Origin of the sequence: Flavobacterium eburneipallidum, assembly GCF_027111355.2 — a bacterium.
GTDB lineage: Bacteria > Bacteroidota > Bacteroidia > Flavobacteriales > Flavobacteriaceae > Flavobacterium > Flavobacterium eburneipallidum.
Map to the genome: position 1 here is coordinate 403,701 of NZ_CP114291.2, position 57,671 is coordinate 461,371.

The window sequence follows — 57,671 nt, forward strand, 5'->3', positions numbered from 1 at the left end:
CACACGCTTCAACAACAATCATTGCACAATTTTTTCCAACTCAAAAATGTTTTGGATTATTATTAGCAAAAGAAATCGAAAGTTTAAACAAGGTTTTGAAAGATTCTGAAAAACCAGTTTTAGCCGTTCTTGGCGGTTCTAAAGTGTCTTCTAAAATTACAGTTATCGAAAACATTTTAGACAAAGTAGATCACATGATTATTGGTGGTGGAATGACTTTCACTTTCGTAAAAGCGTTGGGTGGAAAAGTTGGTGAGTCTATTTGTGAGGACGACAAACAAGAATTAGCTCTTGAAATTTTGAGATTGGCTAAAGAAAAAGGAGTTCAAATTCACATTCCTGTTGATGTTGTTGCTGCAGATGATTTTTCTAATACAGCTAACACTCAAATCGTAGATGTTCGTGAAATTCCTGATGGATGGCAAGGTTTGGATGCAGGTCCGAAATCTTTGGAGAACTTCAAAAAAGTAATTTTAGAATCAAAAACTATTCTTTGGAATGGTCCTTTGGGAGTTTTTGAAATGGAAACTTTTGCTAACGGAACTATCGAATTAGGTAACTTTATTGCCGAAGCAACTGCAAACGGTGCTTTCTCTCTTGTGGGTGGTGGTGACTCTGTTGCAGCAGTAAAACAATTTGGTTTTGAGGATAAAGTAAGTTATGTTTCGACTGGAGGAGGAGCAATGTTAGAGATGCTAGAAGGTAGGATTTTACCTGGAATCGCAGCCATTTTAGACTAAAAAATCCACTTTTAACAATATTTAGTGAAATTTTTAGTTATTACGTATTAAGTTTGCAACCGACCCTCTGTTTGTAATCATTTGTATAATAGTACGTTGATAAAAAAAGTATGAGTATAAAAAAAATTTCCATATCGGTTTTTCTATTATTGTCAATTTCTTTGTTTTCGCAGAAATCTTATGAAAACAAAGGAATTGTCAAAATGGAAACCAATCGTTCCTATTTAGATTCCATTAAAAATACATTTGTAAAAGATGATCTCGCAGCCTGTGTTGATAGTCTTTGGATGAAGGAATTAACCAATTTAGACATTTTCGAAGATATATCAAATGATATAAAAAACGTAAATACCGACCAAAAAGTCGATTATGAATTGCCAACAGACTTGTTAAAACAACGATTGACAGAAATGGATTCTAAATCGCCATTTAATATCGAATACAATCCAGGTCTGGAAAATATTATCAAGTCATTTCTTAAAAACAGAAAGAAATCTTTTGAACGCTTGATGGCCATTTCTGAATATTATTTTCCTCTTTTTGAAGAAGCGCTGGCTAAAAAAAATGTCCCTCTTGAAATAAAATATTTAGCCGTTGTAGAATCAGCTTTGAATCCTAAAGCAGTCTCTAGAATGGGAGCCACAGGACTTTGGCAGTTTATGTACCATACCGGAAAACAATACAATCTAAATATTGATTCTTATGTAGATGAACGAAGCGATCCGCTAAAAGCCAGTGAAGCTGCAGCTCAATACATGAGTAATATGTATGCTATTTTTGGCGATTGGGATTTGGTTTTAGCTTCTTATAATTCAGGTCCAGGAAATGTTTCCAAAGCGATTCGTCGTTCAGGTGGACAACAAAATTTCTGGAATATCAAAAAACATTTGCCACAAGAAACTCAAGGTTATGTACCCGCTTTTCTAGCCACAATGTACATCTACGAATACCACAAAGAACACGGAATAAAACCTACCAGAGCAGCTATTCCGCATTTTGCTACTGATACTATTTTGATTAAAAGAGAAATGTCGTTCAAACAAATTTCAGATTTATTGGATGTTCCCGTTGCACAATTGCAGTTATTGAATCCGTCTTATAAAATGAATGTGGTTCCTTTTTATCAAGATCAACCTCACTACTTACGATTACCTGCGGCAAAAATAGCAGTCTTTGCTTCTAATGAAGACAAGATTTATGGATATGCGCAGCGTGAATCTGACATGCGTGAAAAACCATTTCAGGTTAATAAAGCAATCGTAGTAAAGGATTCTTCAAATTATATCCAACAAAAAATCACGTTGCCGAACACCAAATATTACACTGTTCAACGAGGTGATAATTTAGGGCAAATTGCTGATAAATATAATGTAAGCATAGCCGATATTAAAAAATGGAACAGTTTAAAGTCTAGTACAGTAGCTAGTGGCAAACGTTTGAAAATAATTGCTAACGAAATTGATGTTCAAGCCAATAAAAATGAGGCAATTGTAGCTAATGATACCAAAATTAGTAAAGAAGACAAATCCAAAAAAATTGTAAAAGCAGATACATTATCAACTACAGCAGCTACTTATTATGTAGTTCAAAAAGGAGACAATTTGAGCGCTATTGCCAAGAAATATGATGTTACTGTAGCGGAATTAAAAGAATGGAATAATCTTGCTACTGCGGGAATCCAATTGGGTGCTTCGTTACAAGTTGCCAAAAATGAGGTGATTGAGAAACAAGAAGTAGCCGTTGCTCCAAAGATGGAAAACGTAGAATACATTGTTAAAAAAGGAGATAATTTGGGAACTATTTCCAAAAAATACGGTAGTTCTATAGAAGATTTAAAAGAGTGGAATAATTTAGAAAGCAACAATATTGCGTTAGGAAAAAGTTTGATTGTTGCCAAAAGCGAAATCAAAGAAGAAACTAAACCTGCCGAAACATTTAAAAGAAGCAATAATTTAGCTTCGACTTCCAAAAAGAATGCTTCGGATTATTATGTTCAAAAAGGCGATTCATTGTACAGCATTTCCAAAAAATATCCTGGTGTAACTATTGCCGATATTAAAAAATGGAACAACATCAGCTCCGAAGAATTGAAACCAGGCATGAAATTGAAAATCAACGGATAGTTAGCAATTTTAGATTTCTGATTTTAAATTAAAAATAAAACCATTAAGCGAATTAAGAAAATTAAGAACAGACTAATCTTAATTTTCTTAATTCGCTTAATGGTTTAAAAAATACAGACTTGTCGTAATTAGAGTTTAGCTAATTGTATCAATTTTTCGTGTAAATTTGCTTTGTTCTTAACTAGTTCGTTTTAAATAAAATCACACCAATGTTCAAAAAAATAACCACTGTTTTTGTTTTCGCTTTACTTTTAAATTCTTGTGCTGTTCAACAAAATAGTATTGCTACAAACGATTGGTATGCATTTACTAAAACCAGTACTGAAAGACAAGAACCTGCCAAAATATATGAGTTTACCGATGGAATGATTCGAATGCACGGTGAAAATATAGGTTATTTGATGACCAAAAAAAGCTATAAAAATTTCGAGTTGAGTTTGGACTTCCGATGGAATATTGAAGAAAAATACAATAGAAAAGGCAAAAAAAATAGCGGTGTAATGTACAACATTCCAGTAGATTCGCCTGATAACATTTGGCCAAAAGGAATTCAATTTCAAATAAAAGAAAACACTACTGGCGATTTTATCTTTTTAGACAAAACTACTGCTGTAATAAACGGAAAAATAATAGAGGCAGGCGCAAGTGTTACTTCGGCAAAATTTATCGAAAATGAGAAGCCTTATGGCGAATGGAATTCTATTGTGATTAAATCTTTCAACGGTAAAATCACACAATATTTGAATGGAAAATTGGTCAACGAAGGAACAGAATCTTCTACTGTAGAAGGAAAAATTTCTTTGAATTATGAAGGTTCGCCAATTGATTTTAGAAATATTATTTTAAAAAACATTCAGAAATAAAAATTGGTATAACATTTTAGCCATTCAATTAATGAATAAATACCTTTTATTAGCACTCTCCCTTTTCACACTTTTGTTTTTTTCTTGTAAAAAGCAGGAGAATTTGCCACGAAAAGCAACGGGCAAAATCAATACAATTTCGGTTATTATTGATGATCAATTGTGGAATGGCGAAGTAGGGGATCGCATTCGAAATAAGTTTGCATCGCCCGTTATTGGATTGCCACAAGAAGAACCACTTTTTACCATCAATCAATATCCAGCCAAATTGATGGAAGGATTTATGACCGATAATCGTACGATAATCGTGGTCAAAAAAGAAAATAAAACAGCATTCGAAATCAAGAAAAATCAATATGCCGAACCGCAAAATGTATTTCATATTTCTGGAAAAACCATCACCGAAATTTTAGATATTATTGAAAAAAATACACCTAAAATCATCAAGATTATAAAAGAAACTGAAATTGCTGAAAGCCAAAGAATTCACAGTAAATCTTTGATTCAAACTGTTCTAATTAAGAATAAATTTCAGATTACATTAAATATTCCTACTGGTTATTCTTATGCGTTTCAAAGTAAAAATTTTATTTGGTTGAAAAAAGAAATCATCAGCGGTAATACCAATCTTTTGATTTATCAGGTGCCAATAACGGCTATCAAAAAGGATGCTGATGCTATTATGAATATTATCAAAATGCGAGATTCTATTGGCAATTTATTCATTAGAGGAACCGAATTAGACACTCAAATGATTACCGAAGAAGGCTATTCTCCTTATTTTTCGGAAACCAAAATCAATGATATTAACGCATTCGAAACCAAAGGAACTTGGGAGCTTAAAAATGATTTTATGTCAGGACCTTTTGTGAATTATGCCATTGTAGATGAAGCGCACAACAGAATTCTGGTTTTGGAGGGATTTTGTTATTCGCCTTCAAAAGAAAAAAGGGATTTGATGCACGAGTTAGAATCTATTATTAAATCAATTGTTATTTTGAAATGATGGAATTGCAATGGAAAATAAAGTCTTTTGAAACACTTTCGGTCAATGAACTTTACGCGATTTTAAAGTTAAGAAGCGAGATATTTGTAGTGGAACAAAACTGTGTTTACCTAGATATTGATGGAAAAGACCAACTAGCTTTGCATCTTTTCGGTGAATTCGAAGGCAAAATCGTAGCCTATTCCAGACTTTTCAAGCCCGGAATTACTTTCGATAACGCATCTATTGGAAGAGTAGTGGTTGATGCTAATTATCGAGACAGAAAATGGGGACATGACTTAATGCAAGAATCTATTGCTGGAATTCAGTCGCAATTTGGTGAAAGCAAAATCACCATTGGAGCGCAATTATACCTCAAAAAATTCTACGAAAGCCACGGATTTGTTCAAACTAGTGAAATGTATCTAGAAGATGATATTCCGCATATTGAGATGGAAAGAAGATAATAATCTAATTACATCTTCAAAATACTTTTATACTCCACATTATTATTCAAAACGCTTACTGCTTTCTTAATTTCGGCGTTGTTTTTTAGGTAATATTGGTACAATCCTTCTTGGTATTGATAGCGTTTGATAATTTCATCTAGGATTAAATTCTTAATTTCTTTCTGGCTTTTATCCAATAATTTCTCTTCACTTTTTTGCAATGCAGTCAGTAATTGTTGGTATTCTACGCTAATACTTTCATCTACTTTTTCTTTTTTGGCTACAGCCAAAGTATTTTTTAGAGCCAGTTCTGTTTCGGTATCAAAAGAGAATTTCTGAACTTTTAGATAATTTTTAAAATCAAGAAAATCGGCATCTGTAAAGGTTGGAATTTTATCGCCAAGATTCGGATTTTTATAATAATAAGCCGTTGCATAATTGAAAATTCCATCATTTTTCTCTAAAGCTTCGGTTATCGGACTCAATTTAGTTTCCTCCATTTCAATGTCGGGTTGAATTCCTCCACCATCATAAACCGTTCTTCCTTTTCGGGTTTTGAAAGCATTGTAATTCTTGGCTTCGGTTTTTTTAGCCACACCATTTTTATCTTTTTGCGAATAATCCAAAGCCTGAATACATCTTCCAGAAGGCGTGTAATAACGAGAAATAGTTACTTTTAACTGTGTTCCATACGTTAAATCGACAGGTCTTTGAACTAATCCTTTTCCAAAACTTCGGCTTCCAATAACCACGGCACGATCCAAATCCTGCAAAGCTCCCGAGACAATTTCCGATGCCGAAGCACTTTTTCCATCTACCAAAATAGCCAATGGGATTTCAGTATCTACAGGTTCTTTAGAGGTTTTATAAGTGTTGTTGTGTTTTTCTATTTTCGATTTTGTGGTAACGATAATTTCATTTTTCGGAACAAATAAATTACAGATATTTACTGCTTCGTTCAAAAGTCCACCCGGATTTCCCCTTAAATCAAGAACAATTCTTTCGGCACCCTCTTTTTTTAATTGTTCCAATGCTTGTTTGGTTTCGAAAGAAGCTTTTTGGTTGAATTTTGCCAAAACGATATAACCGGTTTTGTCGTCTATTTTTCTGTAAAATGGAACGGATTTGATTTCTATTTCGTCAAGGGTAATTTGTGCGGTATTGGTTTTGCCTTGTCGAATGTATTTGACTTCGATTTTAGTGTTTTTGGCACCTCTGAAAAGTTGTGAAGCATCATCTTTGAAATCAGACAAAAGAACATCACCAATTTGAATAATTTCATCTCCTGCTTTAAGACCTGCTTTGTCGGCGGGAAAATTTTTATAGGGTTCACGAATGATTATTTTATCCTCTTTTCGAGTAATTATGGCTCCAATTCCAGTGTATTCTCCCGTATTATTGATTTTAAATTTTACAACATCCTGCTCGTTGAAATAGACCGTGTACGGATCAAGACTCGTCAACATTCCCTTGATGGCTTTGTCCATTAAATCACCCGGATTGGTTTCGTCCACATAATTCTTGTTCAATTCTTTGAAAAGGGTGGTGAAAATTTCTACTTGCTTGGCAACTTCAAAAAAATCGTCTTTGAAACTAACGCCTACAAACAAAAATGCCGAAGCTACAACAGGAAGTATGAATTTTTTTTTAGGGAAAGGAATCATAATTGTGGGCTAAATTTTAGACCACTAAAATAGGAATTAATAACTAATAAAATACAAAATCGATTATTCCTCACGGAATTCACATTTAAAAAAGGTGGCCACGAATTACACAAATAAACACGAATTATAATCCGTTTTAATTACACGAATTATAAAAATAATTTGAATTCGTGAAATTCGATTTTAATTTTGATAAAATTAGTGACAATTGGTGTAATTCGTGGCTAACTTTTTTGGGCAGTCTATGTTACTCCTGATTTTTCAGCTGCAGCACAAACTTTTCAAAAAGCTGAATGGTTTTGGTATTGATTTCCTCGTAAGACAATCGGTCTTTGGTTTGGTAAAAAAACATAAAAGCATATTTTTTGTCCAAATTATCAACTAACAAATGTTTGTTCAATCGATAGGTTTCACGAAGCACCCGCTTGAAATAATTGCGATCTACGGCATGTTTGAAGTTTTTTTTAGAAACTGAAACACCCATTTTTATTTTTTGGTCTGAATCTTCAGGAATGCCAAAATCACTTTCCACATACACCAGTCTCAAAGGATATTTCGACACGGACTTGCCTTTGGAAAAAAGCAAATCTATAGTGATTTTACTTTTAAGCTTTTCGGTTTTGGGATAAGTGAAATTCATTTATTTTGAAAAATAATAAAGATTGGATGAGCAAAGGTACAATTAAACCCTAAATAGCATTGTCGATTTATGTAAATACCAACAAACAAAAATTTATTTCTTATTTTTGCAAAAAAATATATAATGCAAAAAATCATATCGTATCCCATATCCTTTATTGCAATTTTGTTATTTCTTTTAACATTAGTTATTTTTCATCCTATTCAATGGATTTGTCTTAATGTTTTTGGCTATCAGGCGCATAAAAAATCGGTAGATTATTTGAATTTAGTCTTGTTGCGAATCGGGCATTTAATGTTCAATACTTTTAAAATCGAAGGAAGAGAAAACATCCCGACTGGAGTTCCTATTATTTTTGTAGCCAATCATCAGGGAATGTATGATATTATTGGAATGATTTGGTTTTTGCGAAAATTTCATCCTAAATTTGTAAGTAAAGTAGAATTGGCCAAAGGAATTCCGAGTGTTTCTTATAATTTAAATCACGGAGGTTCCGTTGTAATAGACAGGAAAGATCCGAAACAAGCCATTCCGTTAATCAAAGGATTGTCTCAATACATTGAAAAAAACAAACGTTCGGCAGTTATTTTTCCAGAAGGAACAAGAAGTAAAACAGGAAAACCCAAAGAATTTGCTCAAAGCGGATTGAAAATGCTCTGTAAATATGCGCCTTCAGCATATGTTGTGCCAGTGACAATCAATAATTCTTGGAAGTTTTTTAAATATGGTTTTTTTCCTTATGGTTTAGCAAATCATATTACCTTTACCATTCATGAAGCAATGGCTGTAAAAGACTATTCTTTTGAAGATATAATGGTAAAAACTGAACAAGTAATTATACAAAGTATTCAATATTAAAATACAAACAGATTTTATATTTCGTGCGAAATCTAAAATCTAAAATCTAAAATTAAAATGTCTATAAAAAACATTCGTCTAGAAGTAATGCAATTTCTAGAAAACAAAGTAGAAGGATTTATGGATCAATATCTGATTCCAGTGGAGCAGATATGGCAACCTTCTGACTTTTTGCCTAATTCCGAAAGCGATAATTTTCTGGAAGAAGTAAAAGAATTGAGAGAAATCTCTAAAGATTTACCTTATGATTTTTGGGTGGCTATGGTAGGTGATATGATTACCGAAGAAGCTTTGCCAACCTACGAAAACTGGTTGATGGAACTTGAAGGAGTGGATAACGAAGGTAGAAATGCCTGGTCTGCTTGGGTTCGTCAATGGACGGGAGAAGAAAATCGTCACGGAGATTTATTGAACAAATACCTTTATTTGTCGGGTCGTGTGAATATGCGTGAAATCGAAATGACAACTCAACATCTGATAAGTGATGGTTTTGATATTGGAACAGGAAGAGATCCATATAAAAACTTTGTTTATACTAGTTTTCAGGAATTAGCCACTTATGTTTCGCACAATCGAGTGTCACAATTGGCAAAATCGTATGGAGATAAAAAATTATCCAAAATGTGCAAAATGGTTGCTGGAGACGAGATGCGTCACCACCACGCCTACAGCCATTTTGTAACCGAAATTTTCAAATTAGATCCAAGCGAAATGATGCTTGCGTTTCAATACATGATGAAAGCCAAAATTGTTATGCCAGCGCATTTCTTGAGAGAATCAGGTCAAAAAATTAGTTCGGCTTTTGAACATTTTTCGGATTCTGCACAACGAATTGGCGTTTATACCGCCAATGATTATGTGGACATCATGCAAAAATTAATCGATAAATGGGAAATAGATAAAGTTACCGGTTTGACTGCCGAAGCCGAAAAAGCCAGAGATTACTTGATGAAATTACCTGCTCGTATGGCTAGAATTTCAGAGAGATTGGTCATTCCTCAAGAGTCTTTCCAATTCAAATGGGTAGAACCTGCGAGATTGTAGATTGCCGAATTTAGATTTCAGATTAGTTGGAATTGAAATTACCATTAATTTATATTGCTGATTTTTGAGGTTTTAAACTTTAAAAATCAGCTTTTTTTATAAACACGTTCCCAATATGAGTACTTTAGATTTAATAAATAATACGATTCTTTTTGTCAAACAAAAACTAGAAAATGCCGAAGGCGGACACGACTGGTTCCATATCGAAAGAGTCTATAAAAATGCTCTGCTCATTGCCGATGGCGAAGTTTGCGATTTAATGGTGGTGAAATTAGGAGCCTTGCTTCACGATATTGCTGACAGTAAATTTCATGCTGGAGACGAAACCATTGGTCCCAAAATTGCCCGTGAATTTTTAAGTTCCAATGCTGTTGATGAAGTAACAATCCAACACGTGATTAAAATTATAGAAAACATCTCTTTTAAAGGCGGAAATACCCAAAAGCTATTCTCGTCTATCGAATTGGATATCGTTCAGGATGCCGATCGTTTGGATGCTATTGGTGCCATTGGCATTGCCAGAACATTTAATTATGGAGGTTTTAAAAACAGAACTTTATACAATCCTGAAATTGCTCCAAATCTTAAAATGAGCAAAGAAGAATATAAAAACAATGAAGCACCAACCATCAACCATTTCTACGAAAAACTATTGTTGCTTAAAGACAAAATGAATACCAAAACAGGAAAACAAATTGCCCAAGAAAGACATTTGTTTATGGAAAAATTCCTTTCGCAGTTTTATGCGGAATGGGAAGGGGTGAAGTAAGTTGGTAGTATTCAGTAGCAGTTTTCAGTTTTTGCAGATTTAGCTCTTTAAAACATATTTATGTTGTTTTTCATCAAATTTTAAAATACTATTTTTTGTACTCTCTTTTTTGATTATTTCTTTTTCACAATCTTCGTCCAAAGAATAGTCTTTCAACTTTGTTTTAACGGTAATATCATTGAATTTTGTTGTCAATTTATCACTTATGATAAATACACTTTTTGATGTTTCGAACCAAGCATCTTTACAACCACCATTACCTCCACTATCTCCGTTGTATTTTTCTAATTCAAAATCATTTAAGACTTCAATTATTTTATTGTTTTTAAAATAATAAAGGTTAATAGAATTGGAACCAAAAGGATTAACCCTAGAACTTCCGCTATAATGATATCTTATACCAAAAGCTCGGGTGTTTTTATTCAAATAATAAAGTCCTGTGTCGATTTTTAATTCATCAAGATACATCGCATCCGAAGACCATTCTGATTTTTTAGTGTATTTAGTTTCAATTGATTTTGTAGATTTATTCCAAACCAAAATATTATTGTCTATATCAAAACAGTAATCACATTCAGGGTCTAGATTTGTTTTAACAGGTAAAAGAATAATTACTTTTTCTTTTTGGTTAGGAATAACTTTTAAGCATATTTTATCTGATAGTAAATTTTTTTCCTTGACCTTTAAAAATTCAATTGCATTTTTAATAATGTCTTTGTCTGATAATTCTTGTCCGAAAAATGAACTTGTAAAAAGAAATAGAGCAACTACTAATATATTTTTCATAAATGCTAAAGTAAATTAAAATTGAAGACTTTTCCAACCCTGAACACTAAAAACTGACCACTGATCACTTTTTTTAAAGTCCTTTTTCCTGCATCGCAATAATCACATCCGAAGCATTCTTGAAAGTAGGTGCTTGTTCGATAATAGTTCCCACACGTTTTTTATTGAGTTTGAAAGTAATGTCGTTTTCTGTGGTAAATAATAATGCCGTCAAAAATGGATTATTCATATACGGAGCCAAAACAAAAAAAGCTTCTTCCAGTGAATGAAAACTTTCTATTTCTTCGGTTTTGTAGCGGGCGATAATGGAAAGCTTGAACTCGTCATTTTCCAATAAAACCGGACGCACATAAATGTTTTTCAATTCGGTGTCGCCAATGGTTTTGGCCAAAGTTAATTTGGCGTAGGTTTTATTTTCGATGCTTTCTTTTACTTTTTCCCAGAATTGGGCAAATACAGGCTGGAAGGACATAAGTTTTTTTTTGGAATGAGGGTACAAAAATATAATGATTTGATATTACAATCCTAAATAATTATAATAATTTGATATTTGTAAGCTAACTGAACACTAATTTATGACCACTGATTACTTAAAATTAGCTTTTCTTTTCTCTAAAAAAGCGGTTGTCCCTTCTTTGAAATCTTCGGTAGCAAAACAACTTCCAAAATTCCTGATTTCCACATCAAATCCATTGACATCCGTTTTAAAATTGGCATTTACTGCCTCGATGGCTTTGCCAATGGCAACGGGAGAATTTTTCATAATTTTATGGGCAAGCGTTGTGTAAGTTGCAACCAAATCAACTTGTGGAACCACGTGATTGACTAATCCATAATTTTTTGCAGTTTCGGCGTCAATCATTCCTGCGGTTAGAATCATTTCCATCGCACGGCCTTTGCCAACCAATTGCGACAAACGTTGCGTTCCGCCATAACCTGGAATTACACCAAGAGAAGTTTCCGGCAAACCCATTTTGGCATTATCCGATGCAATTTTGAAATGACAAGCCATTGCCAGTTCCAGTCCGCCACCAAGGGCAAAACCATTAATTGCAGCAATCACAGGCGTTTTCAAATTTTCGATAAAGTCGAATAAAATTCGCTGTCCTTCTGAAGCTAATGCTGCGCCTTCTTCTGCCGAAAAATAAGCAAATTCGGCAATATCGGCACCAGCCACAAAAGCTTTTTGGCCGCTTCCTGTTAGGATAATGACACGTATTTCTGGATTATTTTCGACCAATTGCAAAGTATCGTGCAATTCTTGAATGGTGACTTTGTTCAAGGCATTCAATTTCTCCGGACGGTTGATAAAAATAGTAGCAATGCCTTCTGCTTGTTCCAAAATGAGGTTTTCCAGTGCCATAATTCAGAAGTTTATTGGTTGATGGTAAAAGTTAGACACAAATTACACAAATTACACGAATTGTCACGAATTTTTTTGACTTGAAAATTACACGAATTCCTATGAAATTAGTGTAATTAATTTAAAATTATTTTTATTCGTGCAAATTCGTGCAATTTGTGTTTAAAAATACTTATTTAATCCGTGGTAGAATCGTTTGTAATAGGCAAAGAAACGGTAAAAGTAGTCCCTTTTCCTTTTTGAGATTCGAAGGTAATGGTTCCGTTATAATTTTCGATAATGTTTTTGATGATGCTCAAACCCAATCCCATTCCGCTGGTTTTTGTGGTGAATTTGGGTTCGAAAATGCGATTGAAATTTTCGGTTGCAATTCCAATTCCATTATCGGCAACATTGATAACTACATTGTTGGATGCTTTTTTGATATTGACACAAACAGCCTTATTTTCCTGATTTTCGGGAATCGCCTGAATCGCATTTTTAACCAAATTGGTAATAATCCGAATGAGTTGTGTTCGGTCAATTATCGAAATAATTTCTTCTTCTTCTGCTTTGAAATGAATGTATTCTTCGTTGAAAATATCCATAGTCAATTCGACCACATCAACTACATTTAGGGTTTCGTTTTGTTGCGCAGGCATCGAAGCAAAGTTAGAAAATGCCGAAGCTACCGAACTCATCGTATCGATTTGCTGAATCAAAGTTTCAGAATAATCGTTGATTTTTTGTTTTAGATTTGGATCGTTTGGATCAAATTTTCTTTGGAAACTCTGTACCGTCAATCGCATTGGAGTTAACGGATTTTTGATTTCGTGAGCGACTTGTTTTGCCATTTCTTGCCAAGCTTCTTCTCGTTCACTTTGAGCTAATTTCAAGGCACTTTCTTCGAGTTCGTCCACCATTCCGTTATAGGCATTGATCAAAAGATTGATTTCTTTGCTATTGGCTTCCAGAACAATCTTTTCGTTTTTTTGATTCAAAGTCGTTTCGCTCAATTTGTCCGAAATGGTTTTTAGCGATTTAGTGATATAGGATGAAAGAAAATAAGCCACGGCAAAAGCAACCAAAAGCATAAAACTATACACCTGTGCCAATCGAATCAGGAAATTTTGCAGTTCAGCCTGATAGTAGCTATCGTCTTCTACATAAGGCAGATTCAGGATTCCTAGGGGTTTGAATTTATCGTCTTTGATTAAACTATACAAAGACCGTTTCTTTTTTCCGTTACTGTTTTTGATGTCAACATAGCGTTGGTCAACTGATGATTGTACTAGTTTAATAATGTATTTCGGAATGGGTGGCGCAATGGGATCAATCGAAAATCGGGATTTGGAAGATTTCAAAAGTCTTCCGTCCAAACTATAAATATTGATTTCAAGATTATGAATATCAGATAATTCGTGAATTTTATCCTTGAAAATCAATGCTAAATTACCCTGTGTTAGCGGATAAGTGGTGTTCGAAAGTACATAAATGATGTTCTCTTTTATGGCGTCTTCTTTGTGCTCCAACCGTTCTATATGGTATTGTTTCGCCTCATTCTTAAATTGAATAATCGAAATCGAAGCCAATAATACCGAAGCTACAATAATCAAAACAATCATCGAAAGGAATATCCTAATTCGCAAGGAAAGCATTGATATCTTGAAGTCTTTTAACATAGTGTTCAGTGTTCAGTATTCAGTAATCAGTGTTCAGTTCTGCAAACTGACCACTGATTACTGACCACTGTTTTTTTCTCTTATTCGTTTGTAAAATTTAAAGCCGAGCATGAGCAAAACCGAAAACAATAGAATCCCGATTACACCATAAATCCAGTTGAAAGCATTTTTTAGAACGACTAAAAATACTACAGCGAACAAAATAATAGTTGCACCTTCGTTCCACAAGCGCATAAAAGTGGTGGTGTATTTTACTTCGTTTCTTTGTAATTGACCGAAAATTTGCTGGCATTTTAAATGGTATAAATACAACACAAAAACAAAGCCAAGTTTTACGTGCATCCAAGGCATTTTGAGCCAAGCATTGCCCATTGGCGTAAAAAACAACATCCAAAATGCAAAAAAACTGGCCAAAATTGCTGATGGCCAAGTGATAATGTACCACAAGCGATAACTCATGATTTTGAATTGTGCTTGTAAAATTTCTTTTTCGGGCGAGGGTTTATCGTTGGCTTCGATTTGGTACACAAACAAACGAACAATATTAAACAAACCCACAAACCAGGTTAAGACAAAGATGATGTGCAGGGATTTTAGATAGTTGTAGTATTCCATTTTTTTTGTTTACGGTTTAGAGTTTACGGTTTAAGTTCGTTAAACAACTTTAAACCTTTAAACTTTTAAACATTTCTATTTCGCCCAATCCTTTATCCAATTTCCAACCACACCACACCATTCATCCTCATCATTCATACATGGAACAGCCATAAATTCTTCGCCACCATGATGCAAAAATTGCTCGTTGGCTTCCATGGCGATTTCTTCTAGAGTTTCTAAACAATCGGCTACGAAAGCTGGAGTTACAACGGCTAATTTCTTGATGCCTTGTTCGGGCATTTTGTTGATTTCGACATCGGTGTAAGGCGTTAACCATTTGTCACCTGCTAATCGAGATTGGAAGGTTTGACTGTATTTTCCCTCTGGAATTCCTAATAATTTTACGACTTGTTTGGTCGTTTCATAACATTGATGGCGGTAGCAAAATTCGTGTGCTGGCGAGGGTGTATTGCAACAAGAACCATCAATTTTGCAATGTGATTTGGTTACATCCGTTTTGCGAATATGACGTTTTGGAATTCCGTGATACGAAAATAACAAATGATCGTAATCAAATCCTTCCAGATGTTTTTTCATCGAATTGGCCAATGCCTGAATATAATCGGGTTTGTTGTAAAATGCAGGAACATTGGTAAAAGTCATTTCTGGGAAAAATTCCTGACGCAATTCTTCTGCCAAAACCACAATGGTTGTAGTAGAAGCCATAGCGTGCTGTGGATACAAAGGCATCAGCATTACTTCCGTCACGCCTTTGTTTTTTAATTCTTGAAGCCCTTTTTTGATGGTCATGGTTCCGTAGCGCATAGCCAAAGCCACAGGAATATCGACCAAGGTTTTAACTTTTTGGTGCATTTTTTTCGAAATCACTATCAATGGCGATCCTTCATCTGTCCAGATTCGAGCATAAGCTTCGGCAGATTTTTTGGGTCTGGTTTGCAAAATGATTCCACGAACTAATAAGGCTCGTAATAAAAAAGGAACATCTATGACGTATTTGTCCATTAAAAATTCGTCTAAATACGGTTTTACATCTTTTGGCGTTGGACTTTCTGGCGAACCAAGATTGACTAGTAATACTCCTTTCATTTTAGATTTTTGTTTTTTAAATTTTTATCAAAAGTAGTTCAAGCTACTTTTTAGAAATATGATAAATGTTATTTTTTATTGATTGTTGGATATATAAAATTGATTAATCCATTAATTTTTTCAGCGTTTCCGCATCGGGTAATAATCCTTTTTGTAAATCTCTAATTGGTTCGTTGCTGACGAACTAATTACACATTCGTATTAATCGACATCAAATATTTTTTTGGAGTAGTTCCGAATTTCTTTTTGAAAGCCGCAATAAAATGACTTCCGGTGCTGTAGCCAATTTTCAAACCGACTTCGTTCACATTATATGATCCGCTGTCCAATAATTTTCGGGCATAATCCATTTTGTGATCGAATAGAAAGCCATAAACGGTGTCGCCATAAATTTGCTTGAAACCCATTTTTAGTTTTTTCAAAGTCAATCCTATTTGATCGGCTAACTCTTGTAAACCGGGTGGTTCAGCCATATTAGCGATGATGATTTCTTTGGCTTTCTTAATTTTTAGTACATTTTCTTCATCAACCAGAAACGGACATTGTTCGGCATTTGGATCTTCGTTTCTATTGAAAAACAAACTCAATAATTCGTAGCCTTTGCCTTTGTAATACAAGTTTTTTATGGACGGATTCAGGTTGTAATGAAACATTTGGTTCAAAACAATCGCCATTGATGGACTTATATCACTTTCGTTATAATATTTTTTATCTTGATTTTCTTTGCTCAAAAACGGAATATGTTCTGCATCAGTAGTAAACAATCCATGGAATTTCCGAATGGAAACAAATATAGAAATCAACCAAGTTTTAGGTTCAATTTGTACATTTAGAGGCAATTCTTTTTCGGTGTTGTAAAACAATAATGCTTTTTCTTCTTTTAAATTCAAGACATAATTGCCTTGATTAAAAATATAATTGGCATTCCCTTTTAGACTGAAATGAAACTGGATTAAACCCAACTGAACCGGACGTTGAAAGGTTAGAACTTCATCTGTATTATTTTGAAAACGAATTAAAATAAAATCTTCATCAATTTTTATTTCTTCTTCCATTCTTTGATTTTTTTTTAATTCAACTTAATAAGGTCGTTTATTGGCAAGCGACTTCTTTTTGCCTTTCAAAAATAAATCTTTTTGATGGTTTATTGTTTGTTTCCTTCTAATTTTATAAAATGTTTATCGTTATAGTCTTTATTTGAACACGGCAGTGAGTTGGATTTTAATTTTATTGGATACTTTATTTTTGACAATCGTTGGAATCGAAATATCAAAATCGCTCGCATTTACTGAAAAATTGGACACTAAATTTATCCCTGAATTCGATTGACTTATTCGGGCAATGGTTTTGATGGCAACCGTTTTTCCGTGAAGTTCTAGTTTTCCGTTGATGGTAAAATCCTTGGGTGTTGAAGTTAGACTTTTGGTATCAAAATTTTCTATTTTACCCTTGAAAACAGCTTTAGGATATTGATCGCTTTCTACATAATTTTCGTTGAAATGCTCTTCCATCAAAGCGACTTTAAATCGGAATCCTTTCAGTAAAGCCAAACTGGCAATTTCACCCGTTTTTGGATTTAGAACTACAGTAACGCTATTGTTTGTTGCTTTTACTTCTTCAAACGAAGGAACAGAAGCTTCAAAAGTAATCACTCCTGATTTGCAAATCATTTTTTCTTGAGCGACAGTCATAATTGAGGCCCACAGCATTACTAATGTGATAATTTTTTTCATGTTTTTTATTTAATGATTACTCTAATAATCCATCTTGTTCCCATTTTGCTACAATATCAATCGTGGCTTGAGGCAATCTTGGTCCGCCTTGTGGCATTAAGGAACTATTGCCATTATTTAATGAAATTCGACTTAACAATCCACGGTTTTGAATGGCATTTTTTACTTGTGCATACGTCACTAATGACAATGAAGTACCATTTCGAGGCGTTGCAGCATGGCAGGAAACGCAATTGTTATCAATAATGGATTTTACATTTTGTTGATAGGTTATTTTAGTTCCACTAGTGGGAGGTGTAGGAGTTTCTTCCATCAAAGAATCGGGATTGTCATTGGAGCAAGACATCAAAATGCTGGTGCAAAATAGTAGTGCAAAACAGTTTTTAGTTTTCATAGCGATTGGTTTTTAAGTTAAAAAAAGGATTCGATCTGTTCGATGAATGATATACGTCGAAATTCAAATTCTAGTTTTAATTCACTTTTCTTTTTTAGAAAAAACCAATAGTTGTCTTTTACCGTACATAAGATGGACTCACTAAAAACTAATCTTATGAAGAAAAAAATACTATTCGGAATTGTCATTCTACTGGCGATTTCCTTTTTCGCCTATCGGTACACTTACCAAGACCACAGAGATATTAGTTCTGAAGAAGCTACTTATGTGGTTAGCATTCCTGAATTGAAAAAAGAATTTTGGACAAATGATAGTTTGGCTTTAAGCAAATACCAAAACCAAACCATTGAAGTAGCAGCAACTGTAACCGCAATTGATTCTGAAAATAAAGCTGTCGTTCTTGACAACAATCTCTTTGCTACGTTCACCGATAGTTTGCCCAAAGCCATTATTTCAGGCAAAAAACTAAAAATCAAAGGACGATTTCTTGGCTATGACGAACTGCTGGAAGAATTCAAAATGGATCAAAGTTCGATTATTCAATAAAAAACATCTAACAAACAACCTAAATTATATATTATGAAAAAGCTCCTTTTACTCTTATTATTATTCCCTTTAGCGTCCTTTTCGCAAGACGATTTATTAGCAGGAATAGACACTGTTGCTTCAAAAGAAAAAGTAACTTCTGCCTTCAAAGCCTTGAAAATTGTCAATCTAGAATCGACAAAACTAGCTGCCAAAGGCGATTTGTATTTTATAGTAGCCCATAGATTTGGTTCTATAAAAGACGGCTTCGAAGGTTTTTATGGATTAGACAATGCAAACACCCAAATAAAATTTGTTTATGGATGGACAGATTGGTTAACCGTTAGCGCTGCCAGAAGCGAATTGGCTTACGATTTTTCTACAAAATATACTTTGATGCATCAATTAAAAGATGGTTTTCCGGTAACGATTGTAGGTTTTAGCAGTTTGGCGATAAATAATACGCTTAAAGAAAGTTTGTATCCTCAATTAAAATTTGACGATCGTTTTACTTATGTACAACAATTATTAATTTCTAGAAAATTTTCCGAAAAATTATCGCTTGAAGTTGCACCAACTATTTTCCATGAAAATTTTGTAGATAATGCCCAACAAGACAATACCCAATACGCTGTTGGAATTGGAGGACGCTACAAATTCGCCAAACGCTGGTCGCTCAACATTGATTATGCTGCTCATGTAAACCGAGCTTCTAATTCAATGTACAAAAATCCGCTTTCTATAGGTTTTGATTTAGAAACAGGAGGACACGTTTTCCAGATGCACTTCACCAGTTCACAAGGCATTCACGAAGCTGGTTATTTAGCACAAACTACTGGAGATTGGACAAAAGGCGATGTGTTTTTTGGATTCAATTTGTTGAGAGTTTTCTAAAAAATTCTTTTTAAAGGTGATTTATTAAATAATATTATTTAAAACAATTCTAAATTAATGTTAAATAAAACCAAAAGTGAAACCCGAACGTAAATGACTTCAGAACCTTTAAAATTTATGAAAAATGAACAAGACAATCAAAAAAGGATTTTATGTAGTTGGAGGAATTGCATTCCTTTTTATCGCTATTTTAATGTTTCACATTATTACAGCCAAACCAGCAGTTTATGATAGTGCCAATTTACAAGTGAGCCGAATAGATTTTAAATCGAATATCGATTCAGTCCAAGCCAAACAAATTGCTGCCGACTTAAGAACCATCAAAGGGTTGACATCCGATTCTATTATTATAAAAAGAAATGTTGTGGTTTATTTCCACAATAATAAAATTACTAACTCCGAAAAAGTTTTCAATGAGTTGATGACCAAAAGATCCTATGAGGCTGAACGATTTGTTTTGCCTGCAAATATGGCAAGTAAAGAAGTTTGCCCAGTAGATCAAAACAGTGTGAGCTATAAAGTATCTAAATCTATAAATCAATTTTTTAATTAATCCTTAAATTTTATTATCATGACAAATTATTCAAAAATTACACTCGGTGTATTATTTCTTGCCTCGGCGGCATTTATTTCCTGCGATAAAGACGACGATGCTCCAGCGCCAGTAAAAGCGTCGATTTACACTCGTTTGGGCGGAACAACTATGGTTGCCGATCCAGATAATTCAGGACAAATGATCGAACAAGGTCGTTTATCATTCCGTAAAGTAGTAAATTCTACTGTAGGACTTATTGTTGCTGATGTTCAAAAAAATGCTTCCGGAAATCTTGGAGCACATTTTGCACCAGTTTTGACAGAAGTTGGAGCAGGTAATACTACTAAATTAGCAGTATTGGTTGATAATTTAACTGATTTCTTTTCTTTCAATACTGGAGGAACAAATGCTGTTAATACTTATTCTGGTCTTAACATGGTAGCGGCTCACGATCCAGCGACAAACCCACGTATGGGAACAAAATCAAGCAATGCTGATTACACAAAATTTGTAGGTTATGTAGGTGCTGCTGCAAATGCAAATGGAGTAGCTTCGAATACAGAACTTTACACTGATGTGGTTGCTGTTTTAGAATCATTGAGAACTCCTATTGTTCAAAAATAATGCTATTTGCAGACAAAAAACGCTACTGTAATAAGTAGCGTTTTTTTTCAAATTAACGAATAGGCTTAAAAATTAAAACAGGCTTTATCTCGAACCCAGAGCGATATTTTTTCGTAATTAATATACAATCAATCGATATTGTTATTTAGAATAAATCTATATAAATAACAAAAAAAGGCTTGATTTTGCTATATTCCCACCCATAATCGATTTTGTAATTCCTATTTTGAATCAAATTATCATAAAGCGATACAAAAAGAACTTACAGCGTTGTTTTTATAAAATAGATAATAATAATTTTGTTGAACTTTTTAAGGAAAGTATAATATGGAAAATTTTAATATGTCCAGAACCACCACTTTTTACGCTATAGGTATAAGTTACAAAAAAGCAGATGCCACGATTAGAGGAAAATTTAGCCTAGACGCGAAGACAAAATCTATTTTATTAAAGCAAGCCAAAGCCGAAGGAATCGAATCATTGATTGTAACTTCTACTTGCAATAGAACCGAAATATACGGTTATGCCAATCATCCTTACGAATTAATCAAATTACTTTGCGAAAACAGTAATGGTTCCGTTCAGGAATTTCAAGAAGTAGCTTACATTTATAAAAACCAAGATGCTATCAATCACATGTTTCGAGTTGGAACAGGATTAGATAGCCAAATTCTAGGTGATTTTGAAATTATTGGTCAAATAAAAACCAGTTTTGATGAATCAAGATCATTGGGATTAATCAACACTTTTTTAGATCGTTTGATTAATGCTGTGATTCAAACCAGCAAAAGAATAAAAAACGAAACCGAAATTAGTTCGGGTGCCACTTCTGTTTCTTTTGCAGCCGTTCAGTATATAATCCGTAATGTAGAAAATATTGGTAACAAGAATATTTTACTTTTTGGAACTGGTGAAATTGGAAAAAACACCTGCGAAAATTTAGTAAAACACACTAAAAACGAGCATATTACATTGGTCAATAGAACTAAAAGTACCGCCGAAATTGTGGCTGGAAAACTCAATGTAATTGTAAAAGATTATGCTGATTTACAAGAAGAATTACAAAAAGCCGATGTTTTGGTTGTAGCCACTGGCGCACAAAATCCAACTATCGATAAAGCACTTTTGAATTTAAAGAAACCGTTGTTGATTTTGGATTTATCCATTCCAAAAAATGTGAACGAAAACGTGCAACAACTACCTGATGTAACCCTAATACATTTGGATTATTTGTCTCAAATAACGGATGATACGCTCGAAAGAAGAAAACAACACATTCCTGCTGCCGAAGCTATTATCGAAGACATGAAACTGGAATTGAATACCTGGATGAATGGTCGTAAATACGCACCAACCATCCACGCATTAAAAGCCAAATTAAACGATATTGTAGCCAGCGAATTGACTTTTCAACGTAAAAAAATATCTAATTTTGACGAAGAACAAGCTGAGTTGATTAGCAATAGAATCATCCAAAAAATTACCAATCATTTTGCCAGCCATCTCAAAGACGAAAACACTTCAGTAGATGAAAGCATTGAATTTATCGAAAAAGTATTCCAAATTGGGCAACTGGCTCCTAAAAAAACAACTTCGGCTGCCGAAGAAAAATATAAAATTACCCTTTCATAGAGAGATTAAAACCTCATAATCCTTAATTTCTTAATGGTTCAAAAACAATAAAGAATGGCTCAAAAAGTTATTAGAATAGGAACTCGCGATAGCGAATTAGCACTTTGGCAAGCCCATACCGTCGAAAAGAAACTAAACGATTTAGGATATAAAACCGAAATTATTGCCGTAAAATCGCAAGGAGATATTATTCTCGACAAACCCCTTTACGAACTCGGAATTACAGGAATTTTCACCAAAACATTAGACATTGCCATGATAAATGGTCAAGTTGATATTGCTGTACATTCTTTGAAAGATGTGCCAACAGCTTTACCAATTGGGATTGTTCAGGCGGCGGTTCTCGAAAGAGCTAACACTTTAGATATTTTGGTTCACAAAGGAAACCTTGATTTTCTGGAAGAAAATGGAACAATCGCTACAGGAAGTCTGCGTCGTCAGGCGATGTGGTTGAATAAATATCCTAATCATACCGTAGTCGATTTGCGTGGCAACGTAAATACGCGAATGCAAAAACTCAAAGAAAACGATTGGAATGGAGCCGTTTTTGCAGCTGCAGGTTTAGAAAGAATCAACCTCAAACCAACCGATTTTATCGATTTAGACTGGATGATTCCCGCACCAGCTCAAGGTGCAATGGTAATCGTAGCGATGCAAAACGACGATTTTACTTTGGATGCTGTTTCTCAATTGAATCATGTAGAAACTGAAATCTGTACTTATATAGAAAGACAATTTTTAAAAAAACTAGAAGGCGGTTGTACAGCCCCAATTGGAGCATTGGCAACTTATTGCGAACTGGAAGACACTTTCACTTTCAAAGGTGTTTTACTGTCTATCGATGGAAAACAGCAATTGGAAATTGAAAAAACTGTAGATGTCAGCGAATGGAAAAAACTAGGATTTAATTGTGCCAATGAAATCCTCGAAAATGGTGGTGCGGAGTTGATGAAAAAGATTAAGGAAAGTTTGAAGAATTAAATAGTATAAATAAAATTGCTAGATAATAATTAGAAATATGATTTCAAATTAATGGATTTAAATATAACAGCAATTGTATCAGTAATTCCATTATTCATAAACTTTATCTTATTGTATAATAGGAAGAAAAAGTGGGTCAAAAATAAATATAAATGGTTTGCTGTAATGATATTTTTTTTAGTCGGAATTTGTCTTTATACTAATAGTAATGAATTTGACGAGAAATCTTGTGGCTGGGCATTTGTTACCCCTTTTTTGTTTTCTGTTTTTGATTTTATAATTATGAAATTAAGTTACGCAATTCACAATAGAGATTTATATCTATGGTTAAGAGGTTCGAGTGATATTGATGATAAAAAATTTAGTGGAGGTAAAAAGGTAAAAACATCTGATAGAATATTTTCCTTTTTTTTACTGTTTTTAATTATCATACTGCCTTATGTGTTTTTCTTTTTTTAAAGCAGAATAAAATATTAATTGAAAAATTTGATAAACAAATAAATGACTAATTCAATCAACATTCTTTCCACAAAAATACTTTTGAGCCATCAAAAGCTAGCCTTATTGAATGCTGGTTTTTCAGTAATCGAAGTCAATTTTATCAAAACCGAAAACTCGGATTTTGATTTAAAAGACATCAATGATAATTTAATTTTCACGAGTCAAAATGCGGCTCAAAGTGTATTACTTCATCCAAAAAGTAATGAATTAAAATCCAAAAATGTGTTTTGTGTCGGTATGAAAACCAAAGCATTATTGGAAGAAAATGGTTTTACGGTTGAGGTTTACCTTGATTATGCTGCCGATTTAGCCGAAATAATCACTTTAATTTATGCCAACCAAAGCTATACTTTTTTCAGCGGGAATCTCCGAAAAGAAACTTTGCCAAAAGCCTTGAAAGCAGCCAAAGTCAACTTCAATGAAATTCAGGTATATGAAACCACTTTGACGCCACAAAAAGTAAAAACTCCAGTGGATGGAATCCTATTTTTTAGCCCGTCAGCCATTGAAAGTTATTTGAAAGATAATAAAATAAAAAATGAAATTTGCTTTTGCATTGGCGAAACCACCGCAGAAGCTTTAGATCATATAACAAGAAATATAATAGTCGCAGATCAGCCTTCGGTTGAAAATGTGATTGAAGATGTAATCCAAGAATATAAATAATTTAGACCTAACAGGTTTTCAAAACCTGTTAGGTTTTTTTCAAAATAAAGAAACCAAAATGATAAAGAACGACCTATTTTTAAAAGCATTAAGAGGAGAAACAGTTGAACGTCCACCAGTTTGGATGATGCGTCAAGCCGGAAGATATTTACCAGAATTCAGAGCTTTGCGTGACAAATATGATTTTTTTACGCGTTGCGAAACTCCAGAATTGGCAGCAGAAATCACTGTTCAGCCTATTCGTATTATCGGACCAGATGCAGCGATTTTGTTTTCGGATATTTTGGTTGTGCCAAGAGCAATGGGAATTCACGTGGAATTGAAAGACAATTTGGGGCCAATTATTCCAAATCCAATTCGTACAATGGCACAAGTAAATCAGGTTTATGTTCCAGATGTGAATGAAACTTTAGGTTATGTTTTTGATGCCATCAAATTGACAAAAGAAATGCTGAACGATGAGGTGCCGTTAATTGGTTTCGCAGGTTCGCCTTGGACGATTTTCTGTTATGCAGTGGAAGGGAAAGGTTCTAAAAGTTTTGATACAGCTAAAGGTTTTTGTTTCTCAAACCCAGCTGCAGCGCATACTTTATTGCAAAAAATTACCGATACGACTATTTTATATTTAAAAGAAAAGGTAAAAGCAGGAGTAAACGCCGTTCAGATTTTTGACTCTTGGGGAGGAATGCTTTCGCCAGTAGATTATCAGGAGTTCTCCTGGAAATACATCAACCAAATCATTAATGCCTTGGCAGACGAAACACAAGTAATTGTTTTCGGAAAAGGGTGTTGGTTTGCCCTTGGCGAAATGGGAAAAAGTAGAGCTTCGGCTTTGGGAGTTGATTGGACGTGTTCGGCTAGAAATGCAAGATATTTATCTGGAGGAAATGTGACTTTACAAGGAAACTTCGATCCATCAAGATTGTTGTCGCCAATTCCTACAATCAAGAAAATGGTTCACGAAATGATTGACGAATTTGGAGCAACCAAATACATAGCCAATTTAGGTCACGGAATTTTACCTAATATTCCTGTAGATCACGCCAAAGCTTTTGTGGATGCTGTGAAGGAATATCAAAAGAAATAAGTGCCTTATAATAATGGAAAAAGTTATATTTGGAATTAAAATAATATTAAAACTTGTTTTTTTTGGGTTTTATTATTTTTGGATTTTAAGTGCACTGAATTTTTTTCTCTTCCCAAAAAACTATATGAGTTCAAGTGAAGCTTGTGCAGCGGGATGGAAGACAATTGGATATCCAATTATAACAGTCATTCTTACCTTTTTATATTTATTAATAATTTTGATTTATAGTAAATGTTTTAAAACTAAAAACAAGACAATTTATTTTAAATTAATAATTTATCCATTAATAACAGCAGGAATATTATTTTGGGTTTTTGGAATATTTTTTTCCTTTTTAAGGAAATAATCTAGTTTTAAATGAAAAACAAATTTTACCAATACATACAAAACCTCCAAGACACCATAGTTTCAGGATTAGAAGCTGTTGATGGTCAGGCTAAATTCCGTGAGGATATTTGGGAACGACCAGAAGGCGGTGGCGGAAGAACTCGTGTGATAGAAAACGGAACCGTTTTCGAAAAAGGCGGTGTCAATATTTCGGCAGTACACGGAAAATTGCCGGATAGTATGCAGAAATTGTTCAATGTAGGCGAAGCTGATTTTTTTGCCTGTGGATTGAGTTTGGTTTTGCATCCTAAAAACCCAATGGTGCCAACGGTTCACGCCAATTGGCGTTATTTCGAAATGTATGACGATAATGGAAATGTAATCCAACAATGGTTTGGAGGCGGACAGGATTTAACACCTTATTATTTGTTTGAAGAAGATGCAACTCATTTTCATCAAACCTGTAAAACCGCTTGCGACAAACACAATCCAGAATTTTACCCAAAATACAAAAAGCAATGTGATGCCTATTTTTGGAATGCACACCGCAACGAAGCCCGAGGAATTGGCGGATTGTTTTTCGATTATTGCAAAGCAACCGAGCAAATGCCAATGGAAAATTGGTTCAGCTTTGTTACCGAAGTAGGGAATAGTTTCTTGGAAGCATACGTTCCAATAGTTGAAAGAAGAAAAAAATTGCCTTATACACCAGAACAAAGAACTTGGCAAGAAATTCGCCGAGGACGTTATGTCGAATTCAATTTGGTACACGACAAAGGCACTTTGTTTGGACTAAAAACCAACGGAAGGATAGAAAGTATTTTGATGTCTTTACCACCAAATGTACAATGGGTATATGACCATCATCCAGAATCGGGAAGTGAAGAAGGAAAATTGATAAAAGTATTAGAAAACCCAGTTGATTGGGTATAAAAAAGTCCCGAAATTTTCGGGACTTTTTTATGTTTTTAAATACTATTTTTTAGTAATTTCTTTCAACAAATCTAAAGTTTGCAACATTACGTTTTTATCCGTTTCAACCGTGTTTAATCGGAATTCCACTAGCAACTTATTATCTGTGATTTTTTTGGGAGAGAGTACTACCATATCCTTAAATTTGGAAGTTACTTTCGTAAAGGTTTCATTGCTTTTTGAAGTTGTTTTTTCTACATCAGAATAAGTTTCAATCGCTTTTTTAATGTTTAATTTGGAGGTAAAATAATTGCGTTTCAATTCTTTTTTCAATTCTTTTGCAAACTCACTTTTGTTGTTTTTAAGGTTTTCATAACTGTTGCTAATTACAATTACATCTTGGTCTTTCAGTATGAAAAATTTTCCATAAGTCGAATCTCCAAGAATTTCATAATAATTTTCTTTTTGGATTAATAGTTTTTTGCGAAGCCCCAATTGAATTAATTTATCTCCAAAAGTTGGATGTGTTGAAGTGAAAATCATAGAAAATAAAGGAACTGATTTGTTTACCGTTTTTTCTACCGTAGTAGCTTCAAAATTATCATCATATTCAGTGACTTTTGTTTTCACGGCTTTGTTTTGAATGTCTTGTAAAAACAAACTCAAATCACCATCAAACAAAGTAGCTGTTGCTTTTTCGTCAACTATGGTGCTAATTAAATCGGTAACCATTGAAAAGTCTTCTTTAGAAATATAGGCATTAGCAAAAATTTCACTCGTTAATTGTGGAACGTTTTTCAGCATTTCTTCGGAATCAAAATGATAGGAAAGGAAAGCCAATGGTTCTTTTTCAGGGAAATAGTCAAATATTTTCTTGTTGATTTTTCGGTTGTTGACCTTGCCTAAAATAGCAGCAACAGATTCTGAATATTCCACTATTTCTTCGATGCGAGCATTGTCATTATCAAAGTAGAAATCAAAATTGACTCCTTTTATAAAACTGCCAAAGCCCTGTTGAAAAGGAAAATATTTTCCATAGGTATTGATTTTACTCAATGAACCGAATGCCGAAGTGAGGTTAGACAAAACGCCACCATAATTTACCCAAGATGAAATATCGGCTTTGGGGTTTACTTTGGTCGAAGTAGGCATTACAAAGCCATTTTCGAAAAGAGATTTCAGAAACGCAATTTGGTTTGTTTTTTGAATACTGTCAAAAGCAATTTTTCTGTTTTGGTATTCTGTATCATAATTAGAATCGTTTGCAAAAAAAGCATCTGACTCAACGGTATTTTCGCTAGCAGTCGAGTCAACAGCTATTTCTTCAACAATTTCTGTTGGAGGCTCAACCGCGGCAGAATCGACAGTCATTGCGGCTTGATCCAGTATCGCTTTTTGATCTACTTCACTAAATTTTTTTGTGAATTCAAAAATTACTAAATAGCCATCATTCCAAGCCATAGAAAATCGCTCATTACTAGAAGTAAATAGCGAATAATTTGGAAAATCCTGAATTTCATACTTTGCCAACGAATCAGAGACTTGCTTTTTTTGTTGGTTTTTAATCAAAAATTGCTTGATATTCTCTCTGTTTTTGATTGGAATACTAATGCGATAATACGGAATGCTGTCGGTAAAATTTCCAACAATACTGGCAGTTTGATCTAATTTAAACAAAGCCGAAAATTCGGGACTTCCAAAATCAGTAGGTTCTTTTTTTAATTCAGTCAAAAAAGGATGGTGGACAATTTGATCAAAATTTACTTTTTTTGCCAGTGCATTGCCGTTGTATTGCACGAAATAATCGTATTTATCCGAAGGTGTTTGGCAAAAACCAAAATTGCTAATCAACAGGATTAAGAAGAGTAAAATGTTTTTCATAAACGTAAAAATTGTTTTGTTATAATTCATAATATGTTGTTGCTCTTTATTTGATGGCATTGCATAAATTAAGGTGTTAATTGGATGGTGTTATTCATTAGTGCCGATTTCTTAAGCACATTATAGACATTGTGTTTCAAAAAGATAGTTTTTTTGTTTTTTGAAATCTTACTATTTCCGTTATTTACCGAGGCGACATCGCGGTCAAAAGTATAAATAGCAATAACATTCGCTTGTTCTAAATCGGGTTTTTTCTTGGGATCTTTGAGTAAATTTTCTGGAAAAGAATAACTAGCAATGCGCTGAAAATTGTTCTTGTCTGCAGCAAAATAAACCTGATTTTTTTGTTTGTTGATGCTATTTAGTGCGCTGTTTAACGCTTTTAGATTTTGATAATCAAGACGAATGGTGAAGATATAATTATCAAAATCAGTTTTGGTAATGACATTCGAAATACCTTCAATTTTGGAAGCGGAATGTTTAAAATCGAGTAATTTTTGAGTAATTTCTTGCTCACTTGGAATTTTTACGCCATCTACTTCCTCCAGTAACATCGCCGATTTGGTCTTGAACCAAGATTGCGAAAAATCAACAGTGACCGAGTATTCTCCACTTTGATTGTCGTGATGCTTTATTTTTTCTGTAATTTCAAAACAACTACAAAGCAATAAACAGCAAGTTAAGACTAGAAATTTTTTCATTAAAAGAAATTAAGCATTCTTAAATAGAATACATTTTTATTTAAAAAAGTAAATGTATTACAAAAATCAAAATAATGATTTCTATTCCTGTGACAAATTTCGAAAATATGGGTTAATTTCTGTAAATTTACGACCTCTTTCAAAAAATTAATTAGATGTTCCCATTACACAGAGGTAGAAGATTAAGAACTAATGAATCCATTCGTTCATTGGTTCGTGAAACCAGTTTGAGTCCCACCGATTTTATGTTTCCGATGTTCATTGCCGAAGGCAAAAACATAAAAGTTGAAATACCGTCAATGCCAGGAATTTTTCGCCGTTCGATTGATTTGACTGTGGAGGAAGTCAAAGAAATTTATGCTTTAGGAATTAGGGCAGTCAATATTTACGTAAAAATAAGCGAAGATTTAAAAGATAACGCTGGTACCGAAGCTTGGAACAAAGACGGATTGATGCAACAAGCCATTCGTGCCATCAAAACTGCTTGTCCCGAAATGATTGTGATGCCCGATGTAGCTTTGGATCCGTATTCCATTTATGGTCACGACGGAATTATTGCTAATGGCGATGTCGAAAACGATTCGACTGTTGCTGCTTTGGTAAAAATGGCAGTTTCTCACGCCGAGGCTGGTGCCGATTTTGTTGCTCCATCCGATATGATGGACGGACGTGTATTGCGTTTGCGTGAAGGATTGGACGCTGCAGGTTTTCATAACGTGGGCATTATGAGTTATTCGGCTAAATATGCTTCGGCTTTTTACGGCCCATTTCGTGATGCTCTGGGAAGTGCTCCAAAAGATGCTGATGTTGTTGTTCCAAAAGATAAAAAAACCTATCAAATGGATTATGCCAACCGCATTGAAGCCATTCGTGAAGCCGTTTGGGATGTCGAAGAAGGTGCTGATATGGTTATGGTAAAACCAGGAATTGCCTATTTGGATATCGTTCGTGAAGTAAAAAATGCGGTGAATGTTCCAGTAACTGTTTTTCACGTTTCGGGTGAATATGCGATGATCAAAGCTGCTGCTGAAAGAGGCTGGCTCGACAATGATGCTATTATGATGGAACAATTAATGTGTATCAAAAGGGCAGGAGCGAGTTTGATTTCGACCTATTTTGCCAAAGAAGCAGCTATAATCTTGAATCAAAAATAATAATATGAAACAACTAACATTAATAGTAATAGTTATTCTTGTATTTTCTTGTAAGAAAGAAAGTGAAGAATCCTTTGGAAAACCTGAAGTAACAGCAACTGAAGAAGTAGTTACTAATCAAACTCCAGAAGCTCTGGGACAAGAAATTTTCGAAGGCAAAGGAAATTGTATCTCCTGCCATCAAGTGGATCAAAAACTGATTGGGCCAAGTTTACAGGAAATTGCCAAAATCTATAAAGAGAAAAGTGGCAATATGGTTGGTTTTTTCAAAGGCGAAAGTGAAGCTATTGTCGATCCTTCTCAATTTGCTTTAATGCAAGCCAATATCGAATTAACAAAAACATTTTCAGACGAGGAACTGAAAGCTTTGGAAGGATATATTTATTCGAATTTGAAATAGATATTTAAAAACCGCAGATTCACAGATTTTTAAAAGTATTTTGTGAAATCTGTGAATCTGCGGTTGATTTTTTTAATTGAAAAAGTTTTTGTGCTTTTAAACAAACCTTTTGTGTTCTTTGTGCCTCCTTCGTGTTCTTTGTGGTTAAACTACTTTATCCCTCCAAAAGCTCCAAAACAACTGTTTTTATGCAAAATTTCGGTACTCGAAAAGCCTACTTTTTTCATTAAATCCAATTGAAAAGTCATTGATCTTGGCGTGTCTTCCTTTTCGATATAATCAAAGACTTTTTGTTGGTATTCCTTTCCTCCAACTTGCGTTAGATAATCGCCATATCTTTCCCAAACCAATTCATTGACAGCTAGGTTTTCCTGAAAAATCAAATCTGAAATCATCAAACAACCACCGAATTTCAAGCTGTTGAATAATTTTTGAAACACAAATTCCCAGTCCGAACCTTCTCTTAAATGATGCAAAACGGCACCTGCCAAAATAATGTCAAAATGATTTGTAAGCAAATCGATTTCTCGTATATCACCTTGAATGATTTCAATTTTTCCAGAAGTAACTTCCGAAACCCGTTGATAGGCTTTGTCCAACATATTTTGACTTAAATCTACCAAAGTACAATCTAGGTTTGGCACTTTAGACAGCATTTTCAAGCTGTAATTTCCAGCACCACAACCCAAATCCAAAAGTGTTGTAGCATCGGGTTTTATAACTTTTGCAGCCGAAGTTAAAAGTTCCAACGAAAGTGTTGCATCTATCGTGGCAACTTGACCGGTTTCTAGATTTGAGAAGCGTTCGACCTCATTATCAAAACGTTCTCTGATTTCTGTAACTGTTGATTTTTTCATAGCTCTTGTTTTTTTACAAACCTATAATTTTTATATATGACTTAAAAATACTTATTTTGTCATTAATTAATACTTAATAAGTATCTATGGAATTGCGTCACATCAAATATTTTCTAAAACTAGCCGAAGAATTAAGCTTTGTTCGTGCTGCCGAAAAACTATTTATTTCACAACCCCCATTAAGTCGTCAAATCAAAGAATTGGAAACTGAAATTGGCGCACAACTTTTCGAACGGAATAATAAACGAGTGGTTCTTACTGAAGCGGGAAAATTCTATGAAAAAGAAATGCGAGAGGTGTTGAAAAACATCGAACGCATTAACATTAAAACCAAAAAAGTAAGCGAAAATCAAAGTGGCGAATTCCGAATTGCTTATGTGAGTTCTACATTTTCGGGAGATATTTCAACTTTAATTCAAAAGCTATCAGAACAATTTCCGTATGTGAATTTCAGGTTGTATGAAGTGCCAACAGTCAAACAAATAAAAGCATTAGAAGAATTTAAAATCGATTTAGGAATTGTTCGTGCGCCTTTGTATTCACCGAAAATTGAAACTCAATTATGGTTTAAAGACAATTTTTCATTAGTATTCAACAAGAATTTGTATTCCATTGAATCGGAACAGCAAATTGCTAGTTTGAGTGAAACTACTTTTGTGTTTTTCAACAAAGACTATTCGCCACAGTATTATGATAATTTGCTCGAAATTTGCGCTCATTTTGGCTTTGCACCCAAAGTAGTTCACGAGTCCAACAATATTTCTTCGATTATACAATTAGTCAAAAATGGATTAGGGGTTTCCATTGTTCCAACAACTATTCTAAAAAGTCATAATTATCCCGAAATTGGGTATATCGAAATAAAATCGGTCAATCTTTTTACGGATATTTTATTGGCAACACCCAAAGGACATTCTTCTGAAATAGCTAAAACGGCTATTGAATTTTTGAAAAGTAAATAATTTGAAAACAAAAGAAGCCGTTTCAAATTTTTGAAACGGCTTCTTTTTTTATTGTTAGAAAGATGATTTATTCTACCACAACTTTTTTAGTAGTTGAACCATTTTCTGTTTTAACGTTTACTAAATAAACTCCTTTTGCTTGGCTTGATAAATCAACAGTATTGGTTTTGCTTGCAGAAACTTGTTTTCCTGTAGTGTCAAAAACAGTAACTGCTTTTACCGCAGAAGTACTAGTTACAGTTACCAAACCTTTAGTAGGGTTTGGAGATACTGAAACGCTATTGTCTGCCAAAGTGTTTTCCTTTATACTTAATGGTTTTTGGTATAAAGTTGTAGGAACAGTTCTTCCAGTTAATATGTGTGCAGCATTTCTCCAAACAGTTAAAAGTTCATTTGTAATATTTGAACCATTTCCAGCTGCAATTGCACCATAATTTAATGCAAAAAGAATCATGTCTTTTGTAGCTAGTTTGTCTAAAGGATCTGTTCCAATTTGAGTTCCAGCTGGAATATGATTAATAAACAATGAAGTGTCATTAGAAGTAGTTGCAATAGGTGTACCAGCTGCAACGCTTCCGCTAGTTCCTGCTAACAAAGTCCCAAGTGCACCAATTTCTAAATCATTCACAAGAGATAAAGCTTTAACAGATGTAGCAATACCCAATTGTCCTGTATCAGTAGCTCCCGCATTGAAAAAAGGAATACTTGTACCAGTGATTCCATTAAAAATTGGGTTAGACTCTTTGCCTGAAACTACTTGACCTGACAAACTACTTGCACTTGTAACATCATAAGTAGTTCCTGTAACAGAAGTAATAGCTCTAGTGTTTACTTTTTGAAAAGCAAATGATTTGTTATAAATTACAGGTATGTTTAATAATGATAATTTTCTAATGGCTAGTACTCCTGTAGGTTTAATAGCTGCAGCTGTAGAACCCCAAGTTTCCTGCATTATTATTAAATCTGCTCCTGTAATTTCTGTATCTACACTCACATTCGTAGCAAGATTTTTACCATTTGCATCACAGGCATAAACTGTTACATCAAAGCCAGTGTCTGTAAGCATTCTAGTAATGGCATCACTTCCGGTAGCGGTTGCGTTACCTGTTTGTGATGCTGTAGCATCCATAGCCTTGCTAAACTGTATGTAAGCTACTTTTTTCGCTTGTGCTATCGATTGCATTGGTACAAATGTGGCAAACAGCATTAATGAAAGAGCGGTTGTCAATTTGTTTTTAAGTAATAGTTTGGTCATAATTTAAGGTATTTAAAGGTTAATTAGTTATTTGATAATTTTGATTGTAAAATTTAATTTATAAAAATATAAAAAATATTTGTAAAAAAAACATATAGTAAAAAAAATATCATAAAAAATAAGGATTACTGTTTTATAGATACGAATATTAACTTTTTAGTGTATTTGGTAAAAGTCGATGTTAGAAACTTTATTTATCGTCATAACTTTGTTTAATTTAGTATTCAATTTAAATTTATGGAAACAGCTTACCTCAAAACGCCTTTAGGAGTCGCCAAAATTATGGGCGATGAAAAAGGAATTGCTGTAATTTCTATTGCTGATGAAGGCGAGATTTCTTCAATTATTCCGGTTATTTTAGAAGAAGCGGTTAATCAACTAAATGATTATTTCGATGGAAAAAGAATTGATTTCACTTTTCAATTAAATCCATCAGGAACCGAATTTCAACAAAAAGTTTGGAAAGGATTACTCGAAATTCCTTTCGGGAAAACCATGTCTTATTTGGAATTGTCCAAAAAATTAGGTGATGTCAAAGCGATTCGGGCTGTGGCATCTGCCAATGGGAAAAATCCGCTTTGGATTGTGGTTCCCTGTCACAGAGTTATTGGAACCGATGGTTCCCTCACGGGTTACGCTGGCGGATTGTGGCGCAAAAAATGGTTGTTGGAACATGAAAACCCAACTACTCAACAAAGTTTATTTTGAAATATTTGTAACACGTTAGCATTATTTTTATAAATTCGTAAACCATTACTTTCAATTTATTTATAAAAGGAAATCTGCGTAAATCTGTCAAATCAGCGTCATCTGCGTTCCAATATTTAATTTATGATCGAAAAAATCAACCTCAATAACATTCTTTTTTTGGATATTGAAACTGTTCCAGAAACGGAAGATTTCAATTCGTTAGACGATGAAATGAAAACGCTTTGGGAACTTAAAACCCAATACCAACGCAAAGACGAACACACGCCAGAAGAGTTTTATGATCGGGCTGGAATTTGGGCAGAGTTTGGAAAAATTATTTGTATTTCTGTGGGGTATTTTGTCATCAAAGGTGACATTCGAAACTTTAGAGTGACTTCATTTTTTGGCGAAGAATCCCAACTTTTGAAAGATTTCAATAATTTGTTGAACAACCATTTCAACCAACCGCAACACGTTTTGTGCGGTCATAATGCCAAAGAATTTGATATTCCTTTCCTAGCACGACGAATGATTATCAATCAGATTCCTATTCCTAACAAGTTGAATTTATTTGGCAAAAAACCTTGGGAAATTCCGCATCTCGATACTTTAGAATTATGGAAATTTGGCGATTACAAACATTTCACCTCATTAAAATTAATGTGTAAAGTACTTGGAATTCCTTCTCCCAAAGGCGATATCGACGGCAGCCAAGTAGGTCATGTTTTTTATGTGGACAAAGACATCGACCGAATTGTAACCTATTGCGAAAAAGATACGATTGCCGTAGCGCAGATTTTCCTTCGATTAAGACGGGAAGATTTATTGATTGAAGATGAGATTATTCATGTTTAATTAAATGATTTGCGACCCGAGCGATAGCGATAGGCGAAGCAATTTGCGGTTAATTTTTTTCTTAGTGTACTTTGTGAAAACCCTTTGTGAACTTTGCGGTTAAATATTTACATTTACAAAAATTATAAATTATGGTATTAAGTAGATTTTGGCTGGTCATTTTCATTTCGTCGATTGCATTTGTGATTTTCAGTTTGTTTTCTGGAAACAATTATACGATTGACCATGTTTTGAACGGAAAAAAAGACGATCCTATTCTGATTTCAGAAAAATATATCGATCAGATTCCTGCATTTATAAAAGACAGCATCAATAAATCGGACGCGAAAGCTTTTACTATCAATAGAGATACGTTGAATGCCGATACTACTTATGTATATAAAAATAAAACCGTAAAAATTTTTAGCGGAGTTCAAAAATCAGACGGGTTATTGCCTACTTGTAAAAGTACTTTACTGGATTTGATTTTGCCATTGATGGCTTATCTCGCTTTTTTCTGTGGCTTGATGGAGCTTTTAATCATTTCCGGAGTGTCTGAAAAACTAGCCAAAGTATTGAGTCCGGTATTTGTAAAAGTATTTCCAAGCATTCCCAAAAACCACCCTTCAATTTCCTATATGACCTTGAACTTTGCTGCCAATTTCCTAGGATTGGATTCAGCCGCGACTCCATTTGGATTAAAGGCTATGGAAAGTTTACAGGAAATAAATCCTGAAAAAGACAAAGCCAGCGATGCCCAAATTATGTTTATGTGTCTGCACGCTTCGGGACTTACCTTAATTGCAACTTCAATCATTGGCTATCGTGCTGCTGCGGGTGCTGCGAATCCTGCAGATGTAATGTTACCTTGTATTATCACTTCTTTTATTGGTACAATCGCAGCCTTTCTTATTGTTGGAGCGAAGCAAAGAATTAATTTCAAAAGTGCATCTTTAGTTCTTGGACTGATTACTTTAATTGCTGCGATTATTGGTTTGTTGATGTATGTAAATCATTTGGATTTAATTGGAAAAAACTATTTTACCTCTAATTTATCGGCTTTAATATTGGTTGGGATTATTTTGGCTACTTTGATTTTTTCTTTTCTTAAAGAGAAAAAATTTACAGATGCAGATACAACTGTTTACGAAGCTTTTGTGTCAGGAGCCAATAATGGGGTGAAGACTGGTGTGACTATTTTTCCGTATGTTTTGGGAATGTTAGTGGCTATTTCTTTATTCAGAAACAGTGGTTTGTTTGAAATTATTAGCAACGGAATTGCTTTTGTTTTTTCAAATATTGGGGTTAGTAAAGGGATTACCGATGCTTTGCCAGTAGCCTTATTAAGACCCTTTAGTTCTGCAGGATCACGAGGATTTTTGATCGATTCGATGAATACTTTTGGGGCCGATTCAATGACTGGAAGATTGAGCAGTATTTTTCAATGCAGTGCCGAAAGTACTTTTTATGTGATTGCGGTTTACTTTGGTTCCGTTAATATAAAAAACACAAGATATGCTTTAGGAACTATGCTTTTGGTCGATGTGATTTGTGTGATTACAGCGATTTTTGTGGCGAGCTGGTTTTTCTAAATTCAATTTTAAAATTATAAATCTAATATTCATTTAAAACATTAAAAAAAATGTCAAAATACACTAAATACATTGCCATAGGATTGATTATCCTTTTCTTACTTACCAGCATATTAGCCTAATTATTACAACAAAACAAATTATGAAATATACATTTTTAGCTCTCATAGTCGTTCTTTTAATTTCTTGTAATGATAAGAAAAAGGAAGAAACAGTCATTCCTAAAATCGATAACGAAACAGAGATTTTAAAATACATTGCTGATAATAAATTGAAAGCAAAACGAACTGAATCGGGTTTGTATTATGTAATTGAAAAAGAAGGAACGGGGAAAAAACCTGATGCAAATTCGGAAGTTACTGTAGCGTACAAAGGCTCTTTTACTAATAAAGAAGTCTTTGATCAAAGTGATGCAAAAGGAATTTCTTTTCCATTGCAAAATGTGATTCCAGGCTGGACAGAAGGAATTCCCTATTTCAAAGAAGGAGGAAAAGGAATTCTTTTAATTCCATCTGAATTAGGTTACGGTCCCGATGGCGCTGGTCCTATTCCAGGAAATTCCGCTTTAATATTTGAAATTAATCTGATTTCGGTAAATTAATTTTCAATTTAAAAAGAAAACAAAAGCTGCAATTCTGAATGAATGTAGCTTTTTTTGTTTCCAATAATTAAAAATCATTGTTCTCATTAATCCAATTTTGTTAATTATGTCACTAATTTATAGCGGTTCTTGATATAAATCGCTATTCATTCTTTATACAATTCTTATATTTGGCGTTCTTAAAAAACATCATACTATGGACTTTATATATCAGGATCCTTATCCCATTTTAAAAGACGATACACAATACCGAAAAATCAGTTCTGATTTTGTTAAAGTAGAACAATTCGGAGATAGAGAAATCTTAAACGTTGACCCAAAAGGTTTGGAATTGTTAGCTCAAGAAGCTTTGAAAGACGTTTCTTTTATGTTGCGTACTTCGCATTTAGAAAAACTGAAAGCGATTTTGGACGATCCAGAAGCAACAGACAACGACCGTTTTGTAGCTTATAATTTATTACAAAATGCAGTGGTGGCTATTGATGGCGAATTACCTTCTTGTCAGGATACTGGAACGGCGATTGTAATGGCCAAAAAAGGAGAAAATGTATATACAGGAGCCGATGATGCCGAATGGCTTTCTAAAGGGATTTTTAACACCTACCAAGAAAGAAATCTGCGTTATTCTCAAATTGTACCCATCAGTATGTTTGAAGAAAAGAATTCAGGTTCCAATCTTCCTGCACAAATTGATATTTATGCTAAAAAAGGAGCTTCTTACGAGTTTTTGTTTTTAGCAAAAGGTGGAGGTTCTGCCAATAAAACCTATTTGTACCAACAAACGAAATCTCTATTGAATGAGAAATCATTGGATGCTTTCATCCGTGCTAAAATAATGGATTTGGGAACTTCGGCTTGTCCGCCGTATCACTTGGCTTTAGTGATTGGAGGAACTTCAGCAGAAGCCAATTTAGCTACGGTCAAAAAAGCATCAGCAGGTTATTTTGATCATTTGCCAACAACTGGAAATATGTCTGGTCAGGCTTTCCGTGATTTGGAATGGGAAAAAAGAGTGCAACAAATTTGTCAAGAAAGTGCCATCGGAGCGCAATTTGGAGGGAAATATTTCACACACGATGTTCGTGTGATTCGTCTGCCACGTCACGCTGCTTCTTGTCCGGTTGGATTGGGAGTTTCCTGTTCAGCAGATAGAAATATCAAAGGAAAAATTACCAAAGACGGTATTTTTGTAGAGCAATTGGAAGTCAATCCAAAACGTTTGTTGCCAGAAACACCACCACATTTAGAAGAAGCGGTTGAGGTTGATTTGAACCAGCCAATGGCAGATATCCTTAAAAAACTATCACAATATCCAATCAAAACTCGTTTGAAACTAAACGGAACTTTGATTGTAGCTCGTGATATTGCGCATGCCAAAATCAAAGAATTATTGGATGCCGGTAAACCAATGCCTGAATATTTTAAAAACCACCCAATCTATTATGCAGGTCCTGCAAAAACACCAGAAGGTATGGCTTCAGGAAGTTTTGGACCAACTACTGCGGGAAGAATGGACGTTTACGTAGAAGAGTTCCAAAAGAATGGTGGAAGTATGGTTATGCTTGCCAAAGGAAACCGAACCAAAGATGTCATGAATGCCTGTAAAACTTACGGTGGATTCTATTTGGGATCAATCGGTGGGCCTGCAGCAATCTTGGCCAAAGAAAACATTCTTTCAGTTGAGGTAGTAGATTTTGAAGAATTGGGTATGGAAGCCGTTCGTAAAATTACCATTAAAGACTTCCCTGCTTTTATTATTACGGATGATAAAGGAAATGATTTCTTTTCTAATTTGTAATATAAAACTTTAAATAATATATTAATAATTCATTAGATGTATTATATTTGCTTAAATGTTACTAACTTGTAAATATATTATTTCATGAAACCAGCTGTTGACGGAACAATTCATAAATTATTAAATGAAAAATTAATAGAATTAGAAAAAAAATTTGATGCTGATTTTTTCGTTTATTATGGGCCAATATTGGATGGGAATGAGAATAGTATTTTAAGAATTATTGAAGATTTAGCTAATGATGCAGATAAAAAAGAAAAGATTTATGTATTATTAACGACAGGAGGTGGAAGTGCAGTTGCAGTAGAGCGATATGTGAACATCTTGAGACATCACTACAATGAAGTTAATTTTATAATTCCTGATTATGCATATAGTGCAGGAACTATATTTTGTATGAGTGGCGATAATATATTAATGGATTATTTTTCCGTTTTAGGTCCCATCGATCCACAAGTGCAAAATAAAGACGGTAAATGGGTTGCGGCTTTAGGCTATTTAGATAAAGTTAATGAACTTATTGAGAAAGCAAAACTTAATGAACTAACACAAGCTGAATTTTTAATTTTAAAAGATATTGATTTGGCTGAATTAAGAGGTTATGAACAAGCAAAAAATTTAACAATAGAACTGTTAAAAAAATGGCTCGTTAAGTATAAATTTAAAAATTGGAACAAGCATAATACTAATCCAGAACTTTTAGGTCAAGACGTTACTATTGATGAAAAACAAGAAAGAGCTAAACAGGTTGCAGACAAATTAAGTGATAGCAATTTATGGAAATCTCATGGTAGACCGATTAACATTGAGATACTAGAAAGTGATATTTTACGTTTAAAAATTGAAGATTATAGTTCTATGGATTTCAGACCTCTAATAAGAGATTATAGTGATTTATTTTTTGATTACGTTAAAAAAAATCAAATTCAAATTTTTATTCAAACAAGAAAATATATCTAATTATGAAAACAACAATCGAGCAAGAATTAACAATGGCTATTGAGAATTCTAGTAAAAAGTTTAAAGATGAGGTTCTTTTGAATCAATTTGAAAAAGCTTCTGAAGAGTTTGAAAAATTAGTTTCATTAGGAATTGTTAAAAAGAGAGGAAATAATTTAATTTCTATAACTGACACTCATTTGCATAAATCTAATTTGAATAAACCTAACGTAAAAGATAAATACCCGAATGATAATTTTTACTTATCAAACATTTAATTAGAAGAATTTCTCAATTATTATAAATTGGAATTTCTTTTAAATTTCTTTTTTGACCAGCATATAGTAATCGTCTTCTAAAATACGGTATCCTTGGTCATACACAAAGTAGTAGGTGTTTCCAGTTTTAGTTTGCAAAATGTTTGTGAAAAATTCAAAATCAAAACCTTTACTTAATAATTTAGACTTGGTAGTTTTGCCTTTTCCATCCACATTTAGTTCGGATAGAATGCGGTAATTCTTGCGTAATTTGTTGTTCACATTGCGCATAAAATTAGTGCTGTCTTTATTTATTTTGTTGTTATAGGCGTTGCGACAGCCATCGCTACAAAACTTTTTGTCTTCGCGTCCTACAATTTTATCTCCACATTCTAGGCAGGTTTTTTCCATAACTTTCTTTTTTCTTAAAATTGACCTTTGTGTGCCAAAGCTTGTTCGATATGTGCTAAATGATGGTTACCATGCCAGGCATACATTCCAATGGTTTCTTCTAAAGTTGAAGTTTTCTTGTTCGAAGGATGAATAAATAGACGCTTTAATTCTGTTGAACTAAAGGATTTCAAAAGTAAAACCCAACGTTTGTGCAACCCTTCGATAAGTTGAAGCGAGGGTGAAATGTCATTTGAATTCCCATCTGCTAATTCTGCCCAAAGTTGTTCTTCATAAGGTTTTATGGTAGGAAGTTCTTCTGTCAAAGCCAATTTGAAACGAATTAAACTATTTATGTGGCTATCGGCACAATGATGTACTACTTGCTTGATGTTCCAACCTTGTGGGCGGTAAATCCAATTGAGTTCTTCGACTGTAAGAGATGAGGTTAAGTTCTTTATTCTGGACGGAAAACTTTCGATATCGTTTATCCAACTATCCAAATCATTTTGCGAAATGGTTTCTGGTTTTTGAAATTGTCCAATCGGGAATTTCAGTTTTTCGAGGTTAAATGTGTTTTCCATTATGCTTTTTTCTTTCTTCTGATTTCGTATAAATCGGTTCGGCGGTCTTTCAGTATTTTGACGCTTCCGTGTTCGTGTAATTCTTTCAATAAATCCAAATCAACATCAACAATTAGAGTCATTTCAGTATTTGGAGTGGTTTCCGCTTTGATACCATTGCTCGGAAAAGCAAAATCGGAAGGGGTGAAAACAGCAGTTTGTGCATACTGAATATCCATATTATTTACCTTGGGCAGATTTCCGACGCAACCCGCTATGGCTACATAACATTCGTTTTCAATAGCTCGTGCCTGTGCGCAATGTTTTACTCGTGTGTACCCATTTTGTGTGTCGGTCAGGAAAGGAACAAAAAGAATGTTCATTCCTTCGTCTGCCATCAAACGGGATAATTCGGGGAATTCGACGTCATAACAAATCATAATGCCTATTTTTCCACAATCGGTATCAAATGTCTGAATGGTATTGCCTCCAGTTATTCCCCAATGGAATACTTCATTTGGCGTGATATGAATTTTTGTATAGGTTTCGTATGTTCCGTCTCTTCTGCATAAAAATCCTGAATTGTATAGCGTTCCGTCAATTAATTGAGGCATACTTCCAGTGATGATATTGATGTTGTAGGAAATGGCCAGTTCCTGAAAGCGTTTGCGAATGGGTTCGGCATATTTGGCAAGTTCCCTGATGGCATCAGCTTCAGATAAATGATTGTAATCTGCCATCAACGGAGCGATAAATAATTCGGGAAAAACAGCAAAATCGCTCGTGTAACCTGAAACGGCATCAATAAAAAATTCGGATTGTTCGAATAAGGCTTCCAAATTCCCTAAAGGGCGCATTTGCCATTGGATCAATCCTAATCGGATAACGCTTTTATCGAGATTAATGATTTTTGGACTTTCATTATAATAGATGTTGTTCCATTCCAATAAAACGGCAAATTCCTTTGATTTTTTATCGCCTTCCAAGTAATTTTTCATCACACGCATGACGTGAAAATCATTACTCAACTGAAAAGATAGTACTGGATCGTGAATTTCTTTTCTTTTTACTTTGTCGATGTATTCTTTTGGTGTTAATTCTTGAGCATAATTCACATAATTCGGAATACGTCCTGCAAACACAATTGATTTCAGATTGAGTTGTTCACAAATTTCTTTACGTGCGTCATATAAACGTCGTCCCAAACGCAGACCTCTATACTTTGGAATTATAAATACATCAATTCCATATAAAATGTCTCCTTTGGCGGTATGAGTTGAAAAAGTATAATTTCCCGTAATTTTGGCGTAATCGTGATTTTGATCTACCAAATCTTCGAATACAATAATCGACAAAGCGGAACCCACAACCACATCATCTACTAAAATTACAAGCTGTCCTTCTGGAAATAATTTCAACAATTTTTTGATATCGGATTCATTCCAATAATTATCTACCATCTCTGGATAGGCTTCTATCATTGACTTTTTCAATTCTTTATAGTCGGCTATCTTTAAATTCCGCAGTTCTACTTTATTGATTTCGGTTTGCATAAGTATTTAATTTCTACTAAGATAGTAAAAAATAATTTCCATTTACAAACGGTTACAAATAGTTACAACCGAAAGTAAGTAGTTATCAACCGAATAAATTTTTGAAGCTGTTGCATCTTTGCCCTGTTGATTGAAACGTATCACTCAACAAAATATATACTAACAATTAAATATTACACGCCATGAATGCAATGAAAAACAAAGTACAGTTAATCGGTCACGTAGGACAAGAGCCAGAAATCAAAACTTTTGATGGAGGGAAAAAAGTAGCCAATATCACAATGGCAACAAATGAAGTTTATTACAAAGAAAACGGAGACAAAGTAGAAAAAACCGAATGGCACAAAGTGAAAGCTTGGGGAAAAGTAGCCGAAATTATTGAAAAATATGTAGTGAAAGGCAAAGAAATTTGTATCGAAGGAAAACTAACTTATAGCGATTATTTGGATAAAAATGGAGAGAAACGCTATGTTACCGAAATTGTAGCCAATGATATTTTGCTTTTGGGGAAATAGGGATGTTTCAACCAATTGTATAAAAAATGCCCTTTCTATTTTTATTTAGAGAGGGCATTTCTATTTTAGGATGCTTTTTTTATCAAATCGAACATTGGGCATCGTGCACAACGCTTTTTTTCGCCTTTGGTATATTTATCACAACATTTAGATTTGCAGTTTGCTGCAATCTTGATGTTAGCAAGAAGTTCTTTTTTCTTGTTTTTCTTTTTGTCTTTTTCCTTTTCTTTCTTGCTCACGTTATAAAGATTTAAAAACCAAGGCAAATATAAGTTATCTTTATCTGTTCTAAATAAAATTTAACATATTTTAAAGCAAAAAAAATCCTTTAAAGAAATTTTGGGTTCTTTAAAGGATTTTTTTAATTCCAAATAAATTGGAGTTGTATGCTATTTTGGGGTTATAGCAGCAGCACTTACTACAGCTATTTGTTGAATGTCTCTGTCAAATAAATACAATCCACCTTTGTCATCACCAATCAAATTGATTTTGTCCAAAATTGTTTTAGCCGTAGCTTCTTCTTCGATTTGTTCGGCAACATACCATTGCAAGAAATTATGAGTAGCGTAATCTTTTTCAGAAAAAGTAATGTGTACTAATTCGTTGATAGAATTAGAAACAAAAATTTCATGTTCGTATAATGCTTCGAACATTCCTTTAAATGTTTCATAAGTGGTTTTTGGGGCTTTTAGATCGGTAATTTGAGCATGACCTCCACGTTCGTTAACGTATTTTATTAATTTGAGCATGTGTTGGCGCTCTTCATCAGATTGAGCATACATAAATTGTGCAATTCCCTCTAATCCGCTAACTTCTGCCCAACATGCCATTGACAAATAGGTTTGAGAAGATTCTGCTTCAATGCGAATTTGTTTATTTAAGGCTGTTTCGATATTTTTTGATAACATAATTGTAAGTTTTTAGTAAAGTTAAAAAAATTAATTCAGAACCAATTCAGGCATTAAGAAAAGTTTCACGTGAATTCTATTATTTAAAACCAATAAAAGAAAAAAGCCTTAAAGAAATTTTTCCTTTAAGGCTTTCACAAATTTTATAAAACTAGATTATTTTACTCTGAAAGTAACTTTTCTAACTAATTTTCTGGCAGCATCAGAATTTTTGTTAACCGAAGTATCCTCACCTGCGGCAACGATAGTTAATCTTGATTCAGCAATACCAGCAGCAGTTAAAGTGCTTTTTACATTAGTTGCTCTTGCTTTAGACAATTTATCGTTGTAAGCAGAACTTCCAATTTCGTCAGCGTGTCCTGTAATTTCAACTGAAGCACTAGGATTATTTCTTAAATACGTTAAGATAAAATCAGTGTTTCCAGTAGAATCGCTTGTTGGAGTAGATTGATTAAAGTCATAATAAGTAGCAACATAACCACCGTTGATCAAGCTAGTGATCAATTCGTTATTGCTTAATAATGGAGAAGTGTTTCCGCTACCATAGTTTTTCAAGATGAAATCTTCTGTAGCATCAGCAACACCATTATTGTTTTTGTCGATAGATTTTCCTTTAGTATCAACTAGTGAACCAGCTGGAGTATTTGCTTCTTCGTCTAAATAATCAGCTACACCATCTTTGTCAGAATCTAACATTTTGTTTTCGATAGCCATGAATCTAGCATCAATTGCAGAAAATCTGTCATCGTTCAAAACAACCCAGTCAGCATGTTTAGCGTTTTTACCCAAGTAAACAGTAACACCTACTGTTCCGTTAAAAAGGATTCCTTCGAAACCTCCACCAGGGCCAGTTAGTGCTGCGTCAAAGTTTGCATTTTGTTTTGCATTAAGTATGGTAGTTAAATCTGCTGTTAATGCAATTCTGTTAGTTAATTTGACTTGTCCAGTTACACCTACAATAAAGTTCGCCATTTTGTCTGTCAAAGCAGAATTTTGGTCTTCTAATTGAGCAACACCAAAACCAGCGTGACCTAATAATCCGATAGTGTTTGTCCAAGTTTCAAAATTCATGATTCTTCCCAAGTTAGCAACTCCTTGCAAATCTACTCTGTAGTATCTAGTGCTAAAATTGTTAGTACCGTTTTTTTCTTCAAAGGTGTTGCAACCAAAATCAGCTTTCAAACCAAATTGGTTGTTAAACATGTATCGAACTCCAAGGTCGCCTACAAAAAAGTTTGGTGTATCAGTTCTGAATCCAGAAGTCCAAGGTCTTTGTGCTTTATTGAATCCACCAGCCAATTCTATAGACCATTTATTGAAATCACTGTTTTTTGTTTCAACAGTTTCTGTTTGTGCACTAACTGAATTTAGAGCTAATGCAAATGTTAAAGTAAGTAAGATTTTTTTCATGATGTTAATTTTAATTTAATGCAAAATTACGTCATGATCTTTAATAAAAAAGAGGAATCAGTCAATTATGAAACTATTAACTTAAATCTTGTAAATCGCCCCCTGATTTTTAAATAAAATTAACAGATTGATAAATTTTAACAGAATGAAAAGTTAATCAATCCAGCTTTTTCAGGACATCAGCTATTTTTTCTACTGTAAAAAAGTGCTCGTGCTCCACTTTATGGTTAATTTTTTCGTGTTCCCAAGTGGTGTGAAAAGGAATATGAACCGCATAACCGCCAATAGCTAAAACAGGCAAAACATCTGATTTTAGAGAATTGCCAATCATGAAAAACTCCTCGGGTTGAATTTCCAAACGTTTTAATAAATCTTTATAATCCACTTCTTGTTTGTCGGACATCACTTCAATATGATGAAAATAATGACCCAACCCTGAATTATGTAATTTTCGGCGTTGGTCCAATAAATCGCCTTTGGTAGCGACAACCAATTTGTATTTTCCGTGAAGAGCCTGTAATGTTTCTTCAACTCCGTCCAATAACTCAATAGGTTTTTCGAGTAATTCTTTACCGTATTGGATGATTTTTTCAATGACTTCAACAGGAATCGTATTATTCGAGATTTTTATCGCCGCTTCAATCATCGAAAGAATATACCCTTTGATGCCGTAACCGTAAATCTTTAAATTGTCGATTTCTACTTTAAACAATTCTTGTGAAATGCCTTGGTGTGACAAATAGTCTTCCATCAAAGCACAGAATTTTTGTTCCGTTTCCTGAAAATAAGGTTCGTTTATAAATAAGGTATCGTCAGCGTCGAAGGCAATTACTTTTAGGTTCATTAGAATAAACTATATTGAGTTTTAATTTTAGGATAGAAAACACCAATTATAACAAATGGATTATTTGATCTTCTTCTATGCCATTGCATTGTAGTTCCCAAAAAAAGATAGAGATCCTTTTTTTGAGTAAATTCATCAAAGTATCTTTCTCTTACTTTTTGAATTGCTATTTCTTTATCATCGTTGTTATCTTTCAAACAATTTAGATAGAGTTGAAAAATTTCCCAATCTTCAATCATTAATTTACTAGGTACACCTTCGTCATCTTCAAACACATAATAGAATTTATATGGAACTTTTGGAATTAACTTTTCAGGATCCGTCTGAATTTCCGCAAATAAATCTGTTTGTTTTCTTATCTCTTTCCATTCATCTTTCCATTCTTTTGCATCGTCTTCAACAATAAAATCAGTTATCCTTGAAGGTTTAAATGTAACTAGAGAAACGTTTTTCGGATGTTTAGAGTCTTCAATAAATCTTGATTTTTTTGTATAAACATTTTTTAGACAAATTTCTTTTCGCTCTTGCCAAAAATTATCAGTATTTAAAGTTTTGATAATTTTGATGTCATAATTATTTGGTGAATGACTTTCTGGGCGAAAATCATCTGTTCGTTGGTTAACATCGAGTTCAATCCAAGTGTATTTTTTGAAACTTGTATTTTTTTTGACTTCCTTAAGAAAACTTAAAGGTACTGGATATATTCTTATCCAAGTTCCATCTTCTAAAAATCCAGCAGTACAAACCAATTCATCATAACTTCTTGATGGTAATGGATATGTAGTAACAGATATTAGAATTTTCTTTTTAGGCATAGACTACAAATGCTCAAGTTTATATTTAAAATCTTTTAAGTTTGTTATTGCTTCTGATAAATGTTTTCTGTGGCATTGACAAATATCTGCTTCGAAGCAAGTTAAAGCAATTCTTTTATTATTTGTAAGTAAATTTAATATTTTTGTTTGACTGTCAATAGATTCTTTTAAGTTTTTTTCTTTATATATTTGAAATAAAGAATCGTAATCTATTTGAGTATTTAATTCTTGTCTTTGTTCGGAATCGATACCTACTTCTGGGATATGAATATATTCAATACCTACACCATTACAAGCATTTTTCAATTGGCTTTTACTAAACCCATATTTCATACTTAAGGCATTTTTACGAACATCGCAAAGAACCTTAATGTTGTTCTTTATCAATTTATTTAGATATGCTTCTAGTGTAATTCCTTCATATCCAATTGTAAATAGAACAATTTCGTCATCAAAAGACCTGTAGTTGTCAAGGTTTTTAAACTCTTCATCTGACAAATATTTATCAGCAACTGTACTATTGATAGAATAATAAGGATACCTTTTATAAGTAAGTTTTATTAAATCATCACTAGTTTTGTTTGCATAAATTATTTTGAAGTCATTTATTGTCTTTTTATCATCGCTTTTTAATTCGTTTAAGTAATTGACTTCATCTTCTTTTTTCCAAAATTTATCTGTTTCACTGACGATTCCATATTTTTTTAAAGTTGATAAATCTGCATTTGCTTGAAATGAAAAACAACCAAATTTATATGGTACAAAGTCGAATGATTTTTTGTCTTTTTGAAATCTTGTAAAAAGGAAAAGTAATTTTTGTAGTTGAATTTTTTCCAATTCACCACCAAAAACTTGAAGCACAGATAATATTATTTTTCTTCGGTAATACATTACGTAAAGGTAAGCTTTTTAATTTATAGTCTCTCCATTTCCAACGCCATCCGCATCAGGATTTACAAATACCAATTTTCCTTCAGCATTATTGGTCATCAAAATCATTCCTTGACTTTCCACTCCACGAAGATTTCTTGGAGCTAAATTTACTAAAACTGTCACTCGTTTACCAATAATATCTTCGGGTTTAAAACTCTCTGCAATTCCAGAAACAATAGTGCGAACATCAATGCCAGTATCTACTTTCAGAATCAGTAATTTATTAGCTTTTGGCATTTTTTCTGCTTCTAGAATGGTTCCCACACGCAAATCCATTTTAGAAAAATCCTCAAATTGAATCAAATCTTTTTGAGGTTCGGCCACTTTTTTTTCTGCATCATTGGCAGTTTTGGTAGCTTCCAGTTTGTCTATTTGTTTTTGAATTTCTTCATCTTCAATTTTGGCAAAAAGCAATTCAGCTTCGCCAATTTGGTGTCCCGCAGGAATCAAATCAAAATTTGTAGCAACATCATTCCAGGTCGTAGAGACGTTGCATTGCAACGTCTTTACCAATTTAGCAGCTGTAAAAGGCAAAAAAGGTTCGCACAAAACCTGCAAAGCCGCAGCAATTTGCAAAGCCACATACATTTGAGTTTGCACGCGAGCTGGATCGGTTTTGACCATTTTCCAAGGCTCTTCATCAGCAAGGTATTTATTTCCTAATCGGGCAACATTCATCAATTCGCCCAAAGCTTCACGGAATCGGTAACGCTCTATCGAACTTGAGATTACCGCTGGATAGGCTTTTAATTCTGTTAAAGTTTGTTCGTCAACTTCTGATAATTCATTCGGTTGAGGTACAATTCCTTCGTAATACTTATTGGTCAAAACCACCACACGATTAATGAAATTTCCAAAAATCGCTACCAATTCATTGTTGTTTCTAGCCTGAAAATCTTTCCAAGTAAAGTCGTTGTCTTTAGTTTCTGGTGCGTTTGATGTCAATGCATAACGCAAAACATCTTGTTGATTCGGAAATTCTTCCAAATATTCGTGCAACCAAACGGCCCAGTTTTTAGACGTAGATAATTTATTTCCTTCCAGATTTAAGAATTCATTTGCAGGCACATTATCTGGCAAAATATAACTTCCTTCGGCTTTCAACATTGCAGGAAAAATGATGCAATGGAAAACAATATTGTCTTTCCCAATAAAGTGAACCAATTTCGTATCCTGATCTTTCCAATACGGTTCCCAATCTTTTCTTTCTCTTTGAGCCCATTCTTTGGTAGAAGAAATATAGCCAATTGGGGCATCAAACCAAACGTATAATTTTTTTCCTTCGGCACCTTCAACAGGAACGTCAATTCCCCAATCCAAATCACGGGTTACCGCACGAGGTTCCAATCCGCCATCAATCCAGGATTTTACTTGTCCGTAAACATTCGGTTTCCAGTCATTTTTATGTCCCACAAGAATCCATTCTTTCAAGAAATCTTCGTAACGATCCAAAGGCAAAAACCAATGTTTCGTCGATTTCAAAACAGGAGTTTCTCCCGTAATGGTTGATTTTGGATTAATCAAATCCGTAGCATTCAAAGTTGAACCACATTTTTCGCATTGGTCGCCGTATGCTTCTTCGTTACCGCATTTCGGGCAAGTTCCCACCACAAAACGGTCTGCCAAGAATTGGTCTGCTTTGGCATCATACAATTGCTCGGTTACTTCTTCGATAAAATCACCTTTATCATACAGCTCTTTAAAAAATTCCGAAGCCGTTTCGTGATGAATCTTTGCCGAAGTTCTTGAATAATTATCAAACGAAATTCCAAAATCCGAGAAAGATTTTCGGATAATTCCATCGTATTTGTCGATTACTTCCTGGGGCGTAACGCCTTCTTTTTTGGCTTTCATTGAAATCGCCACGCCGTGTTCGTCGCTTCCGCAAACAAACAAAACGTCTCTTCCCTGTAATCTTAAATATCTGGAATAAATATCCGAAGGCACATAAACACCCGCCAAATGCCCAATATGAATGGGTCCGTTTGTATAAGGCAATGCCGCCGTAATGGTATATCTTTTTGGATTCTGTAACATAATTCAGTTTAATTTTGGGCAAAAATAAGGAATTATTTATTGTCATCCTGAGCGCAGTCGAAGGATTAGGAGCTGTTTCCCGCTATTCGTTACAAATATATTCACTGAACTCCGCTAAAAATAAATGTTTGGTGAAGTAATCTTCTTGTTTTTAAAGAAAAAACAAGAAGGATTTCCACTGCTATCGGGGCTAGGGGATTTTGCATTATAAGAATATTTTATCCAAATGAGGAAAACCGTAAAGGAATGAATTTCCTTTTCTGTAAATTTGAAGAAAGAATTTAAAGCTAAATAGAAGCTTTTCAATAAACATAAGAGATTTAATGAAATCACAAGCCTACTTCGAAAAAATCCATAAACAAATTGAAATTAGATTAAAAGAATCCCATACAAGTATTAGAATTGCGGTTGCGTGGTTTACAGACACTAAATTATTCAATGTTCTTTGCGAAAAAGCTAAAGAAGGAATTCAAGTTGAACTGCTTATGGCGAATCACGAAATAAACCTTGATAGTAATATAAATTATCGGGAGCTAATAAATAATGGAGGACAACTATTTTGGATTGGAAAAGACACTGCCTATGCTCCATTAATGCACAACAAATTTTGTATAATTGACAATACTGTTTTAATTTTTGGTTCATATAATTGGACACAAAAAGCAAAGACAAATCACGAAAGCATTACCGTAATTGAAGAGGATTACAATCTCATTTTGGATTTTAATCAGGAATTTGATAAGATAAAAGACAAGTATTACAATCCAAATGCTGAGATAGATTGGATAAAAGTTGTAATCCGTTTAGAAACATTATTAAATGTTATTAAACTTGAAGATTTAGAGGATATTAATTATCAGGTTGAAAAAACAAAAAGTCTAATTCCAAAAAACCATTCTGATAAAAAGCTTGATTCATTAACCATTATTTTGAATCATTGTACAAAAAAAGAATTCAGTCAAGCAGTTAAATTAATTCAAACTTTTACAAGTGATTATAAAAAAATCAGTTTGTACAGTGACCCCGAAATTCCTGCTTTACAATTAGAAATTAGAAGCCTTGAATATCAAATCTCTAGTTTATCTGATGAAAAAACAGATATAGAAAAAAACATTAGAAGTTTTGAATTAAAATACAATGAAGAATTAGGAGAGATTATTACAAAAATTCTTCTTTACAAAAAGATTTTAGCCGAGAAAATTGCCAATAAATCAAAGGAAGACAAACAAAAACAGCATGAATATGAAGAAGCAAAATTTGATTACGAAGATTTCTCAAAATCATATAATGATAAATTAAACGAGCCAAAACCTTTAATTTTAGATGAAGAAAAACTAAAAGAATTAAAGAAAAATTATCGTAAAGCAACAAAACTTTGCCATCCAGACAAAGTAACAGACGATCAAAAAGAATTAGCGACAGAAATATTTACCGATTTAAAAAACGCTTACGATAATAATAACCTTGAAAAAGTAAATCAAATTTTAAATGATTTAGAAAAAGGAATTTTTAGCTCACAGGGTGAAACAATAAACGAAAAAGATAAACTTAAAATAATTCTAGAAAATTTAATACGCAAACGTAATGAATTAGAAGAGATGTTATTATCAATTAAGAATACTGATACTTTCACCAAAATAAGTAATATTAAGAATTTGAATAATTATTTTCAGGATGCAAAAGAAGAGTTCACTAAAATCCTTGAAGAATTAAAAAAAGAAACAACAGTCTAGAATATGGAAGAAAATAAGAACTCTTTAATTTCTGTAAATAACTCTTTACACAAAATTGAGAAACAAATTGCTATTGGAGATAAATTACTTGGGAAAAGTATATTTAGCAATAATCGGTTAAAAATCAAAATTTTATTGTTGAAATATTCAAAAATAGATAATTTTTCGATAAAATTATTATCGCATTTTTATTTATTTAATTTAATAACAATTGAAAAAAATTTAAATAATTTAGATTGGATATATTTATCAAGCAATAAAAATATTATTTGGAATGACGAAATGATTGAAAAATTTTGTAATCATTTAAATTGGGGAAGAAATTATGTCCATTATGATTATAGTGATAGAAATGAAAAAGGTTTTATTATGGATTATTCATTAAGAACAAACTCATTTTCATCAAATTCAAAAGTTATATGGACTTTACAGAGTGTTGAAAAATATAAGGATAAAATTCATTGGGATGCTTTTGCAGGAAATGCAAGAATTCCTTGGACAGACAATATTAGAGATAAGTATAAATTAGTCAGCCTTTATTTAAGTGGTAATCCTTTTTTACCTTGGTCAGAAACTTTTTTAAAAAAAGAAAAGTTGTGGGCAATTTACACTTCACGAAATTCATCAATTCCTTGGACTGTTGAATTAATTAAAAATATAGATAAAGTTGAGTTTAGAGGTATATTAGAAAACGAAGGTATTAAATGGTCAGAAAATATTTTTTGGCAAATTTTAAAAATTTGTCAAGAAAGAGGAAAGAATGATCTCAATAAAAAAAATTTAGAATTAGAATGGCGAAGTATATCGATAAACAAGAGTTTTACTTGGACTGAAAAATTTATAGAGGACAATGAAATGAAACTATCGTGGGGATCGCATTGGTCTGAAACACAAGGAGGATTAAGTAGAAACGAAGGATTACCTTGGACTAAAGCATTTATTGAAAAATATTATGATCGATGGAATTGGATTTTTTTAAGTAAAAACTCAAAACTACCTTGGTCAGAAGATTTTATTATAAATTATATTGAAAATTGGGATTGGGATAAATTAAGTGAAAATACTGGATTACCTTGGAGTATTGAATTTATAGAATTATATATCGAAAAATGGAATTGGAAAAAATTAAGCAAAAACCCCAATTTACCTTGGTCAGTTGAGTTTTTTGAAAAATATTCAAATAAATGGGATTTTAATATTTTGCTTTTCAATAGTGCATTTTTTGAAATATTTAAACCTTATTTAAACGATGATTTAGTTAATGAAATATTTTTAGAAATTAAAACCAAAAAAAACACAAGACTTATAAAATGAAATTTTAGTCGAAGTACATATTTTACAACCTAATAAAATATATAAGATTTAATTATTGTTTAATTGACAAATTTAAAAATGCATAAAAAAATATTAGAAGCAATTTTCCTTACATACGAGCATAGCAAACAGTTATTTGAAGATGCAGAATTCTTATACAAGCATCAAAAACCTGAACGAGCATATACATTTTATCATTTTTCGTTTGAGGAAAGTGGAAGATTATTTATTTTAGCACGGACACTTTTTAATTACTTAAAAGGAGAAATTCCTCTAAATAAATTAAATATAAAACTATTAAATGAAAATGGTTATCGAGATCATATTATTAAACTTAAAGAAGCCAGTTTGAAATTAGTTTCATTTTCATATTATGATAGTATTTTACAAAACAACAAAGAGAATGAAGACAATTTATTGAATTTCTATGACAACCTGAAAGAAAAAATACCTAAACTAAATAATAATAAAAATAAAAGTATCTATTTATGTTTTGAAAATAATAATTTTAAAAAACCATCTGATAACATTACAGAAGATGATATATTTTACATAAGAGCAATTGCAGAAATGCAGTTAATTAATATTGAGAAAAATCTATTTATTTTCCTAAAAAAAGACACTAATTTAATTGAAATGAAAAATGAAATTAAAGAGAAAAAAATAAATAAACAAAATTTGGCAAAATTAAATAATAATGGCAAGAATTGATCATTGTAGTAATTTAATACATTTTACAAAAGGAAAAAACAATCCTTTAGACTATGAAGAAGCTTACCAATCATTCAAAAGAATAATAAAATCTAAAACATTAAATAGTGGTAATGGAATGATTCTAGGAAAACATAAATGTATTTGTTTTACAGAAATCCCTGCCAAATGTTTAACTATTAACGGAACACTAGATAAAAAATATTTTTCAAGATATACACCATTTGGGTTTCAATTTACAAAAAATGACATTTATAATTACGATGGAAGACCGGTAATATATTCGCATAGAAATGAATATGATTTAGAGAAAAACAATCCAAACTTAAATTGGAGATTTGTATCATATAATCCAAATGAAAAAGGAAGGTTAGATTTTACTTGGGAAAGAGAATGGAGAATTAAAAATGACTATGTCAAATTAGATAATGAAAAAGTAAAATTAGTTTTTCCTAATATGGGTTGGATAAATCGATTCATAAATGAACACGAAAAAGAATATCATAATTTAAGTTTAGATGATGATTGTGAAAAATGCTATTGTAAAAGAGATGCAACAATCTTAAAAATAAAGGACATATTAGAAGATGAAAGTTGTGAAATTTCAACAGGAACTTGTATAAATTCTGATGAATTTCCTTGGATATTAATTGATATGAATGAGAAAGAAATCGCCAAATCCTGAAAACTTCCTAGTTTCATAAGAAAGAAGATTTAATTGAACAATTTAAAAATGGAAACTATCCATCAACAAATGTTCATATAGAATGCAATGTTTAAAATATCGATTTGCTTACAACAACTCTATTCCTTCAAACTCCCCAAAATCCCTTTCAAAAACCCATTAAAATCAAACTGATTATCATCTGTTAATCCCATTCGGACAATGACCATATCTTGGGAAGGAAGTATAAATATTTTTTGCCCTTGGTAGCCGCTGCAATAAAACATATTTTTGGGTGCGCTTGGATATTTTCCGGCCACATTGAGCCAAAATTGACCTCCATATTTTCCGTTGGAAGTAGGAGTTGGCGTGGTTACAAATTGCATCCATTTTTCATCAAAAAGTGGTGTGCCATTCCAATTTCCTTTGTGCAAATACAGTAATCCAAATTTTGCCCAATCTCTTGTAGTTGCCCAACCGTAAGACGAACCCGCATAATTCCCTGCCATATCAGTTTCAACTATCATCGAGTTCATTCCAATTTTGTCAATCAGGGCAGCATACCAAAAATCTAAATATTCCTGATGCGTTTTGAATTGTTTTCGTAAAATTCCCGACAATAAATTTGTCGTTCCCGAAGAATAATTCCAGTGTGTATTGGGTTTGAATTGTGCAGGTTTTACCAATTGCGATTGACTCATATCTTCTGTTGCAAAAAGCATTAAAGTGGCATCACAAATCTTGGTATAATCCTCTTCCCATTCCAGACCAGAGTTCATATTAAGCAAATTGGCGAGCGTAATTTTTGCTCGTTCGTCCTTTGCCCATTCCGTTACAGGAGCGGGTTTGTTGATGTCTAATTTTCCTTGTTTTTGCAAAATACCAAATAACGTGGCAGTCACACTTTTGGTCATAGACCAGCCCAAAATTTTTGAATCTTTATTAAAGCCAGTATCGTATTTTTCGGCAATGATTTTGTCTTTGTAAATGACCAAAACGGCACGTGTTCTATTTTTTTTAACTCCTTTTTTGTCAAAAACATTGGCTACAGCTTTTTCTAATTTGGCATAATCAATGTTAGAAAATAGTGTGTCTTTCGGTTCATTATTTCCATAAGGAAAAGGTAAATTATTGATGAGTTTTGTTCTTTTTGGAACTTTGTATGGTTTTGTAATATCAAAATCATCGTTGATTAGAGTCACTCCCAAACCTTCTCGGTAAATGGCTTTGCGTTCTTTTAGTCCATAAACCGTTGAGGTGGCAAATTTTCCGTTTTCGTCAATTTTGTTGGTTGCCCAATTAATTTTTGGAATATCGTTGTCGCCTTGTTCAATCATTTCTTGTGAACGGGAATCAATAAAATGTCCTGAAGCCATACTTTTAGCCGAAAATCCTGAAATTAGATCCAGTTTTGGATAAGTAATGTAGCCAAAATAAATCAGAAAAAGTAAAAGAGCTAAACCAAGAAACTGGAATATTTTTTTCATGACGAACAACATTTGAGATTTGAATAATGCAATTTAATAAAAAATCAGCCACCGATTACATAGCTGTAAAGTATTCAATTCTAGTTTTTTACCACAAATTACACAAATTAGCACAAATTCTATCAATTTAAAAAAATGAATCTCACCAATTAGTGAAATTTTTCAAAACAAAACAATTTGTGTTAATTCGTGTAATTTGTGGTTGATTTTTTTTTAAATTTTTCTGAACATATTAAATCCTAGTATCCGCGTTATTCGTAGACAAAAAACTATAACAATTATTTAGTAATAAACCCTCGAAGTTTTATTACTTTTGTACGTAGAATTTTTCTAAATAATTATGCTAGACATTCAAAAAATAAGAGCCGATTTTCCAATACTTTCTAGAACCGTAAACGGAAAACCATTGGTCTATTTCGATAACGGAGCTACCTCGCAAAAACCACAAATTGTGATTGATGCGATTTCAAAATACTATCAGGAAATTAATGCCAATATTCATCGTGGCGTACATACTTTGAGTCAATTGGCAACTGATGCTTACGAAATTTCGCGTGGGAAAATCCAAAATCACATCAATGCCAAATTCGCTCACGAAGTAATTTTTACTTCGGGAACGACCCACGGAATTAATTTGGTTACCAACGGATTTGCTTCGATAGTAAAACCAGGTGATGAAGTTTTGGTTTCCGCATTGGAACATCACAGTAATATTGTGCCTTGGCAAATGTTGTGCGAGAAAACAGGAGCTACTTTGAAAGTAATTCCAATGAATGAAAACGGCGAATTGATTATGGACGAATACGATAAATTGCTTTCGGATAAAACCAAAATCGTAACCGTAAATCACATCTCGAATGCGTTGGGAACTGTGAATCCTGTTAAATACATGATTGACAAAGCACACGAATTTGGCGCAGCGATTTTGATTGATGGAGCACAGGCTGTTCCGCATTTGAAACCTGATGTTCAGGCTTTGGATTGTGATTTTTATGTTTTTTCAGGACATAAAATGTGTGGTCCAACTGGCGTTGGGATTTTATACGGAAAAGAAGCTTGGTTGAACAAATTACCGCCCTATCAAGGAGGTGGCGAAATGATTAAGGAAGTCAGTTTCGAAAAAACCACTTATGCCGATTTGCCACACAAATTTGAAGCGGGAACGCCTGATATTGCTGGTGGAATTGTTTTGGGAACAGCTGTAGATTATTTGAACTCCGTTGGTTTTGACAACATTCAACAACAGGAATTGGAATTATTGGAATATGCTACCAAACGATTATTAGAAATCGAAGGTCTAAAAATTTATGGCACTGCAAAGGAAAAAACTTCGGTAGTTTCGTTTAATATTGAAGGCATTCATCCGTATGATATTGGAACGATAGTGGACAAGTTAGGAATTGCGGTAAGAAC

At 33.3% G+C, this 57,671-nt stretch carries 60 protein-coding genes (2 of these 60 cut by a window edge); 35 read left to right on the forward strand and 25 right to left on the reverse strand.

The window, feature by feature from the left end; all coding sequences use genetic code 11:
* From OZP15_RS01605 to OZP15_RS01625, 5 genes are all read left to right on the forward strand, one after another.
* On the forward strand, positions 1-740 hold the 3' portion of the coding sequence (locus tag OZP15_RS01605; RefSeq protein WP_281336824.1) for a phosphoglycerate kinase. 448 nt of this gene lie to the left of the window's left edge; the window shows 740 of its 1,188 coding nt (coding positions 449-1,188); its start codon lies off the left edge, out of view; the stop codon is at positions 738-740.
* Positions 741-850: 110 nt separating this feature from the next.
* Entirely contained in the window at positions 851-2,863 is a 2,013-nt protein-coding gene (locus OZP15_RS01610; RefSeq protein ID WP_281336825.1) for a LysM peptidoglycan-binding domain-containing protein, read from the forward strand.
* 209 nt (positions 2,864-3,072) lie between these two features.
* Entirely contained in the window at positions 3,073-3,726 is a 654-nt protein-coding gene (locus tag OZP15_RS01615) for a 3-keto-disaccharide hydrolase (RefSeq protein ID WP_281336826.1), read from the forward strand.
* A gap of 31 nt (positions 3,727-3,757) precedes the next feature.
* Positions 3,758-4,732 (forward strand): DUF4837 family protein, encoded by a 975-nt coding sequence (locus tag OZP15_RS01620; protein ID WP_269226777.1) that lies wholly within the window; start codon positions 3,758-3,760, stop codon positions 4,730-4,732.
* On the forward strand, positions 4,732-5,178 hold the full coding sequence (locus OZP15_RS01625) for a GNAT family N-acetyltransferase (protein ID WP_269227850.1): 447 nt from the start codon (positions 4,732-4,734) through the stop codon (positions 5,176-5,178). Before OZP15_RS01620 ends, OZP15_RS01625 begins: the two co-directional genes overlap by 1 nt.
* Positions 5,179-5,186: 8 nt before the next feature.
* Here the strand turns inward: OZP15_RS01625 and OZP15_RS01630 are convergent, their stop codons facing one another.
* Together OZP15_RS01630 and rnpA are read right to left on the reverse strand one after the other, a co-directional pair.
* Positions 5,187-6,824, reverse strand: a complete 1,638-nt coding sequence (locus OZP15_RS01630) for a S41 family peptidase (protein ID WP_281336827.1) — start codon at positions 6,822-6,824, stop codon at positions 5,187-5,189.
* Between the two features lie 247 nt (positions 6,825-7,071).
* Positions 7,072-7,464 carry a ribonuclease P protein component gene (gene rnpA / locus OZP15_RS01635; protein ID WP_281336828.1) on the reverse strand — a complete coding sequence of 131 codons (393 nt, stop codon included), beginning with the start codon at positions 7,462-7,464 and terminating at the stop codon, positions 7,072-7,074.
* A 123-nt stretch (positions 7,465-7,587) separates the two neighbouring features.
* On the opposite strand from rnpA, the gene OZP15_RS01640 reads away from it, so the two are divergent.
* From OZP15_RS01640 to OZP15_RS01650, 3 genes are all read left to right on the forward strand, one after another.
* Positions 7,588-8,322: a lysophospholipid acyltransferase family protein gene (locus tag OZP15_RS01640; protein WP_281336829.1), complete on the forward strand. Its 735-nt coding sequence runs from the start codon at positions 7,588-7,590 to the stop codon at positions 8,320-8,322.
* Positions 8,323-8,379: 57 nt separating this feature from the next.
* Positions 8,380-9,366, forward strand: a complete 987-nt coding sequence (locus OZP15_RS01645) for an acyl-ACP desaturase (protein WP_269226779.1) — start codon at positions 8,380-8,382, stop codon at positions 9,364-9,366.
* A 115-nt stretch (positions 9,367-9,481) separates the two neighbouring features.
* Positions 9,482-10,135, forward strand: a complete 654-nt coding sequence (locus tag OZP15_RS01650; protein WP_281336830.1) for an HD domain-containing protein — start codon at positions 9,482-9,484, stop codon at positions 10,133-10,135.
* Between the two features lie 39 nt (positions 10,136-10,174).
* Here OZP15_RS01650 and OZP15_RS01655 read toward each other — a convergent pair whose 3' ends face one another.
* The 9 genes from OZP15_RS01655 to OZP15_RS01695 all read right to left on the reverse strand — a co-directional run bounded on the left by OZP15_RS01655 (position 10,175) and on the right by OZP15_RS01695 (position 17,776).
* Positions 10,175-10,921, reverse strand: a complete 747-nt coding sequence (locus tag OZP15_RS01655) for a PA3715 family protein (RefSeq protein ID WP_269226781.1) — start codon at positions 10,919-10,921, stop codon at positions 10,175-10,177.
* A 73-nt stretch (positions 10,922-10,994) separates the two neighbouring features.
* Positions 10,995-11,393: a hypothetical protein gene (locus tag OZP15_RS01660; protein WP_269226782.1), complete on the reverse strand. Its 399-nt coding sequence runs from the start codon at positions 11,391-11,393 to the stop codon at positions 10,995-10,997.
* Positions 11,394-11,507: 114 nt separating this feature from the next.
* On the reverse strand, positions 11,508-12,284 hold the full coding sequence (locus OZP15_RS01665; RefSeq protein WP_269226783.1) for an enoyl-CoA hydratase/isomerase family protein: 777 nt from the start codon (positions 12,282-12,284) through the stop codon (positions 11,508-11,510).
* A gap of 176 nt (positions 12,285-12,460) precedes the next feature.
* The gene (locus OZP15_RS01670; RefSeq protein WP_281336831.1) at positions 12,461-13,945 is read right to left on the reverse strand and encodes an ATP-binding protein; all 1,485 of its coding nucleotides are present in this window, start codon (positions 13,943-13,945) and stop codon (positions 12,461-12,463) included.
* A gap of 57 nt (positions 13,946-14,002) precedes the next feature.
* On the reverse strand, positions 14,003-14,560 hold the full coding sequence (locus OZP15_RS01675) for a CopD family protein (protein ID WP_281336832.1): 558 nt from the start codon (positions 14,558-14,560) through the stop codon (positions 14,003-14,005).
* A 75-nt stretch (positions 14,561-14,635) separates the two neighbouring features.
* Positions 14,636-15,649 carry a ferrochelatase gene (gene hemH / locus OZP15_RS01680; protein WP_269226785.1) on the reverse strand — a complete coding sequence of 338 codons (1,014 nt, stop codon included), beginning with the start codon at positions 15,647-15,649 and terminating at the stop codon, positions 14,636-14,638.
* Positions 15,650-15,837: 188 nt separating this feature from the next.
* Positions 15,838-16,704 (reverse strand): helix-turn-helix domain-containing protein, encoded by an 867-nt coding sequence (locus OZP15_RS01685; RefSeq protein WP_269226786.1) that lies wholly within the window; start codon positions 16,702-16,704, stop codon positions 15,838-15,840.
* Positions 16,705-16,842: 138 nt separating this feature from the next.
* Positions 16,843-17,382, reverse strand: a complete 540-nt coding sequence (locus tag OZP15_RS01690; RefSeq protein WP_281336833.1) for a YceI family protein — start codon at positions 17,380-17,382, stop codon at positions 16,843-16,845.
* Positions 17,383-17,398: 16 nt separating this feature from the next.
* A complete protein-coding gene (locus OZP15_RS01695; RefSeq protein WP_269226788.1) occupies positions 17,399-17,776 on the reverse strand; it encodes a c-type cytochrome in 378 nt (125 codons plus the stop codon).
* A 156-nt stretch (positions 17,777-17,932) separates the two neighbouring features.
* Between OZP15_RS01695 and OZP15_RS01700 the strand changes: the two genes are divergently transcribed.
* The 11 genes from OZP15_RS01700 (at position 17,933) to hemF (ending at position 26,481) form a co-directional block, all read left to right on the forward strand.
* Positions 17,933-18,322: an OB-fold protein gene (locus tag OZP15_RS01700; RefSeq protein ID WP_281336834.1), complete on the forward strand. Its 390-nt coding sequence runs from the start codon at positions 17,933-17,935 to the stop codon at positions 18,320-18,322.
* 33 nt (positions 18,323-18,355) lie between these two features.
* Complete coding sequence (locus tag OZP15_RS01705; protein WP_269226790.1) at positions 18,356-19,195, forward strand: DUF5777 family beta-barrel protein; 840 nt, start codon at positions 18,356-18,358, stop codon at positions 19,193-19,195.
* Between the two features lie 124 nt (positions 19,196-19,319).
* Positions 19,320-19,748 carry a hypothetical protein gene (locus OZP15_RS01710; protein ID WP_269226791.1) on the forward strand — a complete coding sequence of 143 codons (429 nt, stop codon included), beginning with the start codon at positions 19,320-19,322 and terminating at the stop codon, positions 19,746-19,748.
* An 18-nt stretch (positions 19,749-19,766) separates the two neighbouring features.
* Positions 19,767-20,354: a hypothetical protein gene (locus OZP15_RS01715; RefSeq protein ID WP_269226792.1), complete on the forward strand. Its 588-nt coding sequence runs from the start codon at positions 19,767-19,769 to the stop codon at positions 20,352-20,354.
* Positions 20,355-20,681: 327 nt separating this feature from the next.
* On the forward strand, positions 20,682-21,986 hold the full coding sequence (gene hemA / locus OZP15_RS01720) for a glutamyl-tRNA reductase (RefSeq protein WP_269226793.1): 1,305 nt from the start codon (positions 20,682-20,684) through the stop codon (positions 21,984-21,986).
* 54 nt (positions 21,987-22,040) lie between these two features.
* Positions 22,041-22,967, forward strand: a complete 927-nt coding sequence (gene hemC, locus OZP15_RS01725; protein ID WP_269226794.1) for a hydroxymethylbilane synthase — start codon at positions 22,041-22,043, stop codon at positions 22,965-22,967.
* 51 nt (positions 22,968-23,018) lie between these two features.
* Entirely contained in the window at positions 23,019-23,426 is a 408-nt protein-coding gene (locus tag OZP15_RS01730; protein ID WP_281336835.1) for a hypothetical protein, read from the forward strand.
* A 42-nt stretch (positions 23,427-23,468) separates the two neighbouring features.
* Positions 23,469-24,134: a uroporphyrinogen-III synthase gene (locus tag OZP15_RS01735; RefSeq protein WP_269226796.1), complete on the forward strand. Its 666-nt coding sequence runs from the start codon at positions 23,469-23,471 to the stop codon at positions 24,132-24,134.
* Positions 24,135-24,192: 58 nt separating this feature from the next.
* A complete protein-coding gene (gene hemE / locus OZP15_RS01740) occupies positions 24,193-25,221 on the forward strand; it encodes a uroporphyrinogen decarboxylase (RefSeq protein ID WP_281336836.1) in 1,029 nt (342 codons plus the stop codon).
* Positions 25,222-25,234: 13 nt separating this feature from the next.
* Positions 25,235-25,567, forward strand: coding sequence for a hypothetical protein (locus OZP15_RS01745; RefSeq protein WP_281336837.1), 333 nt, complete (start codon positions 25,235-25,237; stop codon positions 25,565-25,567).
* An 11-nt stretch (positions 25,568-25,578) separates the two neighbouring features.
* The gene (gene hemF / locus OZP15_RS01750; RefSeq protein WP_269226797.1) at positions 25,579-26,481 is read left to right on the forward strand and encodes an oxygen-dependent coproporphyrinogen oxidase; all 903 of its coding nucleotides are present in this window, start codon (positions 25,579-25,581) and stop codon (positions 26,479-26,481) included.
* Positions 26,482-26,523: 42 nt separating this feature from the next.
* Here hemF and OZP15_RS01755 read toward each other — a convergent pair whose 3' ends face one another.
* Positions 26,524-28,341, reverse strand: a complete 1,818-nt coding sequence (locus tag OZP15_RS01755; protein ID WP_281336838.1) for a hypothetical protein — start codon at positions 28,339-28,341, stop codon at positions 26,524-26,526.
* A gap of 68 nt (positions 28,342-28,409) precedes the next feature.
* The gene (locus OZP15_RS01760; RefSeq protein WP_269226800.1) at positions 28,410-29,042 is read right to left on the reverse strand and encodes a hypothetical protein; all 633 of its coding nucleotides are present in this window, start codon (positions 29,040-29,042) and stop codon (positions 28,410-28,412) included.
* 155 nt (positions 29,043-29,197) lie between these two features.
* Between OZP15_RS01760 and hemB the strand changes: the two genes are divergently transcribed.
* Both hemB and OZP15_RS01770 read left to right on the forward strand, forming a co-directional pair.
* On the forward strand, positions 29,198-30,196 hold the full coding sequence (hemB, locus tag OZP15_RS01765) for a porphobilinogen synthase (RefSeq protein ID WP_281336839.1): 999 nt from the start codon (positions 29,198-29,200) through the stop codon (positions 30,194-30,196).
* Between the two features lie 4 nt (positions 30,197-30,200).
* The gene (locus tag OZP15_RS01770) at positions 30,201-30,596 is read left to right on the forward strand and encodes a c-type cytochrome (protein ID WP_281336840.1); all 396 of its coding nucleotides are present in this window, start codon (positions 30,201-30,203) and stop codon (positions 30,594-30,596) included.
* Positions 30,597-30,745: 149 nt separating this feature from the next.
* Here the strand turns inward: OZP15_RS01770 and OZP15_RS01775 are convergent, their stop codons facing one another.
* A complete protein-coding gene (locus OZP15_RS01775) occupies positions 30,746-31,453 on the reverse strand; it encodes a class I SAM-dependent methyltransferase (protein WP_269226803.1) in 708 nt (235 codons plus the stop codon).
* A gap of 86 nt (positions 31,454-31,539) precedes the next feature.
* Here OZP15_RS01775 and OZP15_RS01780 point away from each other — a divergent pair, with 86 nt between their 5' ends.
* Entirely contained in the window at positions 31,540-32,415 is an 876-nt protein-coding gene (locus tag OZP15_RS01780; RefSeq protein WP_269226804.1) for a LysR family transcriptional regulator, read from the forward strand.
* Positions 32,416-32,482: 67 nt separating this feature from the next.
* Here OZP15_RS01780 and OZP15_RS01785 read toward each other — a convergent pair whose 3' ends face one another.
* Complete coding sequence (locus OZP15_RS01785) at positions 32,483-33,670, reverse strand: T9SS type A sorting domain-containing protein (protein WP_281336841.1); 1,188 nt, start codon at positions 33,668-33,670, stop codon at positions 32,483-32,485.
* A gap of 237 nt (positions 33,671-33,907) precedes the next feature.
* Between OZP15_RS01785 and OZP15_RS01790 the strand changes: the two genes are divergently transcribed.
* From OZP15_RS01790 to OZP15_RS01820, 7 genes are all read left to right on the forward strand, one after another.
* Positions 33,908-34,378: a methylated-DNA--[protein]-cysteine S-methyltransferase gene (locus OZP15_RS01790; RefSeq protein ID WP_269226806.1), complete on the forward strand. Its 471-nt coding sequence runs from the start codon at positions 33,908-33,910 to the stop codon at positions 34,376-34,378.
* A 123-nt stretch (positions 34,379-34,501) separates the two neighbouring features.
* On the forward strand, positions 34,502-35,215 hold the full coding sequence (locus OZP15_RS01795; RefSeq protein WP_269226807.1) for a 3'-5' exonuclease: 714 nt from the start codon (positions 34,502-34,504) through the stop codon (positions 35,213-35,215).
* A 131-nt stretch (positions 35,216-35,346) separates the two neighbouring features.
* A complete protein-coding gene (locus OZP15_RS01800) occupies positions 35,347-36,786 on the forward strand; it encodes a nucleoside recognition domain-containing protein (RefSeq protein ID WP_281336842.1) in 1,440 nt (479 codons plus the stop codon).
* 142 nt (positions 36,787-36,928) lie between these two features.
* A complete protein-coding gene (locus tag OZP15_RS01805) occupies positions 36,929-37,387 on the forward strand; it encodes an FKBP-type peptidyl-prolyl cis-trans isomerase (protein ID WP_281336843.1) in 459 nt (152 codons plus the stop codon).
* A gap of 196 nt (positions 37,388-37,583) precedes the next feature.
* Entirely contained in the window at positions 37,584-39,185 is a 1,602-nt protein-coding gene (locus OZP15_RS01810) for a fumarate hydratase (protein ID WP_281336844.1), read from the forward strand.
* Positions 39,186-39,269: 84 nt separating this feature from the next.
* Positions 39,270-40,145: an SDH family Clp fold serine proteinase gene (locus OZP15_RS01815; protein ID WP_281336845.1), complete on the forward strand. Its 876-nt coding sequence runs from the start codon at positions 39,270-39,272 to the stop codon at positions 40,143-40,145.
* 2 nt (positions 40,146-40,147) lie between these two features.
* Complete coding sequence (locus OZP15_RS01820) at positions 40,148-40,402, forward strand: hypothetical protein (protein ID WP_269226811.1); 255 nt, start codon at positions 40,148-40,150, stop codon at positions 40,400-40,402.
* A gap of 39 nt (positions 40,403-40,441) precedes the next feature.
* Here OZP15_RS01820 and OZP15_RS01825 read toward each other — a convergent pair whose 3' ends face one another.
* Genes OZP15_RS01825 through OZP15_RS01835 form a run of 3 tightly spaced genes read right to left on the reverse strand, consistent with a single transcriptional unit; the run spans position 40,442 to position 42,887 of the window.
* Complete coding sequence (locus OZP15_RS01825; protein ID WP_269226812.1) at positions 40,442-40,792, reverse strand: hypothetical protein; 351 nt, start codon at positions 40,790-40,792, stop codon at positions 40,442-40,444.
* 14 nt (positions 40,793-40,806) lie between these two features.
* The gene (locus OZP15_RS01830) at positions 40,807-41,355 is read right to left on the reverse strand and encodes a YfiT family bacillithiol transferase (RefSeq protein ID WP_269226813.1); all 549 of its coding nucleotides are present in this window, start codon (positions 41,353-41,355) and stop codon (positions 40,807-40,809) included.
* Positions 41,355-42,887: a bifunctional GNAT family N-acetyltransferase/carbon-nitrogen hydrolase family protein gene (locus tag OZP15_RS01835; protein WP_269226814.1), complete on the reverse strand. Its 1,533-nt coding sequence runs from the start codon at positions 42,885-42,887 to the stop codon at positions 41,355-41,357. The genes OZP15_RS01830 and OZP15_RS01835 overlap by 1 nt, the downstream gene beginning before the upstream one ends.
* 191 nt (positions 42,888-43,078) lie before the next feature.
* Here OZP15_RS01835 and OZP15_RS01840 point away from each other — a divergent pair, with 191 nt between their 5' ends.
* Positions 43,079-43,402, forward strand: coding sequence for a single-stranded DNA-binding protein (locus OZP15_RS01840; RefSeq protein WP_269226815.1), 324 nt, complete (start codon positions 43,079-43,081; stop codon positions 43,400-43,402).
* Positions 43,403-43,791: 389 nt separating this feature from the next.
* Here OZP15_RS01840 and OZP15_RS01845 read toward each other — a convergent pair whose 3' ends face one another.
* The 6 genes from OZP15_RS01845 to metG form a co-directional block, all read right to left on the reverse strand.
* Positions 43,792-44,310 (reverse strand): ferritin, encoded by a 519-nt coding sequence (locus tag OZP15_RS01845; protein WP_269226816.1) that lies wholly within the window; start codon positions 44,308-44,310, stop codon positions 43,792-43,794.
* A 156-nt stretch (positions 44,311-44,466) separates the two neighbouring features.
* Positions 44,467-45,720, reverse strand: coding sequence for an OmpA family protein (locus OZP15_RS01850; protein ID WP_281336846.1), 1,254 nt, complete (start codon positions 45,718-45,720; stop codon positions 44,467-44,469).
* A 157-nt stretch (positions 45,721-45,877) separates the two neighbouring features.
* On the reverse strand, positions 45,878-46,564 hold the full coding sequence (locus OZP15_RS01855; protein ID WP_281336847.1) for an HAD family hydrolase: 687 nt from the start codon (positions 46,562-46,564) through the stop codon (positions 45,878-45,880).
* Positions 46,564-47,379: a DUF8758 domain-containing protein gene (locus tag OZP15_RS01860; RefSeq protein ID WP_281336848.1), complete on the reverse strand. Its 816-nt coding sequence runs from the start codon at positions 47,377-47,379 to the stop codon at positions 46,564-46,566. The genes OZP15_RS01855 and OZP15_RS01860 overlap by 1 nt, the downstream gene beginning before the upstream one ends.
* Before the next feature lie 3 nt (positions 47,380-47,382).
* Positions 47,383-48,270: a DUF488 domain-containing protein gene (locus OZP15_RS01865; RefSeq protein ID WP_281336849.1), complete on the reverse strand. Its 888-nt coding sequence runs from the start codon at positions 48,268-48,270 to the stop codon at positions 47,383-47,385.
* An 18-nt stretch (positions 48,271-48,288) separates the two neighbouring features.
* Positions 48,289-50,349 (reverse strand): methionine--tRNA ligase, encoded by a 2,061-nt coding sequence (gene metG / locus OZP15_RS01870; RefSeq protein WP_281336850.1) that lies wholly within the window; start codon positions 50,347-50,349, stop codon positions 48,289-48,291.
* 323 nt (positions 50,350-50,672) lie between these two features.
* Here metG and OZP15_RS01875 point away from each other — a divergent pair, with 323 nt between their 5' ends.
* The 4 genes from OZP15_RS01875 (at position 50,673) to OZP15_RS01890 (ending at position 54,792) form a co-directional block, all read left to right on the forward strand.
* Positions 50,673-52,082, forward strand: coding sequence for a phospholipase D-like domain-containing protein (locus OZP15_RS01875; protein ID WP_281336851.1), 1,410 nt, complete (start codon positions 50,673-50,675; stop codon positions 52,080-52,082).
* A 3-nt stretch (positions 52,083-52,085) separates the two neighbouring features.
* Positions 52,086-53,396 (forward strand): hypothetical protein, encoded by a 1,311-nt coding sequence (locus OZP15_RS01880; RefSeq protein WP_281336852.1) that lies wholly within the window; start codon positions 52,086-52,088, stop codon positions 53,394-53,396.
* A 63-nt stretch (positions 53,397-53,459) separates the two neighbouring features.
* A complete protein-coding gene (locus OZP15_RS01885; protein WP_281336853.1) occupies positions 53,460-54,107 on the forward strand; it encodes an AbiV family abortive infection protein in 648 nt (215 codons plus the stop codon).
* Positions 54,094-54,792, forward strand: coding sequence for a hypothetical protein (locus tag OZP15_RS01890; protein WP_269226827.1), 699 nt, complete (start codon positions 54,094-54,096; stop codon positions 54,790-54,792). Before OZP15_RS01885 ends, OZP15_RS01890 begins: the two co-directional genes overlap by 14 nt.
* A 119-nt stretch (positions 54,793-54,911) precedes the next feature.
* Here the strand turns inward: OZP15_RS01890 and OZP15_RS01895 are convergent, their stop codons facing one another.
* On the reverse strand, positions 54,912-56,258 hold the full coding sequence (locus tag OZP15_RS01895) for a serine hydrolase domain-containing protein (RefSeq protein WP_281336854.1): 1,347 nt from the start codon (positions 56,256-56,258) through the stop codon (positions 54,912-54,914).
* A gap of 340 nt (positions 56,259-56,598) precedes the next feature.
* Here OZP15_RS01895 and OZP15_RS01900 point away from each other — a divergent pair, with 340 nt between their 5' ends.
* Positions 56,599-57,671, forward strand: the 5' portion of a protein-coding gene (locus OZP15_RS01900) for an aminotransferase class V-fold PLP-dependent enzyme (RefSeq protein ID WP_281336855.1). It continues 142 nt past the right edge of the window; 1,073 of the gene's 1,215 nt are visible here — the first part of the coding sequence; its start codon is at positions 56,599-56,601; its stop codon lies beyond the right edge, outside the window.

Excerpts from the sequence above, each read along its gene's own strand:
- OZP15_RS01650 (WP_281336830.1), top strand. The coding sequence starts at position 9,482 with ATGAGTACTTTAGATTTAATAAATAATACGATTCTTTTTGTCAAACAA.
- rnpA (WP_281336828.1), bottom strand. The coding sequence starts at position 7,464 with ATGAATTTCACTTATCCCAAAACCGAAAAGCTTAAAAGTAAAATCACT.
- OZP15_RS01690 (WP_281336833.1), bottom strand. The coding sequence starts at position 17,382 with ATGAAAAAAATTATCACATTAGTAATGCTGTGGGCCTCAATTATGACT.
- OZP15_RS01730 (WP_281336835.1), top strand. The coding sequence starts at position 23,019 with ATGGATTTAAATATAACAGCAATTGTATCAGTAATTCCATTATTCATA.
- OZP15_RS01705 (WP_269226790.1), top strand. The coding sequence starts at position 18,356 with ATGAAAAAGCTCCTTTTACTCTTATTATTATTCCCTTTAGCGTCCTTT.
- OZP15_RS01675 (WP_281336832.1), bottom strand. The coding sequence starts at position 14,560 with ATGGAATACTACAACTATCTAAAATCCCTGCACATCATCTTTGTCTTA.
- OZP15_RS01810 (WP_281336844.1), top strand. The coding sequence starts at position 37,584 with ATGGACTTTATATATCAGGATCCTTATCCCATTTTAAAAGACGATACA.
- hemF (WP_269226797.1), top strand. The coding sequence starts at position 25,579 with ATGAAAAACAAATTTTACCAATACATACAAAACCTCCAAGACACCATA.
- hemH (WP_269226785.1), bottom strand. The coding sequence starts at position 15,649 with ATGAAAGGAGTATTACTAGTCAATCTTGGTTCGCCAGAAAGTCCAACG.
- OZP15_RS01760 (WP_269226800.1), bottom strand. The coding sequence starts at position 29,042 with ATGAAAAAATTTCTAGTCTTAACTTGCTGTTTATTGCTTTGTAGTTGT.
- OZP15_RS01820 (WP_269226811.1), top strand. The coding sequence starts at position 40,148 with ATGAAAACAACAATCGAGCAAGAATTAACAATGGCTATTGAGAATTCT.
- OZP15_RS01830 (WP_269226813.1), bottom strand. The coding sequence starts at position 41,355 with ATGGAAAACACATTTAACCTCGAAAAACTGAAATTCCCGATTGGACAA.
- OZP15_RS01785 (WP_281336841.1), bottom strand. The coding sequence starts at position 33,670 with ATGACCAAACTATTACTTAAAAACAAATTGACAACCGCTCTTTCATTA.
- OZP15_RS01880 (WP_281336852.1), top strand. The coding sequence starts at position 52,086 with ATGGAAGAAAATAAGAACTCTTTAATTTCTGTAAATAACTCTTTACAC.
- OZP15_RS01845 (WP_269226816.1), bottom strand. The coding sequence starts at position 44,310 with ATGTTATCAAAAAATATCGAAACAGCCTTAAATAAACAAATTCGCATT.
- hemE (WP_281336836.1), top strand. The coding sequence starts at position 24,193 with ATGATAAAGAACGACCTATTTTTAAAAGCATTAAGAGGAGAAACAGTT.
- OZP15_RS01655 (WP_269226781.1), bottom strand. The coding sequence starts at position 10,921 with ATGAAAAATATATTAGTAGTTGCTCTATTTCTTTTTACAAGTTCATTT.
- OZP15_RS01770 (WP_281336840.1), top strand. The coding sequence starts at position 30,201 with ATGAAACAACTAACATTAATAGTAATAGTTATTCTTGTATTTTCTTGT.
- OZP15_RS01620 (WP_269226777.1), top strand. The coding sequence starts at position 3,758 with ATGAATAAATACCTTTTATTAGCACTCTCCCTTTTCACACTTTTGTTT.
- OZP15_RS01790 (WP_269226806.1), top strand. The coding sequence starts at position 33,908 with ATGGAAACAGCTTACCTCAAAACGCCTTTAGGAGTCGCCAAAATTATG.
- hemC (WP_269226794.1), top strand. The coding sequence starts at position 22,041 with ATGGCTCAAAAAGTTATTAGAATAGGAACTCGCGATAGCGAATTAGCA.
- OZP15_RS01665 (WP_269226783.1), bottom strand. The coding sequence starts at position 12,284 with ATGGCACTGGAAAACCTCATTTTGGAACAAGCAGAAGGCATTGCTACT.
- OZP15_RS01840 (WP_269226815.1), top strand. The coding sequence starts at position 43,079 with ATGAAAAACAAAGTACAGTTAATCGGTCACGTAGGACAAGAGCCAGAA.
- OZP15_RS01890 (WP_269226827.1), top strand. The coding sequence starts at position 54,094 with ATGGCAAGAATTGATCATTGTAGTAATTTAATACATTTTACAAAAGGA.
- OZP15_RS01670 (WP_281336831.1), bottom strand. The coding sequence starts at position 13,945 with ATGTTAAAAGACTTCAAGATATCAATGCTTTCCTTGCGAATTAGGATA.
- OZP15_RS01610 (WP_281336825.1), top strand. The coding sequence starts at position 851 with ATGAGTATAAAAAAAATTTCCATATCGGTTTTTCTATTATTGTCAATT.
- OZP15_RS01775 (WP_269226803.1), bottom strand. The coding sequence starts at position 31,453 with ATGAAAAAATCAACAGTTACAGAAATCAGAGAACGTTTTGATAATGAG.
- OZP15_RS01835 (WP_269226814.1), bottom strand. The coding sequence starts at position 42,887 with ATGCAAACCGAAATCAATAAAGTAGAACTGCGGAATTTAAAGATAGCC.
- OZP15_RS01615 (WP_281336826.1), top strand. The coding sequence starts at position 3,073 with ATGTTCAAAAAAATAACCACTGTTTTTGTTTTCGCTTTACTTTTAAAT.
- OZP15_RS01850 (WP_281336846.1), bottom strand. The coding sequence starts at position 45,720 with ATGAAAAAAATCTTACTTACTTTAACATTTGCATTAGCTCTAAATTCA.
- OZP15_RS01895 (WP_281336854.1), bottom strand. The coding sequence starts at position 56,258 with ATGAAAAAAATATTCCAGTTTCTTGGTTTAGCTCTTTTACTTTTTCTG.
- OZP15_RS01800 (WP_281336842.1), top strand. The coding sequence starts at position 35,347 with ATGGTATTAAGTAGATTTTGGCTGGTCATTTTCATTTCGTCGATTGCA.
- OZP15_RS01865 (WP_281336849.1), bottom strand. The coding sequence starts at position 48,270 with ATGTATTACCGAAGAAAAATAATATTATCTGTGCTTCAAGTTTTTGGT.
- OZP15_RS01825 (WP_269226812.1), bottom strand. The coding sequence starts at position 40,792 with ATGGAAAAAACCTGCCTAGAATGTGGAGATAAAATTGTAGGACGCGAA.
- OZP15_RS01625 (WP_269227850.1), top strand. The coding sequence starts at position 4,732 with ATGGAATTGCAATGGAAAATAAAGTCTTTTGAAACACTTTCGGTCAAT.
- OZP15_RS01860 (WP_281336848.1), bottom strand. The coding sequence starts at position 47,379 with ATGCCTAAAAAGAAAATTCTAATATCTGTTACTACATATCCATTACCA.
- OZP15_RS01645 (WP_269226779.1), top strand. The coding sequence starts at position 8,380 with ATGTCTATAAAAAACATTCGTCTAGAAGTAATGCAATTTCTAGAAAAC.
- OZP15_RS01780 (WP_269226804.1), top strand. The coding sequence starts at position 31,540 with ATGGAATTGCGTCACATCAAATATTTTCTAAAACTAGCCGAAGAATTA.
- hemA (WP_269226793.1), top strand. The coding sequence starts at position 20,682 with ATGGAAAATTTTAATATGTCCAGAACCACCACTTTTTACGCTATAGGT.
- OZP15_RS01735 (WP_269226796.1), top strand. The coding sequence starts at position 23,469 with ATGACTAATTCAATCAACATTCTTTCCACAAAAATACTTTTGAGCCAT.
- OZP15_RS01630 (WP_281336827.1), bottom strand. The coding sequence starts at position 6,824 with ATGATTCCTTTCCCTAAAAAAAAATTCATACTTCCTGTTGTAGCTTCG.
- hemB (WP_281336839.1), top strand. The coding sequence starts at position 29,198 with ATGTTCCCATTACACAGAGGTAGAAGATTAAGAACTAATGAATCCATT.
- OZP15_RS01805 (WP_281336843.1), top strand. The coding sequence starts at position 36,929 with ATGAAATATACATTTTTAGCTCTCATAGTCGTTCTTTTAATTTCTTGT.
- OZP15_RS01755 (WP_281336838.1), bottom strand. The coding sequence starts at position 28,341 with ATGAAAAACATTTTACTCTTCTTAATCCTGTTGATTAGCAATTTTGGT.
- OZP15_RS01660 (WP_269226782.1), bottom strand. The coding sequence starts at position 11,393 with ATGTCCTTCCAGCCTGTATTTGCCCAATTCTGGGAAAAAGTAAAAGAA.
- OZP15_RS01710 (WP_269226791.1), top strand. The coding sequence starts at position 19,320 with ATGAACAAGACAATCAAAAAAGGATTTTATGTAGTTGGAGGAATTGCA.
- OZP15_RS01640 (WP_281336829.1), top strand. The coding sequence starts at position 7,588 with ATGCAAAAAATCATATCGTATCCCATATCCTTTATTGCAATTTTGTTA.
- OZP15_RS01855 (WP_281336847.1), bottom strand. The coding sequence starts at position 46,564 with ATGAACCTAAAAGTAATTGCCTTCGACGCTGACGATACCTTATTTATA.
- OZP15_RS01715 (WP_269226792.1), top strand. The coding sequence starts at position 19,767 with ATGACAAATTATTCAAAAATTACACTCGGTGTATTATTTCTTGCCTCG.
- metG (WP_281336850.1), bottom strand. The coding sequence starts at position 50,349 with ATGTTACAGAATCCAAAAAGATATACCATTACGGCGGCATTGCCTTAT.
- OZP15_RS01815 (WP_281336845.1), top strand. The coding sequence starts at position 39,270 with ATGAAACCAGCTGTTGACGGAACAATTCATAAATTATTAAATGAAAAA.
- OZP15_RS01795 (WP_269226807.1), top strand. The coding sequence starts at position 34,502 with ATGATCGAAAAAATCAACCTCAATAACATTCTTTTTTTGGATATTGAA.
- OZP15_RS01695 (WP_269226788.1), bottom strand. The coding sequence starts at position 17,776 with ATGAAAACTAAAAACTGTTTTGCACTACTATTTTGCACCAGCATTTTG.
- OZP15_RS01685 (WP_269226786.1), bottom strand. The coding sequence starts at position 16,704 with ATGGAAGAAGAAATAAAAATTGATGAAGATTTTATTTTAATTCGTTTT.
- OZP15_RS01745 (WP_281336837.1), top strand. The coding sequence starts at position 25,235 with ATGGAAAAAGTTATATTTGGAATTAAAATAATATTAAAACTTGTTTTT.
- OZP15_RS01700 (WP_281336834.1), top strand. The coding sequence starts at position 17,933 with ATGAAGAAAAAAATACTATTCGGAATTGTCATTCTACTGGCGATTTCC.
- OZP15_RS01875 (WP_281336851.1), top strand. The coding sequence starts at position 50,673 with ATGAAATCACAAGCCTACTTCGAAAAAATCCATAAACAAATTGAAATT.